Below are 56923 nucleotides of genomic sequence, written 5' to 3'. Positions count from 1 at the left end.
CGCGTTCGTCGCCGCGATCGGCGCCGGAGCGGCGTTCTCCGGCCGCGGCGCCAGGTAGTCGCGCCAGGACGGCGGCCCCGGCACCGGGAACCCGGACGGGGCCGCCGCCCCGGCCGCCTCCGCCGCGCTTCCGGCGAGCACCGCTTCGGGTTCGGCGCCGCCGGCCTGCGCCGCGGTCACCGCTTCCGCTCCGGTGCCGCCGGTGGGCGCCGCGCTTCCCGCGGGCGCCGCTTCGCTCCGGCCGAGTTCGAGGTACCGGCCGACGCCGAGCGCCGCGGTCGAGCCCGGTCCGGCGTCGGCGAGGCGCCGCAGCGTCTCCTCGCGGTACCGGTCGGTCCCGTCCAGGTGCCACTTGTGGATCGCCGCGACCCAGTTCTTCAGGTCCGCCACGTAACCGGCGAGCGCGGTCCGCGCGTCGGCGTCGAGGCCGTGCTCCTCGGCCAGGCCCGGCAGGTCGTTCGCCTCGACCATCTGGAACTGCTCGATCCGGGCGTCGGCGAGGGCCGCGGCGATCCGGACCGCCTCGTCCCGGTCGACCTCGAGGTACTCCTCGATGACGACGACGCCGTTGAGGAGCTGCCCCTCGTACTCGATCTCCTTGTGGTACGAGCACACGTCGTTGAGCAGGCACACCGCGTCCATCACGCTCGCCTCCATCCACGCGATCGGCCGGGACTTCCACACCGCGTCGGGGATGGTCCGGCCCCGCCGCAGCCGCGCGAGGGACATCGTGAGGTCGGATCCGAACGAGTCGCGGCGCATCTCGACGTAGTCGACCGGGTCGGGCACGCGGTTCTGCGACTCGGTGTGGACCTCCCACAGCCAGCCTTCGAGCATCTTCTCGACGGCCCGCTTGAACTCGGCGCGGGCGCGCTCGTCGAACCCGGCGGCGGTGCGCCGCCACAGGTCGGCGAGCGCGAGCTCGACCGGGTTCGCCGGGACCGGCGCCGGCGCGCCGCTCCCGGAGCCGATGTCAGAGCCGATGTCGAGCGGCATGAACTCGAGGAGCCGGCGGTGCTGGGCGATCGCGGCGCCGAGGTTCCGGCCGCGGCTGAAGGCCGCCGGGTAGTAGTCGTCGCCGTAGGTGCCCCACGCGAGCCAGTCGGCGGAGGTGTTCAGCTCCTCGGCGGTGCCGTCGGGGTCGATCCCGGCCGAGCACAGCGCGAAGTCGAAGCCGATGAACTGCCGCCGGTTCCACAGGCCCGACCCGGGCAGGGCCGGGTCGGGGACGAGGAACCCCATCGCCTCGGCCCAGTCGACCGCGTGGCGGCGGGCCGCGTCGAGGTTCGGGTTGAGCCGCAGCTCGAACGGCTGGTGGAACTCGGGCATCGGGGTCGGCCCGACCGTGCGGAACGGCGCCCGCGTGTGCTGCTTGAGCGCCGAGGCCGCCAGCCGGGCCTGCGAGGTGCCGATCCCGTTGGGGCCGCTGAGGACTCGCTGCGCCGCGTCGTTCATGTACCGGCTCGACCGCATGTGCCATTCGTGCCCGCCGGCCTGCCAGTCCTGGAGTCCCTTGGCGTACAGGCCGATCGCGGCCTGCTCGGGCGGCGTGAGCCCTTCGGAGGCGCACAGCACCGGGATCTCGGTGAGCGCGGTGTTCTCGAACTGGTGGAGCCGCGAGGTGAGGATGTCGTTGACGAGTTCGGCGGCCGGCTGGGTCGCCATGCCGAGGAACCGCTCGAACACGAGGACCGCGTTCGCGTTCTCGCCTTCGCTGGCGACCTCCCGCTCGTACGAGAACAGGTCGTTGCGCAGGTGCACGCCGTCGGCGAACGTGTCCCGCAGGACCTTCAGCGGTCGGGCCGCGGCGACCTTGTCGGGGACCTCGGCGCCGACGGCGTACTCGACGAGCCCCGCCGACCAGGGAGCGCCGCCGACCTTGCGGCGCATCTCGATGTACTCGATCGGGTTGGCGACCCGGTCCGAGGCGATGTTGTCGAGCTCCCACAGCGACTCGAACAGCAGGTTGACGGTGGACTCGAGGAACCGCTCGCGCCAGCCCGCCGACATCGCGGGCGCGGTGCGCCGCCACAGGTCGGCCAGGCCGAGCTCGACCGGGTTCTCCGGTTCGGGCGTCGCCCCGAGGTCCAGGGGCATGAACAGGGGGATCCGGTCGAGGTAGGCCTTCGCGCCGGCGGTGTCGCGGGTGCGCTTGAACGCGTCGAGGAAGTGGTCGTCGAAGAAGAACACCCACACGTACCAGTCGGTGATGAGGTCGAGCGCGGGCGCGTCGCAGTCGGGGTGCGTGTAGGCGCACAGCAGGCCGTAGTCGTGGCGGTCGAGTTCGGCCTCGTCCCAGATGACCCCGCCGGCCTCGGCCGGGGCGTCGAGCATGCCCATCTCCTTCGCCCAGACCCGGGCGTGGGCCCGCGCGCCTTCGACGTGCGGATTCAGTCGGGCCGGGTACGGCTGATAGAAGGTCGGCAACACGAACGGGTGATTTTCTGACATAGCGCTCCCTAGCGGCGAAACCGGCCGATTGCAGGCCGATCCACTGTAAGGGTTCGGGCCCGGGACCGCTACCCCCAGTCGGGTACCGCGCACGAGCTGTCGAGCCGCGGCGACCGGAGCGTGCGGACTACTTAGCACACGCGAAACATTGACCGCTCGATCGCGAAACAGGCCCGGGCGAATCTAGACGCCAGTCGGGCTGACAGCGCCGTCGCTCCGACAGCGCGACCTGGGATCCAGGTCGCGCCCGCAGTCAGCCAGCACCTGGAGGTCCAGCGCGTGAAGGTCGCCATCGTCGGCTACGGCATGGCCGGGGCCCGCATCGCCCGCGAGCTCGGGCGCCGCGGCGTCGACGTCACCGTGTTCGGCGCCGAGTCCGAGGCCGCGTACAACCGCATCCTGCTCTCGAGCATGATCGCGGGCAAGCAGACCGAGGCCGAGATCGCCCTTCCCGTCCCGCCCGACCACGTCGAGCTCCGCCTCGGCGAGGCCGTCGAGACCGTCGACCTCGACGCGAAGACGGTGAACGGGACCCCCTTCGACAAGCTCGTCCTCGCCACGGGCGCGGAGGCGTTCGTGCCGCCGATCCCGGGCCTCGACCCGCTCCCCACCGGCGCGTACGTGCTCCGCACCATCGAGGACGCGCGCTCGATCCTCGACGAGGCCGCGAACCGCGCCTCCGCGATCGTCCTCGGCGGCGGCCTCCTCGGCCTGGAATCCGCCCGCGGGCTCGCCAAGCGGGGCATGGACGTGACCGTGGTCCACGCCGCGGGCCACCTCATGGACCGCCAGCTCGACCCGCTCGGCGCGAAGGTCCTCGCCGACACGTACGCCGAAGTCGGCGTCGAGTCGGTCGTCGACGCGCAGACCACCCGCGTCATCCACGGCGACGACGGGCTCACGCTCGTGCTCGCCGACGGCCGCACCGTCACCGGGCAGCTCCTGGTCGTCTCGTGCGGGATCCGCCCCAACACCGACCTGGCCGCCTCGATGGGCCTGGCGACCGGCCGCGCCGTCGTCATCGACGACCAGTGCCGCACCTCCCACCCCGACGTCTTCGCGGTCGGCGACTGCGCCGAGCACCGCGGCATCCCCTACGGCCTCGTCGGCCCCGCCTGGGAGCAGGCGGACGTCGTCGTCGACCTCCTCTCCGGCGTCAACCCCGACGCCGCCTACGAGGGCTCGCGCCTGGTCACCCGCCTCAAGGCCTCCGGCATCGAGCTGGCCGCCATGGGCGAGGTCGACGGCGACGAGGTGGTCTCCTTCGCCGATCCCGCGCGCGGCACGTACGCGCGCCTGGTCATCGACGCCGAGGGCCGCCTCGCGGGCGCGGTCATGCTCGGCGACAACCCGATGGTGGGCCAGGTGGTCCAGTTGTTCGACACCGGCGACCCGGTGCCGCACGACCGCCGCACCCTCCTCATGGGCCGCCCCGGCGAATCCGTCTCGGTGGCCCCCGTAACGCCGGCGTCCATGCCCGACGAGGTCGTGGTCTGCCGCTGCAACAACGTCACGAAACGGGAGCTCAGCGACGCGTTCTTCAACGGCGCCCGCACTCCCGAGGCCCTGTCCGACGCCACGCAGGCGTCGACCGGATGCGGAACCTGCACCGAAGACGTCGCCGGACTCTGCAAGTGGCTGAACGGCACCGTCGCCGGACTCGGCCGGGCCGCCGAACAACTCGATGAGGTGTCAGCATGAGCAAACTCGTAGTCATCGGCGACGGCATGGTCGGCCGCCGCTTCCTGGAGGCGGTCACCCAGCGCGACCCGTCCTGGGAGGTCACGGTCCTGTGCGAGGAGCCGCGCCCGGCGTACGACCGGGTCCGCCTCTCGGCGTTCTTCGACGGCGTCAGCGCCGAGGAGCTCTCGCTCGCCTCGGACCTGCCCGGCGTCGAGGTCCGCCTCGGCGAGGCCGCGACCGAAGTGGACCGCGCCGCGAAGGTCGTCCGCTCCGCGACGGGCGAGTACCCGTACGACAAGCTCGTGTTCGCCACCGGCTCCTACGCGTTCGTGCCCCCCATGGAGGGCAAGGACCTCCCGGGCGTGTTCGTGTACCGCACCATCGAGGACCTCGAGAACATCAAGGCCCACGCCGAGGGCCGGCGCCACGGCGTCGTCATCGGCGGCGGCCTCCTCGGCCTCGAAGCCGCGAACGCCCTGAAGCTCCTGGGCCTCGAGACCCAGATCGTCGAGTTCGCCCCCTGGCTCATGGCCCGCCAGCTCGACGAGGCCGGCGGCGGCATCCTCAAGCAGCACATCGAGAAGCTCGGCATCGGCGTCGACTGCTCGACCGGCGGCACGAAGATCGAAGCCGTCGACGGCCGCCTGCGCATGGACACCAACCGCGACGGCGTCTCCTACGACACCGACCTGATCATCTTCGCGGCCGGCGTGCGCCCCCGCGACCAGCTCGCCCGCGACTGCGGCATCGAGGTCGGCGAGCGCGGCGGCATCATCACCGACCTGTCCTGCGCCACCTCCGACCCGGACGTGTACGCGATCGGCGAGGTCGCCGCCATGGAAGGCATGTGCTACGGCCTCGTGGCCCCCGGCTACGCGATGGCCGAAGTGGTCGCCGACCGCCTCGCGGGCGGCGAGGCGACCTTCCCCGGCGCCGACATGTCCACGAAGCTCAAGCTCCTCGGCGTCGACGTCGCCCAGTTCGGGGCGATGGAGGGCCCGCTCTCCACCACCTACCTCGACCCGGCCCACGGCACGTACGCCAAGCTGATCCTCTCCGACGACGCCACCACCCTGCTCGGCGGCATGCTCGTCGGCGACGCCGAGCCCTACCCGCTGCTGCGCGCCAGCGTCGGCGGCAAGGTCCCCGGCAAGCTCGCCGACCTCCTCGGCGGCGGCGAGATCGAAGGCGCCCTGCCCGACGGCGCGCAGGTCTGCTCCTGCAACGCCGTCACCAAGGGCGAGATCATGGGCGCCATCCACGAAGGCTGCCACGACGTCGCCGAGCTGAAGACCTGCACCAAGGCCGGCACCTCCTGCGGCTCGTGCATCCCCATGCTCAAGCAGCTCCTCGCCGAAGGCGGCGTCGAGGTCTCCAAGGCCGTGTGCGAGCACTTCACCCAGTCCCGGGCCGAACTGTTCGACATCGTCAAGGTCACCGGCATCACCACCTTCTCCGAGCTGATCACCCGCTACGGCACCGGCTCCGGATGCGACCTGTGCAAGCCCGCGGTCGCCTCGATCCTCGCGAGCCTCTCCAACGGCCACATCCTCGACGGCGAGCAGGCCGCGCTCCAGGACACCAACGACCACTTCCTCGCCAACATGCAGCGCAACGGCACCTACTCGGTCGTCCCGCGCATCCCCGGCGGCGAGATCACGCCCGACAAGCTCATCGTCATCGGCGAGGTCGCCAAGGAGTTCGACCTCTACACCAAGATCACCGGCGGCCAGCGCATCGACATGTTCGGCGCCCGCGTCGAAGACCTCCCGAAGATCTGGCGCAAGCTCGTCGACGCCGGCTTCGAATCCGGCCACGCCTACGGCAAGGCCCTGCGCACCGTCAAGTCCTGCGTCGGCACCGACTGGTGCCGCTACGGCGTCCAGGACTCGGTCAAGATGGCCATCGACCTCGAACTGCGCTACCGGGGCTTGCGCAGCCCCCACAAGCTCAAGTCCGCCGTCTCCGGCTGCGCGCGCGAATGCGCCGAAGCCCGCGGCAAGGACTTCGGGATCATCGCCACCGAGCACGGCTGGAACCTCTACGTCGGCGGCAACGGCGGCTTCACGCCCCGCCACGCCGACCTGCTCCTGTCCGACGTGGACTCCGAGACGCTGGTCCGCACCATCGACCGGTTCCTGATGTTCTACATCTCCACCGCCGACCGGCTCCAGCGCACCTCCAAGTGGGTCGAATCCCTCGAAGGCGGCCTCGACTACCTCCGCGAGGTCATCGTCGACGACCGGCTCGGCATCTGCGGCGAACTCGACGCGCTCATGGCCAAGCACGTCGAGAACTACGCCGACGAGTGGAAGGGCGTCATCGACGACCCCGAGAAGCTCCAGCGGTTCGTCTCCTTCGTCAACGCCCCCGAGACCCCGGACCCCACGATCGAGTTCGAAGAGGTCCGCGGCCAGAAGTTCCCGGCCGGGACCACCGAGCGCTCGCAGCCGGTCCTGCTCGGTACGCCCGTCCTCCGCTCCTCCCAAGGGAAGTGATCACAGTGCAGCCCATCTGCGAATTCGACCGGCTCGTCCCCGGCCGCGGCGTCGCCGCGCTCCTGGCGGACGGCTCCCAGGTCGCCGTGTTCCGCCTCTTCGACGACAGCCTCTACGCGGTCTCCAACGAGGACCCGTTCATGGGCGCCAACGTCATCAGCCGCGGCCTCGTCGGCGACCGCGGCGGCGAACCCGTCGTCGTCAGCCCCCTCCTCAAGCAGGCGTTCTCCCTCAAGACCGGCGTCTGCCTCGACGACGAGGCCGTCGCACTCGAGGTCTACGCCGTCGAAGTCGTCGACGGGCAGATCCGCGTCGGCGCCCACTCGGAAGCGAAAGCGAGCACCTGATGGCCGCTCCCGGAGCCCCCGTCCAAGAGACCGAGACGAAGCTCGCGCCGCTGACCGGCTACACCGTGGCCGTCACCGCGCAGCGCCGCGCCGACGAGCTCGCGACGCTGCTGGAGCGCCGCGGCGCCCGCACGATCGTCGCCCCGACGCTGCGCATCGTCCCGCTCCCCGACGACGAGGCCCTCCGCGCGGCCACCGTCGAACTCATCCGGGAGGCGCCCGACCTCGTCGTCGCCACCACCGGCATCGGCTTCCGCGGCTGGCTCGAAGCCGCCGAAGGCTGGGGCATGGGCGAGGACCTCCTCGAAGTCCTCGCCCGCGCCCGCATCCTCTGCCGCGGACCCAAGGCCCTCGGCGCCGTCCGCGCCGCCGGCCTCGCCGAGGAGTGGACCGCCCCCAGCGAGACCGGCGACGAAGTGGTCGAATACCTCCGCGAACGCGGCGTCAACGGCCAGCGCGTCGCCATCCAGCTCCACGGCGACCCCGCCGAGGACTTCATCCGCACCGTCCGCGCCGGCGGCGGCGCGGCCGTCCCGGTCCCCGTCTACCGCTGGACGCTCCCGACCGACATCACCCCGGTCCAGCGCCTCGTCGACGCCGTCTGCGCCCGCCGCATCGACGCGGTCACGTTCACCTCCGCGCCCGCCGCGAACGCGCTCCTGCGCATCGCCGGCGACCAGGCCGCCGACATGCTCGAAGCGTTCCGCGCCTCCGCCGAGGACAACGGCGTCCTCCCGGTCGCGGTCGGCCCCGTCACCGCGGCCCCCTTGGAGCGCTTGGGAGTCGAGACCGTCCAGCCGCAGCGCGCCCGCCTCGGCTCGCTCGTGCGCACCGTCGCCTCGGCCCTCCCGAAGCGCTCGCGCCGCCTCCAGCTCGCGACCGGCCACCAGATCGAGCTCCGCGGCCACATGGTCCTCCTCGACGACCAGCCGTTCCAGCTCCCGCCCGCCCCCATGGCCGTCATCCGCGCCCTCGCCTCCGCCAACGGGAAAGTGCTCTCCCGGGCCGAGCTTCTCGGGCACCTGCCTCGCGGCGCCGACGGCCACGCGGTCGAGATGGCCGTGACCCGCCTGCGCGACGCCGTCCACCTCCGGTCCTGTGTGGAGACCGTCATCAAACGCGGCTACCGCCTGAACCTCGAAGCATGAGAGGCGTGCCTCGGCGCGAATCCCTTTGTACGATGAGGGAGCCTGACTTACCGCCTGAATATCTGAATCGGAGGCCGCCATGGCGTACCCGCCAGCGCCGCAGTACCCGCAGCAGCCCCAGCCGTCGGGACCGAAGACCAGGCCGGGATCGGTCACCGCCGTGGTGTGGACCCAGTTCCTCACCGCGGCGCTGCTCGTCATTACCGCCATCGCCATGTTCTCCGCCCAGTCGGCCGTCGGCGACGTCGTCCGCGACCAGATGCTCAACGACCCGTCCCTCGAGGGCTCGGGCATCACCGCCGACGACGTCGACACGATCATGACGATCACGTTCGCCGCCGTCGCCGGCGTCTACCTGCTGTTCGCCGTGTTCTACGTGATCCTCGGCATCCTGAACAACAAGGGCAACCGGCCCGGGCGCATCCTCTCCTGGATCCTGTCGGGCATCGCGCTGGCCTGCTGCGGCCTCGGGGGCCTCGTCGGCCAGCTGGGCTCGACCAGCTACACGGTCAACGGGACCGAGTACGAGGACGAGATGACGCGGGCGATCGAGGACGCCACCCCGGGCTGGGTCGCCGCGCTGGACTGGATCACGCTGATCATGTTCATCGTCGGTTCGCTGATCATCATCATCCTGCTGGCGGTCCCCGCCTCGAACGAGTTCTTCCGCAAGGACGAGCCGGACGCGGGCCCGTACCAGGGCCAGCCGCCTTACGGCGGTCAGCCGCCGTACGGCCAGCCCGGTCCGGGTCAGCCGGGCCAGCCGCCGTACGGGCAGCAGCCGCCTTCCCCGCCGGTGCAGTAGCCGCCGGTCGAGGCATGAGACGCAGTGGACGGCCCCGCCGGAAGGCGGGGCCGTCCGCGTCTCTCAGGACTCGCTTTTCAGTTGCCGCGACCTGCTTTTCGGTTCCCGGGACCTGCTTTTCGGTTCGCGGGGCTCGGTACCCGGCTCCGGGCCCGGATCGGCGGCCGGGCTTCAAGCGCCTCGGCCCGAGCGCCCGTCGCTGCCGCCCGCCCGAGTTCTCGCCCGTCGGCCTTCGCCGCCTCGTTCCTCGCCGCTCAGTTCTCGTCAGCGGGCGGTTTGGGGACCGTGAACGTCCGCTCGCCGTCGAGCCGGTCGAGGTCCGGGTCCGGTTCGGTGCCGTGGAACGCGGCGAGGAGTTCGCCTTCGCGCTTTCGCGTCATGCCGGCTTTCAGTTGCGGCGCTTCGGCATTCGCCTTCCACCAGCGTTCGACCGTGACCTGGAGCGGCGAGGGCCGGAATCCGGCGGCGACGGCCTGCGCGCCGGGCCGGGTCTGGAAGCCGTCGTAGTCGGGCGTGGGCACCCAGAAGCCGAGCGAGCCGGGGCCCGCCCACGGGGCGACCTCCTGTTCGAGCAGGAACTCCTGCGGCACCCAGGTGAGGTTCGGCCGCTCGGTGATGACGCCCTGCGCGATGAGCGAGTCGGCGATGCCGTCGAGGAAGTCGCCGAACCCGACCGGTTCCCCGATGGCGTCCATGGTGCCGGTGGCGCCTGATTCGGCGGCGTCGAGGAGCCAGTTCGCGTAGTCCTCGACGTCGATCCACTGCACCGGCCGCTCCCGCGGCGCGGGCGCGAGGATCTCGCCGCCTTCGGCCATGCGCAGGGGCCAGTAGCCGAGCCGGTCGTTGGGGTCGCCCGCGCCGACGATGAGGCCGGGCCGGGTGACGAGGGCGCGGTCGCCGAGGCGTTCGCGCACGAGGTTCTCGCACGCGACCTTGCTCGCGCCGTAGGCCTCGACGGCGGGGTCGGTGGAGTCGGGGGCGGTGGGTTCGAGGAGCTCGTCGGAGAGCTTCTCGAAGTTCGCGTAGACGGAGATCGTGGAGATGAACGACCAGTAGGGGGCCTTGTCGGCGAGGACGTCGAGGACCGGGCCGATGTGGGCGGGGATGCGGGCCACATCGAAGACCGCGTCGAATTCCTTGTCCCGCAAGGGTTCGACGCCGCCTTCGAAGCTCCTGTCGATCGCGATGAACTCGGTACCCGCGGGCGGCTCGCCGCTGGAGCCGCGCGCGGCGACGGTGACCCGGTGGCCGCGTTCGGCCGCGAGGCGGGCGATGGTCCGGGAGAGGTAGACGGTGCCGCCGAGGACGAGGATTCGCTTTGCTTGGGTGCTCATCCCCTGAGCATGGCGGCCTGCCGGTCGGCGGGCAAGCCCCGTTCGCCCTCGGCGGATCCGCTCACGGCAGCGGCGAGTCGCGGCACGGCCTCGGCAGGGCCGGAACGGTGGGCCTGGTGTCGGCCGGGCGGGGGGTACGCGGGACTGCCCGGGGGCGGCGGGACCGGTCGGGCAGCGGCGGCGGGCGATCGGCCCGGCGGCGGCGCCTGCGGCCGTCTTGCCGCGGTCTTGCGGCGATGCCCGGGAGGGCTGAATATGCTGGGAGGAGACGCGGGGAGGCCGCCATGACCGATCAATGGGACACCGGGGACGAGGAAGCCTTCGGCGAGGACTTCTTCGCGTCCTTGGAGGCCGCTGCGGACCCTGACGCTCGCGGTGGCGAAGCCGCCGGCTCGGACGACGTGTTCGACGGCGCCGCGGGCTCCGATGAGTTCCAGTTTGAGTCCGCGTTCCAGTACGAGTCCGAGAGCGACGGCAGCTTCGAGACCGAAGCCGAGGACCCGGCCGCCGACCCGGTCGGCGCCCCCGCCTCCGACCCGGCGGACGTCTTCGCCGACGACTTCGACGCCGAGGACTTCCCCTACGACCTCGGCGGCGAGGGCTGACCACCGGCTGGCCTCGGCGGCGAGCGCTGACCACTGGCTGGCCTTGGCGGCGAGCGCTGACTCGGCCGGGTTCCCGACCTCGGCCGACCTTCCTGCTGCACCCTTTCGGGTGACATCCGGGCTCGCGGGCCCGAGAATTGTCGGGCCCGGCGGCAATGCTGGCGGCGACGGTCCCCTCTGGGTGGGTGGGGGTTAGGGATGGCAATATGGCCTTCAGTACTCATGCCGGTTCGGTACCGGTTCGGGCCGAGGCCGACGGAGCGCAGGGCGGTACAGGCGCATGCAGGTCGAGCGCGTCGGGCCGGTGTCCGAGCGCCGATTCGTATGGCGATGAGGAGAGGTCCGCCCGCCGCCCGGCGCGACAGGGGATCCCCGGCCACTGGCGCTTCGTTAGGCTTCCGGTGTGAGCGACTCCAAGGCACCCCAGGCCCGCGCCGCGTACGCCCGTCTGCCGCGCGATGAGGCCGAGGCGGTCGCGATGCAGACCGAGCTGGCCGGGTGCGTGGTCGTCGCCGACGACGACCGGCCCGTCGCGACGGTCGCGGGACTCGACATCGCCTACGACAAGCACTCCGACACGGCCGTCGCCACCGCCGTCGTGCTGCGGCGCGGTGATCTCGCCGTGCTCGACCAGGCGGTCGTGCGCGGCGCCTCCGACTTCCCGTACGTCCCCGGGCTCCTCGCGTTCCGCGAACTCCCGTTGCTGCTCAAGGCCGTCGAAGCGCTCACCGTGACTCCCGACCTGTACGTGTGCGACGGGTACGGCCTCACCCACCCGCGCCGTTTCGGGCTCGCGTGCCATCTCGGGGTCGTGCTCGACGCGCCCGCGATCGGCGTCGCCAAGAACCCGCCGCACCTGCCCGTCGAGGCCCCCGCCGCCGAGCGCGGCGCCTGGACCCCGATCAGCGCGGGGGAGGAGACCGTCGGATGCGCGCTGCGCACCCAGGACGGCGTCAAGCCCGTGTACGTCTCGGTCGGCCACCGCCGCACCCTCGCATCCGCCCGCGACCTCGTGCTCGAACTCGCGCCCCGCTACCGCCTCCCCGAACCCATCCGGGCGGCAGACCACTTGGGCCGCAAGGAACTCGCCGCCGGCGCGGCGGCAGGGTAGGGCGCACCCCACCACCGACCGGCACGCTCACCGGATCGATTCAGGGGGCCTGAGTCCATAGCGTTGAGCGCATGGAGAAACCCCAGTCAGTCACCAACGCCGCCCTGCTGTGGACCACCGCGGTCGTCGCGGGCGTCATCGAAGCCGTGTTCGTCGTCAGCGAGATCGCCCGGGACTCCGGATTGGACTCCGGCGTGTGGACCGCCCTCGGCGTCCGCGGCGCCGTCTACATCGGAGTCATGACGATCGTGGTCGCCTTCGCGTCCGGACGCCGCTGGGCCCGCTGGGCGCTCGCCGTGCTCCTGTCGGTCATCGGCCTGGCGTCGCTGGTCGTCGAGCCGGCCCGGCTCCTCATGGACGGCACGCCGTTCCTCGAGGCGTTCGGCGGCGACGGCGAGCTCATGATGGGCGTCTTCGTGGCACGGATGCTGCACATCGCGGCCGTGCTCATCGCGACGGCGGTCATGTTCAGCCCCAGCGCCAACGCCTACTTCCGCAAGCCCGCGCTCCAGGCCGCCCAGAGCCCGGCCTAACGTCCCCGCAGCCAGGCCGCCCAGAGCCCGGCCTAGCGTCCCCGCAGCCAGGCCGCGTCGCCGGGGGCGAGATCGGGAATCGACGCGACGTCCTCCACCAGCTCGCGCTCGCCCATGGCCGCGCGGAAGAACATCGCCGCCGTGACCCCGTGGTCGGGCCGGTGCACCACTTCGAGGTCGGCACCCGCCTCGACGTGGCCCGGCTCGACCACCCGCATGTACGGGCCCGGACGGGCCTCGCGCGTGAACGTCTTGAGCCAGCCGCGCTCGTCGATCCAGCCGCGGAAGGTCCCGCACGGGATGCGCGCACCGGTCACCTGGAGCACGAGCCCGCCGGGCCCGGCCCAGCGCTCGCCGATGAGGGCGGCGTTCACGTCGTACCCGGCGACGGTGAGGTTCTCACCGAAGGCGCCCGGCCCGAACTCGCGGCCCAGGAGCGCCCCGAAATGCGCGTAGTCCTCGTTCCCGTAGACGTACACGGCCTGGTCGGTGCCGCCGTGGTTCTCCACATCGCCGACCCGGTCGCCTTCGAGCCCGACCGAGCCGTCGCCCTTCGGCCCCGGCGAGGTCACCCGGACCGGGCCCTCGACGGGTCGCTTGTCGATGTAGGTGGCGGCGAGGCCCTTCCACGGGTTCTCGCGGGGCCGCCCGACGTTCACCGAAAGAATCTTCACGCGCCGGAGCCTAACGGCCGCAACATGAGAGAACAAGCAGATAATCGATGGCGAAGGAGGCGCCTGTGAGCATCCGACGACACTTCGTGGTACTATCAATGTGCGTACATGACGGTGACCTGGGGAGGTCTGCATGAGTGAGGTGACGGTCCGTGAATTCTCACGCAACCCGAGTGCGTTCTTCGCGCTGGCCGAACAGGGGGAGTCGATGACGATCACGAAACGCGGCATGCCGATCGCGATCGTCTCGCCGACAACGGGAGAACTCGGGAAGTACGCGAAGCTCGTGGCCGAAGGCCGACTGCGCCTGGCGCGATTCACATCGAGCGACGTCGACAAGTTCCCGCACTACGAAGTGGAAGGCGATCCGGTACAGGACCTGATCGAGCAGCGGGAACAGGAACACCAGGAGCGGACCGCGCTGTTCCGGCGGATCACGGGGAGTTCGGCCGACAGTGATTTATCTCGACGCCTCGGCACTGCTCACGCTGATCGTGAAGCGCAATCGGTACGAGGAACTCGCCGCCTTCATCGGCGGCCATCCCAACATCCCGATGGCGACCAGCACGATCGGATTCATCGAGACCGCGCGCAACGCGTCGCAGTACGGCCAGTTCCCAAGGCTGATGGGCGAACTCGAACTGATGTGCGGCGAACTCAACGTCACCGAGGAGATCCGGGACCTCGCTGCCGATCTCCCCGGGAACCTGCGCACGCTCGACGCCATCCACGTCGCGACCACGCTCACCATCGCGGAGTACCTGACCGTCCTGGTCAGTTACGACCAGCGCATGCTGGACCTCGCGAAGGAACAGGGCCTCCCGATCGCCTCCCCCGGAGTGAACTGAACTCGAGATCGCCCCCGGTCCCCACGAACCGGGGGCCGTCGTACCTCCGGGCTACGCTTGCGTCGTGGGGGTGAGCACTCGGAAGCTGTTCCGCGACGACGCGGTGGTGCTGCGCACCTTCAAACTCGGCGAAGCGGACGCGATCGTCTCGCTGCTGGGCCGCAATCGCGGCCGCTACCGAGCCATGGCCAAGGGCCTGCGCCGCACCTCTTCGAAGTTCGGGGCCCGCCTCGCGCCGTTCAGCCACGTCGACCTCCAGCTCATCGAGGGCCGCGCCGAGCTCCACACGGTCACCCAGGCGGTCGGCCTGCACCTGTCGGGCGGCGCGATCAGCGGCGACTGGGCCACCTACACGGCCGCGTGCGTCATCGCCGAGGCCGCCGAGCGGCTCGTCCCCGAGGACCACCAGCCCGACCTCGACGTCTTCCAGCTCACTCTCGGCGCGTTCCGGGCTCTCGCCGAGACCGACCTGCCGCCGGTCCTCGTCATGGACTCCTACCTCCTGCGCGGCATGAAGTCCGCCGGCTGGGCGCCCTCGCTCGCGCAGTGCGCGGTGTGCGGCGCGGACGGGCAGCACCGGGCCTTCGCCGTCGCGGCCGGCGGCGCGGTCTGCGCCGACTGCCGCCCCGGCGGCGCCTCGGTGCCCGCGCCCGCCTCGATCGAACTCATGCGCGCCTTGGAATCCGGCGACTGGGCCAACGCCACCGCCGCCGACCCCCGTCAACGCAGCGAGGCCGCCGGCCTCATCGCCGCCCACTTCCAATGGCACTCCGAGCGGCCCCTGCGGACGCTCAAGTACGTCCCGCACGCATCCTGACCCCCTGCAAGCGGCACGAAAGTGAGCGCAACGCGGATTCGCCACCGCCCCCGATTTCTAGATTGCCCGCCGGGTCCGACACGGGTCCGCATGGGGGAGCGAACCAGCGGCTGCCGCTGCGGCTGCTGCCGCCGCTGGCTCCGGCGTCGTTGCATGAGCAGGCGTTGTCGCGGCGTACTGGCCGGGCCCGGGTCGGGATCGCCGCCGGCGGCGACCGCCGCGGCCCGGCGGTCGGCCGGTTACGACAACCTGTCCTGTTCCGGGACCGGCGCGCGAGTGGGGGATCCCCGCGTCCTCGGGCGCGGATTAGGATCGAGGGCCCCGATGCCTAGTGGAGGTCCAGTGAGCCGCACCTATGAGCCGCCGAAGCCGCACCCGTCGGGGGCGGTGCCGCCCGAGCTGCCGCGCGAGCTCGTGCCCAGGCACGTCGCGCTGGTGATGGACGGCAACGGCCGCTGGGCCAAGGAGCGCGGCCTCAAGCGCACCGAGGGCCACACCATGGGCGAGGCGTCGCTGTTCGACACGATCGAAGGCGCGATCGAGATGGGCATCGGCACGCTCTCGGCGTACGCGTTCTCGACCGAGAACTGGCGGCGCAGCCCCGACGAGGTCCGCTGGCTCATGGGCTTCAACCGGGACGTCATCCACCGCCGCCGCGACGAGCTCCACGCCATGGGGGTCCGCATCCGCTGGGCCGGGCGCCGCCCGAAGCTGTGGAAGAGCGTCATCAAGGAACTCGAAGTGGCCGAGGAGATGTCGCGCCGCAACGACAAGATCACGCTCCAGTTCTGCGTGAACTACGGCGGCCGCGCCGAGATCGCCGACGCCGCCGCGGCCCTCGCCCGCGACGTCAAAGCCGGGCGCCTCAACCCCGAGCGCGTCACCGAGAAGACCTTCGCCCGGTACCTCTACAACCCCGACCTGCCCGACGTCGACCTGTTCCTGCGGCCCTCCGGCGAGCAGCGCACCTCGAACTTCCTGCCCTGGCAGTCCGCGTACGCCGAGATGGTCTACCTCGACGTCCTCTGGCCGGACTTCGACCGGCGCGACCTGTGGCGCGCCTGCGAGATCTACGCCCGCCGCGACCGCCGGTTCGGCGGCGCCGAGCCGAACCCGGTCGCAGGCTGAGCAGCAGCGGACGACACGAACCACTGCGGCGGAGCCGGATCCGAGGCGCAGCGGCGCGGAGCGGCGGAGTCCCGCCGGAGGCGCAGCCGCCACGCGGCGGAATCGGATTTGTCGCCGAGCCCTTTCGCGGGCCGAGCCGGCTCCGCTAACGGAACGGCGAGTACTCCCGCCCGCGTTCCTGGTCAGCGGCCAGTTTGTCGACCGCGACCTGGAGTTTGTCGATCCGCTCGAGCAGCAGCGCCGTGTCCGCGGAGACCTCGCCGTCCTCGTCGTCGAGCTTCTGCGCCTCCTCCATCGAGGCGAGCACCACACCGATCATGATGTTGACGAGGATGAACGCCCCGAACAGGATGAACACGATGTAGTACGGCAGCGTCCACATGTTCTCGTGCATGCTGTCGCGGATGACGTTGCCCATGTCGTCGAACGCCACGAGCTGGAACAGGTTCAGCAGCGCCGTGCCCACGGTGCCGAAGTGCTCCCGGTCGGTGTCCTCGAACGCGATCCAGCCGATCATCGCCCACAGGTACATGACCAGGCCGGTCAGCGCCATCACCCCGGCCGACTTCGGCAGCGCCTTCCCGGCCGCGACCAGGATCAGGCGCAGCGACGGCAGGTTCCGGAAGATCCGCACGATCCGCGCCAGCCGCAGCATCCGCAGGATCGTCACGTTCTCGCGCACACCCGGCAGGAACGACGCCGCGACGATCACGAAGTCGAAGACGTTCCAGCCGTCCTTGAAGTACCGCCACGGCCGCCGGCCGAACGACACGATCCCCGCGGCCACCTCGAACGTGAAGAACGCCAGGCACGCGTAGTCCACCCGGTGCAGGAACCCCCCGGCGGCCGCGACCACGCCCGGGAACGTCATCGCGCCCAGCACCGCCCCGTTCAGGATGATCACCGACATCGACAGCACCTGGAACCGCCGGTGGGCCAGGAGGGCCCTGCAAGCGGCGGGAATACGGCTGGGGTCGGTACCTAGGGTGGGAACGCGCACCGTCCAAGCGTAGTAAGCCCGCGCACTTCCGCACGGGTGAGGTATGCGAGGCGTCCGCACCTTCAAGCGGTGGCGCGCCCGGGAGGCGGTGACCCGTCCACCGCCGTCCATGCCGCACAATGAGGGTGTGAGCGCCGACCTCGCCAGCAGCGAGACCCCCGCACCCCCCGCCCCCAAGCGGCGCCGGGGCCTGTCCTCCCTCGAAGCCCTCGCGCTCATCCTCGTCTTCGGCCTCACCGCCCGGCCCGGCCTCACCGACCTCTTCGCCGCCCCCGCCGCGCAGGCCTGGGCCGCCCGGTTCGTCGCCGTCTGCGTCCAGGCGTTCCCCTTCCTCGTCCTCGGGGTCGCGCTCTCGGCCGCCATCGCCGCCTTCGTGCCCGCCGACTTCTTCCACAGGGCCGTCCCCAAGCGCACCGCGCTCGCCGTCCCGGTCGCGGGCGTCGCCGGAGCCGTCCTGCCCGCATGCGAATGCGCGTCCGTGCCCGTCGCGGGCGCCCTCGTGCGACGCGGCGTCGCCCCCGCGGCCGCGTTCACGTTCATGCTCGCCTCGCCGGCGATCAACCCGATCGTCGTCATCTCCACGTTCGTCGCCTTCCCCGGCAACCCGCAGATGGTCGCCGCCCGCGTCTGCGCCTCCCTCCTCGCCGCCGTCACCATCGGCTGGCTCTGGGCGAGGCTCGGCAAGACCGAATGGCTCAGACTGCCGCGGCACCGCCACCACGACGACGGCAAATGGGCCGCGTTCTGGGCCGCGATCCGCCACGACTTCCTCCACGCCGGCGGCTACCTCGTCATCGGCGCCGCCATCGCCGCGAGCCTGAACACCCTCGTCCCCGAGACCTGGCTCGCGCCGATCGCCGACGACCCCGTGCTCGGCGTGCTTGCGCTGGCGGTCCTCGCGGTGCTCGTGTCGATCTGCTCGGAGTCGGACGCGTTCGTGGCCGCCTCGCTGACGCAGTTCTCGCCGACCGCGAAGCTCGCGTTCATGGTCGTCGGCCCGTTCATCGACGTGAAGCTCGCGGCCATGCAGGCCGGGACCTTCGGCCGCGGGTTCGCGGCCCGGTTCGCGCCGGCGGCGTTCATCGCGGCGGTCGCCGCCGCCGTCCTGATGGGAGCGGTCTGGCTGTGAGACGCGACGCGCAGGCGGTCATCCTGCTCCTGGTCGGCGGCGGGATGCTGCGCCTGGCCTGGACGGGGGACTACCTCGACTACGTGAAGCCCTACGCGTTCTGGCTCATCGTCCCGGCGGGGATCCTCCTCGTGGCGGTCGCCGCGATCACCGGCGTCCAGGCGTGGCACGACAAGCACGCCGACGACGACGATGGGCACGGCCACGGCGACCCGAAGGTCGCGTGGCTGCTGCTCGCGCCCGTGGTCGGGATGCTGCTCGTGGCCCCGGACGCGCTCGGCTCGTACGAGGCCGAGCGGACCGGCACCGTCGTCGGCGCCGAAGAGGGCCGCTCGAACTACCCCGAACTGCCCGACGACGTCGACCCGGTCCCGCTCACCCTCCTCGACTACGCCGCCCGCGCGATCTTCGACGAGGGCCGGACCCTCGAGGGCCACCGCATCCAACTGCGCGGGTTCATCCTCTACGACGGCGACGAGCCGCAGCTCGCGCGGATGGTCGTCTCCTGCTGCGCGGCCGACGCCCGCCCGGTCAAGATCGGCTTCGATTGGGCTTCTACGAGCGGCGGCGCGGCCGGCGATCTGGAGCCCGATCAGTGGGTCGAGGTCGTCGGCGAGTACTCCCCGCGCCAGGGCCGCGACGAGATCAACGGCGAACTGGTGCCCTACATCGAGGTCGAATCGATCACCCCGATCGACGCCCCCGACAACGAGTACCAGTAGGCGCGGTTGCGGCCGACGAGGCGCGGCGGGGGCGCGGCGGGCGACAGGCGCTGCACGCAACGGCCTCGAGGAGGCGGTGGCGAGCGCAAGGACTCCGGCGCTGCCGAAGCCGCGCTTGAGAACCTGAGGCCGCGCCTAGGACACGCAGGGCCGCGCTTGAAAACCTGAGGCCGTAATGCCATCCCGAACCCCCACCCACCCAGAAGGGGACCCTAGCGGCGATCATTGCCCGCGGGTGCGACAGTTCCGGGGCCGGATGGGCGCCGAATGCGCGAAGTTCACCCGAACGCGTGATACCGATCATGGACCACCGCGGCCCGGAAGCGGCGAGCAGAATGTTCGCGCTGGTCGCAAGCGGGTCCGCTGCGGGCGATGCACATATTAGCTGTTGACAATGATTGTCATGACGGAGCAAAGTTCACTCATGCGCCGTTCCAGCTTGCTCATCCTCCCCATCGCCGGCCTCGCCGCCGCCGGCACGCTCGCCGCGTGCGGCGGCGAAGACGGCTCCGCCGCCGACGGCGAACTGAACGTCGTCGCCGCGTTCTACCCCCTCGCCTACGCCACCGAGCAGGTCGGCGGCGACCACGTCGCCGTCACCAACCTCACCCCCGCCGGCCAGGAGCCCCACGACCTCGAGCTCGCCCCCTCCGACGTCGCCGCGCTCGAAGAGGCCGACTACGTCGTCTACCTCCACGGCTTCATCCCCGAACTCGACGCCGCCATCGAGGAGTACGCCTCCGACAAGGCCCTCGACGTCGCCACCGCCGTCGAGACCATCGGCTACGACTCGACCCAGGTCTTCGAAGACGACCACGCCGAAGAGGAGCACTCCGAGGACGAGCACGCGGACGAGCACTCCGAGGACGCCCACTCCGAGGAAGAGCACGCGGACGAGTCCGCGACCGCCGAGGAGTCCCACGCCGAAGAAGAGGGCGAGGAGCACGGCCACGACGACGAGCTCGAAGGCACCGACCCCCACATCTGGCTCGACCCGACCCGCTACGCCCAGATCGGCGCCGCCATCGCCGACGGCCTCGCCGGCCTCGACGACGCCAACGCCGACGACTACACCACCGCCGCCGACGCGTTCACCGCCGACCTGACCGAACTCGACGCCGAGTTCACCGAGGGACTCGCGAACCGGACCGGCGACGCCATCGTCACCTCCCACGCCGCGTTCGGCTACCTCGCCGACCGCTACGGCCTCACCCAGGTCGCCATCTCCGGTCTCAGCCCCGACCAGGAGCCCGACACGCAGCGCATGGCCGAGGTCGCCCAGTACGTCGAAGCGAACCGCGTCTCCACGATCTTCTTCGAGACGCTCGTGTCGCCCGACATCGCCGAGACCCTCGCCGCCGAGACCGGCGCCGCCACCGCCGTCCTCAACCCCCTCGAAGGGCTCACCGACGAGCAGACCGACGCCGGCGCCGACTACTTCACTGTGATGCGCGAGAACCTGGCCGCGTTGCAGACCGCCCTCGGCGCGGCGTAAGGCAGCATTACACGAATGCCCGTCCTCAACGTCCGCGGCGCGACCGTCTCCTACGGCGGTCGCGCCGTCGTCCGCGGCGCCGACCTCGCCGTCGAACCCGGTGAAGCCGTAGCCCTCATGGGCGCCAACGGCTCCGGCAAGTCCACCCTCATCAAGGCCGTCGCCGGCCTCGTCCCCCTCGCCGGCGGGACCATCGAACTGTTCGGCACCCCGCAGAAGCGCTTCCGCGACTGGAAACGCGTCGGCTACGTCCCCCAGCGCACCGGCGCCGCCTCCGGCGTCCCCTCCACCGCGGCCGAAGTCGTCTCGCAAGGCCGCCTCGCCCACCGCCTCCTCGGCATGCCTCCGCGCCGCGCCGACCGCGACGCCGTCGCCCGCTCCCTCGCCGAAGTCGGCCTCGCCGACCACGCCCACTGCTCCGTCGACACCCTCTCCGGCGGCCAGCAGCAGCGCGTCCTCATCGCCCGCGCCCTCGCCACCGACCCCGACCTGCTCATCATGGACGAGCCCACCGTCGGCGTCGACGCCGAGACGCAGACCGCCCTCGCGACGGTCATCGCCGACCGCATCGACGCCGGATGCGCCGTCCTCCTCGTCACCCACGAGCTCGGCCCCCTCACCGACCGCCTCGACCGCGCCGTCGTCCTCGCCGACGGCAGGGTGGTCCACGACGGCGCACCCCCGCGCCCGGTCGGCGAGCACGCCGACCCCGCGCACGAGCACGCGCACCCCCACGCGAACGGCGACACCGCCGACGACTTCTGGGGCGGCAGATGAACCCGGGCCCTACCCCCGCGGTCCGCCTCAGGGCCTGGCTGCATGCCGGGCCGAGCGCCGAGTGCCGTTCACCGTTCGACACCGAGTCTCAGCGCGAGACCGACGACCTCCGGGGCCGCAGATGAACCTCGACCTGTCCTTCACGGACTACTTCCAGTACGAGTTCATGCAGCGCGCCCTCATCAGCGCGCTCGTCGTCGGCCTGTGCGCGCCCGCCGTCGGCGTCTTCCTCGTCCAGAAGCGGCTCGCGCTCATCGGCGACGGCCTCGGCCACATCGCCCTCACCGGCGTCGCGATCGGCTTCCTCACCGGTGCCGCCCCGATGTGGACCACCCTCGTGGTCACGGTGCTCGCCTCGATCGTCATGGAACTGCTCCGCAGCCACTCCAAGACCTCCGGCGACGTCGCCCTCGCGATGATGTTCTACGGCGGCATCGCCGGAGGCGTCTACCTCACCGGCATCGCCTCGGACAAAGGCGTCGCGAACCTCCAGCAGTACCTGTTCGGCTCGCTCCTGACCGCCGGCTGGAGCGAGGTCTGGACCATCGCCGTCGGCGGCGCCGCCGTCGCGATCCTCATGCTCGTCCTGCGCCCCTGGCTCACCGCGATCTGCGCCGACGAGCAGTACGCGCGCGTCTCGGGCCTCCCGGTCGGCGCGCTCAACCTGCTCCTGCTCATCACGACGGCCGTCACCGTCTCGGTGTCGATGCGCGCGGTCGGCCTGCTCCTGGTCAGCGCTCTCCTCGTCATCCCGGTCGTCACCGTCCAGCAGTTCACGCGCTCGTTCAAGACCACCATGTTCACCGCCATGGGCGCCGGACTCCTCATCGCCGGCACCGGGGTCGTCGCCTCCGCCGCGCGGGACGTCCCGCCCGGCTCCACGATCGTGCTCATCGGCGTCCTCGTGTTCGTCGCGACCGCCGCCCTGGCCGCCGTCACGCGCCGCGTCCGCCGCATCCGCCGCGGCCACCTCCCGCCCGAGGGCGAGCCGCTCGAGGTCGAGCTGCCCGCGAAAGCATGACCCCGGAGACACCTGGGACCTCGCCGGGCCCGGCGACGCGATATTTTTGCGGAGTGCGGACCGAGACCGAGCTAGCCGAATCCACGCCCGCCGACTACGAGTCGGCCGGCGAGCTGCTGCGCGCGCTGGCCGCGCCGCTGCGGATCGCGATCGTCATGGAGCTGGCGGCGGGCCCGAAGTACGTGCACCAGATCGTCGAGACCCTCGGCGTCACGCAGCCGCTGGTGTCCCAGCACCTGCGGGTCCTGCGCGGAGCGGGTATCGTGCGCGGGACCAGGTCGGGCCGTGAGATCTCCTACTCGCTCATCGACGACCACATCGCGCACATCGTCACCGACGCCGTCAACCACGCCCGGGAGGAGCACTAGTGGCCACGAAGCCCCCGGCCGAGAACATGGCCCGGTCCACCAAGCAGCGGACCGCGATCCTCGAACTGCTCGAGCACGACGACGCCTTCCGCAGCGCCCAGGACCTCCACGCGATCCTGCGCGACGCCGGGTCCAAGATCGGCCTCACCACGGTCTACCGGACGCTCCAGGCGTTCGCCGAGGCCGACATCGTCGACGTCATGCGCCTGCCCGGCGGCGACCACCTCTACCGGCTCTGCGCCGCCGAGGAGCACCACCACCACCTGGTCTGCCGCTCCTGCGGCAAGACCGCCGAGGTCGCCGGGCCGACCGTGGAGCGCTGGGCCAACAAGGTCGCGGCCGAGCACGGCTTCACGGATGTCGGACACACGCTCGAACTCCACGGCCTGTGCGCCGCCTGCTCCAAGTAGGCTGGGCACCGTGCTGGTTGTATATCGTTTCGCCGTAACCGAAGGCGAGACGGAGAGCTTCTCGCGCGACGCCGAGGACGCCCTGGCCGCGCTCGCGTCCTGCGGCGGCTTCGTCCGGGGCGGCCTGGGTCGCGCCATCGACGACTACGGGAACGGCGACTCGGACGCCGAGGACGCCGTCTGGATGCTCTGGACGGAGTGGAACGACGTCGGCTCCTACCGCCGGTCCCTCTCGAACTTCCAGGTCAAGATGGCCACGCCGCTCCTTTCCCGGGCGATGCCCGAGGCTTCGGGCTTCGAGGTGCTCGCCGAGTGCGGGCCCGGCGGGACGCCGCGCCGCATCGACTCCGACCGCGAAACGGACCCCGAATCGGCTCGCAGGGAGGCCGCCCGATGAGCGACCGCGACCCCGCCCGCCCCGACGAGACCGTCCCGCCCGTCGCGGAGCAGACGCCCGCGCCCGAGCAGCGGACCCGGCCCGAGCCGGCGAACGAGTCGGCAGAGCTGATCGAACCCGTCCCGGTCGATCTCGCCGGCGAATCGGCTCCGTCTTCGGAGCCCGCTCAGCCGGTCGAGCCGGCGATCGCAGCGGACCGGTCCGCGGCATCGGTCCCGGTCGAATCGGCCGAGCTCAGTGAGCCGATACCGGACCCGGGCGAGCGCATCGACCTGACCCGACCGGCTGGGCCGGAAGCAGGCCGGATCGCGGCGTCCGGGCCGGCCGCACTCGATGAGCCGACTTCGGACCCGGGCGAGCGCATCGACCTCACTCGGCCGGCCGAGCCCGCCGAGCCCGTCCCGGAACCGGCTGCGCGTGCCGCAGCCGTTCCCGAGCCCGTCGACCACGTCGATCCCCCGATCGAGCCGATCCCCGACCTCGAGCCCGCCCCGGAGCCCGAGGCCCCGGCCCAGCACGCGCCGGAGCCGATCGAGGTCGAGCCGCACACGTCCGTGGAGGCCGTCGCCGAGCCGGCCGGGCCCGCGCAGATCGCGCCGGAGCCCGGTGCCGCCCCGATTCCGCTCGAACCGGAACCGTCGGTCCCCGAAACGGCGCCCGCCGAGCAGGCCGCGCCGGTCGCGCTCGAGCCCGGCACCGACGAGACCCTCGCGCTGCCCCCGACCACGAAGGCGGTCGAGCCGCCGGTCGTGCCCTCGACGCCGCCGCCCCCGACCGGTGTGCCGGTCCCGTTCGCGGCCCCGCCGACCGAGCGGAACGGCACGCGGTTCGGGCTCAAGCTCGGGTTCGGCATCGGCGGCGGCGTGGCGCTCGCCGCGGCGGTGATCATCGCGATCGTCGTCGCGTTCGCGACCTTCGCGAACTCGATCACCGAGGAGGTCCACGACACCGCCGCGCAGTTCATCGACGAGCTCGCCGACGAGGACTGGGACGGCGCGTACGCGATGCTCTGCGAGGACCTCCGCGACCGCCCCGCCGACGACTACATCCCCGAATGGGAGTCGTGGAGCCCGGCGACCGCCGAGGTCCAGCCGCTCGCGTTCGACGACATCGACGTCAGGGTCCGCCTCGCGGACGGCTCGGAGATCGCCCTCGTGGTGCAGGTCGACCAGACCGCCGAGACACTCGGCACGAGCATCTGCGGCTGGTACGAGGTCAACGAGTAGTCGGCCGCCGGCGGGGCATCCGGCCCGCCGGTCAGCGGTCGGCCCGCCGGCAGCGGCGCTTCCGGCGAAGCACGGTCACCCGCCGTACGGCGGCTGCGGCGAGTACGGCTGCTGCGGCCCCTGCGGTTGCTGTTGCGGCGGCTGCTGTCCGTAGGGCTGCTGCGGCTGCTGTCCGTACGGCGCCTGCTGCGGCGGTCAATACGGGGCCTGGCCCTGACCCGGTCCCTGCGCCTGCGGCACGACCACGATCAGCGCCGTCGGCGGCCTCCCGGGCGTCCAGGCCCGCACGCCGGGCGTGAGCACCATGATGAACAGCACCACGACCAGGAGCGCGGTGGCGAGGTTGCGGCCGGCGAGGAGCGCCTGGTAGAACTCCTGTCCCGGCAGCGCGAAGTCCCGGTACCGCATGTACTGCAGGAACTGGGTGATCGCCAGCGGCACCCAGACGACGCCCATGACCGAGGTCCAGACGATCGTGAACACCCGGGGACCGAACCGCCCGCGGGCCAGGCCGATCGCCGAGAACAGGGCGCACACCAGCACCGCGAAGCCCGCGGCCGCCATGATGAGCAGCAGCCCCGAGCCGAAGATCATGCCCGTCACGTCGGTCGGTCCGGGCGCCATGCCGCCGCTGCCGAGCGCGACGAGCGACCAGACGTTGCCGAACACGGCCCACGCCGTCAGCGCCATGAGCAGGACCGACACGGTCACCGCGAACGTGGCCGAGCCGGGCCGCTTCTCGGGCCGCTGCGGTCCCTCCCGGCCTTCCGCGGTGTGCGCGGAACCGCCCGCGGTTCCGGCCGTGCCCGGGAGCTGCACTTCGCCTCTCCGGATGCGGTGCATGAGGATCCACTGCCGGGCCGACTTCGAGCACAGGAGCCCGAGCAGGGTCCCGTACAGGCCGCCGAGGACGATGCCGACGAGGAGCGAGATCCAGCCGACCTCGATGTAGATGATCCCGAAGACGATCGCGGCGGCGCTGATGACCAGGCCGATGATCGCCGAGACGAGGGACCAGATCCACGCCCACCGCTTGCCGCGCGTGATGTGGACGCCGGAGACGAGGGCCTGGATCGTGGAGTACACGGCCCAAGCGAGGCCGATGAGGCCGAACGCGGTGAAGTACTCGACGAGGCTGATGGCCGAGGCGATGTCGCCGAGTCCGGCGAGCGCCATGAAGATCCACAGGATGACCTGGATCCCGGTGATCGTGCCGGGCTTGCGCATCGTCATCTCGGGCGGCGGGAGCTGACCGGGGATCGGCTGGTCGGGCCGCTGCTGGACCGGCCCGTACGCCCCGGCCGGGCCGGATTGCTGCACCTGGTGCTGCGCTTGCGGCGGCTGGGGCTGGTACTGGAGGTGCATCCGGTCGGGCGGCGGGGGCGGAAAGCTCATCGGGGCGGAGTCCTCGCGGTTGTGCGTTTCGGTAGCGGTCACCTTACCGGATGCACACCAGGCGCTCTGCCGCCTCTCCGCCGCCCTTCCGCGCCGCCCGCCGGCTCCTTCCGCCGCGCCACCGCCTCTTCCCGCGCCGTCGCCCCCGAGGCGGGGATCTGCTCGGATCCGCCGCGGATCAGGCCCGGTCCGGCCCGGTAGCGGGCTTTTCTCGCGTTCCGCGGATGCGGCGGTTTGCTAGTCTGACTGACGCTGAACGACCTCCGATCAGAGCAGGACGCGCCGTGTCTGAGACAACGCCCACTTCCCATACGTTCCAAGTGGACCTGCGCGGACTGGTGGACCTGCTGTCGCACCATCTGTACTCCTCGCCGAAGGTGTACGTGCGCGAGCTGCTCCAGAACGCCGTCGACGCGATCACCGCGCGCCGCCAGATCGACCCGAGCTTCGACGCCGACGGCGCCGCGGTCCGCATCACCACCGACGGCAGGCGCCTGCGGATCACCGATCCCGGTGTGGGCCTGACACTCGCGGAAGTGCACAAGCTCCTCGCCACCATCGGGGGATCGTCCAAACGGGACGAAGAGATCGAGGGCGCGCGCCGCGATTTCCTGGGGCAGTTCGGCATCGGCCTGCTCGCGTGCTTCACCGTCGCGTCGGTGATCACCGTGACCTCGCGATCGGCGAAGGACCCCGCCGCCCCGGTCGTCCGCTGGGCCGCCCGCGACGACGGCTCCTACACCGTCACCGAGGTCCCCCCCGGCGAGCACCCCGAGCCGGGCACCACCGTCGAACTCGCGGCCCGACCCGGCGAGGACTGGCTCGAAGCCGACCGGGTCGTCCAGCTCGCCCGCGAATACGGCTCGCTGCTGCCGGTCGCGATCACCGTCGAAGGCGCCGACGGCGCGCCCGTCCGCATCACCGACACGCCGCCGCTGTGGGAACGGGAGCACCCCAACCCGACCGCGCGCCGCCTCGCCCTGAACCGCTACTGCGAGAACGTGATGGGCTTCCCGCCGCTCGACGTCATCGACCTCGACGTGCCCCTGTCCGGCCTCAAGGGCGTCGCGTTCGTCCTCCCGCACGCCACCTCGCCGTCGGCGCGCCCCGCGCACCGCGTGCACCTCAAGCGGATGCTGCTGACCGAGACCGCCGACAACCTGGTACCCGAGTGGGCGTTCTTCGTCCGCTGCGTCGTCGACACGGACTCCTTGCGCCCCACCGCCTCCCGCGAGTCCCTCTACGACGACGAGGCCCTCGCGGTCGCACGGGACGCGATCGGCGCGCAGATCCGCGAGTGGATCTCCCGCCTCGCCGCCGAGGACCCCGCCCGCCTCGAGGCGTTCCTCGCCGTCCACGAGCTGGGCGTCAAGGCCCTCGCCCGCCACGACGAGGAGCTGCTCGCCGCGATGCTCCCGTGGCTGCGGTTCGAGACCACCGCCGGCCGCACCAGCCTCCCCGAGTTCGCCCGCGCCTACCAGCCGGTCTACCTGGCCGCCACTGTGGACGAATACCGGCAGGTCGCCCAGATCGCCGCCGCCCAGGGCATCGGCGTCGTCAACGGCGGCTACACCTACGACGGCGAGCTCGTCCAGGCCCTGCCGCGCCTCGACCCGCAGGTGAAGGTCGAGAACCTCCAGCCCGGCGTGATCTCCGCGAGCCTCGACCCGGTCGACGCCCGCGCCGAACTCGCGCTCCAGTCGTTCCTGGCGGCCGCCCGCGCCCGCCTCGACCAGGTCGACGTCGACGTGGTCGTCCGCGAGTTCAACCCCGTGTCGGTGCCCGCGCTGCTCCTCGACGACCGCGAGGCCCGCCGCGAACGCCAGCGCGCCGAGGCCGAGGCGCAGGCCGACGACCTGTGGGGCGGCATCCTCGCGTCGATCAAGCAGCACGCGCCGCGCGCGCAGCTCGTGCTGAACCACCGCAACCCGACCGTGCGCCGCATCGGCGCGATCGCCGACCCGGAGCTGGCCGGGACGGCCGTCGAGTCCCTGTACGGGCAGGCGCTGCTCATGAGCCACCGGCCGCTGCGCAGCGCCGACACGGCGCTGCTGAACCGCTCGTTCATGAACCTGCTGGAGCACGTCACAAAGGACTAGCATTCCCCTCGACCCCAGGAGAAAGACCGAGGACCCGATGGCCACTCCCGACCCCGACGCGATCTGGCGTCTGCTGAACGAGGCCCGCTTCGAGGAGGCGGGCGAGGCGAAGGTCGCGGCCTTGGAGCGGGCGGTCGAGGCCGCGGACGCGGTCGGCGACCCGGAACTGGTCAACTACGCGCTCAACGGACTCGTGGACGCGTACGAGTTCTCGCGGGACTCCACGCGCCTGCTCGTGCCGTTCGCGCGGCTGCTGCGCAGCTTCGACACCCGGCCCGAGCATTTCGACGCCTACCTGACGCGGTCGCTGTACTGGACGTTCAAGTGGATCGTCGACTCGATGATCGAGCAGCCCGACGTGCCGCTGGAGTCGATCGAGCACTGGCTCGAGGAGATGCGCCGCCGCTACGCCGAGGCCGGGTACTCGATGCACGCGCCGGCGGCGTACGAGATGCAGCTCGCGTTCCACACCGGCGACTACGACCGGGTCGCGCGCGCGATCGAGGCCCTCGGCGAGGCCGAGGAGGACGAGATGTCCGACTGCACGGCCTGCCAGTACACGACGCTGGCGACGATCGTGTTCTACGCGGAGGAGGACTCGGCGGACGCGGCGATGGAGATGCTCGAGCCGGTGCTCGCCGGCGAGTACTCGTGCGCGCACGAGCCGCACTACGCGCTGGCGCTGTCGCTCCTGCCGCTGGTGGAGCTCGGCCGCGCGGGCGAGGCGCGCGCGAACCACCTGCGCGGCTACCAGATGTGCCGCGGCAAGGAGGACATGGTCCCGATGATCGCGCTGCACATCGAGTTCTGCGCGCTCACGGGCAACGAGCACCGGGCGGTGGAGATCCTCGCCGACCACGCGCGCTTCTTCGACCTGGACTTGGGCGTCCGCGAGCGGCAGCGGCTCCTGGAGGTCGCGGTCCTCACCTGCCGTCGGCTGCAGGTCCTCGGTTTCGCCGATTCGGTCGTGCCCGGGCCCGGCGGGCGGGAGTGGACCGCCGCGTCGCTGCACGACTGGGCCGACGCGGAGCGGATCGCGATCTGCGCCCGGTTCGACGCGCGCAACGGCAACGACCACCATTCGCGCATGTCGGCGTGCGTCGTCGAGTCGACGCCGTACGACGCCCCGGTGCACTTGGGGCTCAAGGAGCCTCGTGCGACCGAACCCGCGGTGGTCCTGCCGCGCGACGAGCCGGTGGCGGGCCCGGACCTGGACGCCGCGATCGATGCCGCGTACGCGGCGTACGACGCGTGCTCGCCGGACACGTGGAAGGCGTGGCTGAAGGTGGGCGCGCTCGCGGACGCGCTGGGGATCGAGCTGATCGCCGAGCACCGCGCCGAGATCGCCCACGCCGAGTCCGCCCGCGCCGACGACCCGGAGGCCGTCGAGGAGGGCCTGCGCCGGGCCATCGCGCTGTTCGGGACGGCCGGCCAGCCCGGTCGGGCCCTCGTGGCGGAGGCGTTCCTGCTCATCCACCGCGCCGAGTCCGAACCCGCGCAGGTGCGGGCGGGAGCCGCGCAGGTCGCGGCGGCGGCGCTGCGGCTGGCGGACGAGCGGCGCATCGACGACCGCAGCCTGCACACCAGCCAGGTGCTGGCCATGCGCGCCGAGTACCTCGCCATGCAGGCCGATCGCTTCGCCGGCGACGGCGGGCTCGCGGTCGCGGACCTCGACGACTCCGCCGGGGGCACCGGGCTTCCCGCCGGTGACGCCGACGACCCCGCCTCGGGCGGGGCGCGCCCCGCGGGCGCCGGGCCCCTCGCCCCGGACGCCGGCCGGCCCGCCGCCGACCCGGTCGCCGATCTCGACGCCCGCGCCGAGGCCCTCGACGCCGAACTCGCCGAGTACCCGGACCGCCGGTACGCGCTGATCCGCCGCTGCGACCTGCTCGACCTGCGGGCGCGCCTCACCGACGACACCGACGCGAAGACCTGGCTGCTCACCGCCGAACTCGAGGTGGCCCGCGCCGCGGAGGCCGGGTGGGCCGTCGCGCGCGCCTGCGCCGACCTCGCCGACCAGGTCGGCCTCGCCGGCGACTTCAACGAGGCGTACGCGATCACCCGCGAGGGCCTGACCGCCCTCGGCGACGAACCGAGCCGCACGATCGCCGCGAAGCTCCACCTCCAGGCCGCCGAGTTCCGCATGCGCGAAGGCGACCACGACGGCACCTACGAGCACGCCCTGGCCGCCTCGGTCCACTGCGACGCGGTCGGCATGACCGTCCCCGGCGCCGTCGCGCGGCACCTCATGGGCGCCGCCCTCGTCGAGCTCGAGCGCCGCGCCGAGGCCGTCCCGATCCTCGAGCAGGCATTGGAGGACCTGCCGGACTCGGAGCTGTGGCGGGTGTGCAACATCCGCTTCAACCTCGCCGAGGCGTACGACAAGCTGGACGACACCCGCCGGGGCGTCGAGCACGGGCTGGCCGCGCTGGCGCTCATGGAGACCCGCAGGGAGCTCGGGCACGCGCCGCTGTACGCCGACACGCTGTTCCTCACGGGGGAGCTGCTGGAGAAGCTCGGCGAGCACGAGCACGCCCTCGAGGTGTACACGCGGGCGGCCGAGGCCGCCGAGGAGGTCGGGGACCTGACGTCGTGGGCGCGGGTGAGCCGGGCCCGCGTCTGGCTGCTGCGCACGATCTCCGGCGACGCCGCGTTCGGGGAGGGCCTTCAGTCGATGGCGCACATCGCCGCGGGCCTGATCGCGCAGCGCTCCGAACCGGAGGCGCCCGAGGCGGTCCGCGAATCGGCCCGGTTCGAGCTGGGGGAGACCTACCGGCAGCACGCGCAGTTGACGTTCCAGTTCCTGGAGTCCCAGGCGGGCCCGGCGGGCCTGCGCCGCGACGAGGCCGAGCCGGTCCTGGACCTTCAGCGGCGGGCCCTCGCGGTGTTCCGCGACGGTCCGCTCCTGCTCGAACGCGCGAGCCTGACCGCCCACCAGACCATGTGGCTCCTGTCCGAGCTCGGCGACACCGCCGGCGCGATCGAGGTGGGGGAGGAGGCCCTGTCCTGGCTCGCGGCCCCCGAGCACACCGAGGCCCGCGAGGGGTTCGAGCAGCACCTGGCCGACCTCCGGCAGGGCGCGAAAGGGGCCTGAGCGCACGGTCCCGGCCGCGGCGCCGCGGCCGGGGCTGCTCACAGCGGGGCGCCCCGCGCGAGGTACGCTTGCCCACTGGCGGCAGAAGCGCACGCTCAGTGCGCCCGAACGTTCACCACCAGGACTGAAACTGGGTTGAACATCCGCCGAAACCCGAACAATCTGTTCCGAGACCTTTGCTGTCTCAATTCGCAGTCTCACCGACCGCCAGCCGGATCGAGAGGAATCATCGTGTCCCAGGACCGCACCGAAGCACTCATCAGCCTGTCCAAACGCCGCGGCTTCGTCTTCCCCAGTAGCGAGATCTACGGAGGCACCCGCTCTGCTTGGGACTACGGCCCGCTCGGTGTGGAGCTGAAGGAGAACATCCGCCGCGAATGGTGGAACGCGATGGTCCGCGAGCGCGACGACGTCGTCGGCATCGACTCCGCCGTGGTCCTCAACCCCCAGGTCTGGGTCGCCAGCGGCCACCTGGAGGAGTTCACCGACCCGCTCACCGAGTGCCAGTCCTGCCACAAGCGCTTCCGCGCCGACCACCTCATCGAGGCGTACCAGGAGAAGCACGACGGCCGCGAGCCCGAGGGCGGCCTCGCCGACCTCCCGTGCCCACACTGCGGCGCCCGGGGCTCCTTCACCGAGCCGCGCATGTTCAACGGCATGATGAAGACCTTCCTCGGCGCCGTCGAGGACACGGAGAACACGCATTACCTGCGGCCCGAGACGGCCCAGGGCATCTTCGTGAACTTCACGAACGTGATGACCGCGTCCCGCAAGAAGCCCCCGTTCGGCATCGCCCAGACCGGCAAGAGCTTCCGCAACGAGATCACGCCCGGGAACTTCATCTTCCGCACCCGCGAGTTCGAGCAGATGGAGATGGAGTTCTTCGTCGAGCCGGGCACCGACGAGGAGTGGCACGAGTACTGGCTCCAGGAGCGCTGGAACTGGTACGTCGGCCTGGGCCTCTCGGAGTCGAACCTGCGCCGCTACGAGCACCCGAAGGACAAGCTCTCGCACTACTCGAAGCGCACCGTCGACATCGAGTACCGCTTCAACTTCGCGGGCAGCGAGTTCGGGGAGCTCGAGGGCATCGCCAACCGCACCGACTTCGACCTGTCGACCCACTCGAAGCACTCGGGCGCCGACCTGTCCTACTTCGACCAGGCCAAGGGCGAGCGCTGGACCCCGTACGTCATCGAGCCCGCGGCGGGCCTGACCCGCTCGGTGCTGGCGTTCCTCCTGGAGGCGTACGACGTCGACGAGGCCCCGAACACCAAGGGCGGCGTCGACAAGCGCACCGTGCTCCGCTTCGACCCGCGCCTCGCGCCGGTCAAGGCCGCGGTGCTGCCGCTGAGCCGCAACGAGGACCTGTCGCCGAAGGCGAAGGACCTGGCCGCGCGCCTGCGACGCCACTGGAACGTCGACTTCGACGACGCCGGCGCCATCGGCCGCCGCTACCGCCGCGCCGACGAGATCGGCACGCCGTACTGCATCACCGTGGACTTCGACACCCTCGAAGACCAGGCCGTGACGATCCGCGACCGCGACTCGATGAAGCAGGAGCGCGTGGCCCTCGACCAGGTCGAGCGCTACCTGCTCGAGCGGCTGTAGCGAGCGGCCGCGAGGCCGCCCGACGGGTTCAACCCATGTACATCGCACGGGGGCCGATCTCGACGCTGTCGAGGTCGGCCCCTTCGGGTATCCACGCGGCGTGCAGGTCGAGCTCCTGCAGCGTCTCGCCCTCCTCGACCGTGCGCCACCCGGCCGAGCCGAGCTCGAACGAGAACGGGTCCTCCCCGGCCGGCAGCCCGCCGAGCAGCCGCCCCTCGGCGTCGCGGAACAGGACCGTGAGCAGGATGCCCTGCGCCTGATCGCTGACGACGCGGTACTGCAACCGGTAGCCCTCGGGGCTCAGCAGCGGCTCGACCGACAGCAGCTCCACGTCCGGCATCGGCGGCACGACCGCGTACGCCCGCTCCGCCTCGCTCAGCCCCTCCGGGTCCGGCGCGAGGAACGACGGGTCGCTGGTCGACAGCCGCAGGCGCTCCAGCGGGACGCCCTCGGTCGGGGCCGTGATCACGAAACCGAGCCGCATGGTCGTCCCGGCCGGGATCGGATTCGGGTAGAACTTCTCCAAGGTCGACTCGACGCCGTCGTCCTTCACCACCGTGATGTCCAGCCCGCCCGGGCTGATGATCGCGGTGTCGAACGGGTTGCGTATCACCGCGCCGACGATCACGCGCGCCGCGCCGAGCTCGTCCTCCACGGTGCCGAACCCGTACTCCAGGATCTCGAACTCGACCTGCGCGCCGCCCGAGAAGTCGATCTCCGGGTCGAGCGCCGACGGCAGCTCCGTGACCTCCGCGATGTCGTCGTAGGGCCGCGGCTCCCACTCCACCGACACCGCCAGGACGACGGCCGCGACCGCGAGCGCCACGGCGAACGGCAGGCGCGGCAGCGGCTCGGCGCGGCGGGCGAGGCGCGCCGCGAACCGCCGGACTTTCCCGGCGGGGGCACTGATCCACCTGGTAGAGGGCATCGGGGGTCCCGTGTGAGAACGCTACACTTTGATCACACCACGGTAGCAGCCAAGGGAGCCAAGGTGCCCGGACCGGCTTCATCGGACCGCTGGGGCGAGGAGTACGAGATCGACCTCGGCGCCGTCGACGCGCCCGAGGACACCGCCGACGGCGCCCATGACGGCGCCTCCCAAGACGCTCACGGACGGCTCTTCCACCGCGGCTCCCGCAGCGATTCCCCGAGCAGGCCAGGCAATTCCGCCTTCGCCGGGCCCGAGGTCCTCGAGGGTCCTCTCGACGGTCCTTTCGACGGTGCCTCCAGCGGCTCCTCCGCTGACACCGCGGCCGGCGCGCCCGGCCCCGGCGGCCAGGCCCGGCTCCGCCTCCGGATCCCCAACGCCGCCATGGCGTTCGCCGCGATCGTGTTCGCACTCGCCGCAGGGGCGATCACCGTCGTGAAATGGTCGCCGATCGGGGCGCTGAACGCCGAGAAGGTGGTCACCGGGTTCCTGGAGGCCGCGCAGGCGGGCGACATCGACGGCGCGCTGGCGTTCACCGACCAGCCGAACGCGACCGGCGACTTCCTCGTCCCCGAAGCGCTCGACACGCGCTGGAGCATCGTCGAGGTCGGCCAGGTCGAATACGCCGCGAGCGCGCGGGAGGGCCGGTACACCTCCCAGGTGTACGCCGAGATCGAGGCGTTCGACGGCACGCGCATCGGATTCCGGTACCTGGTCGGCATCGAGCACGGCAAGGCCCTGATCGAGAACGCGCTGGCCGCGTCCGAGGCGTATCCGGCGTTCGACCACATCGACATCAACGGGGTGAGTGCGCCCGTGGACGAGGCCCTGGGGATCACGAACATCGTGCTGCTGCCGGGCGTCTACGAGTTCTACCCCGACCTGCCTTCCACGATGGAGCTCGAGTCCCCGGCGGTCGCGCTCGCGCTCGGGAGCCGGTTCGTGCTCCTCGGCGACGACCACGCCGACGAGTGGATGCCGATCGCGTGGCCCACGGTCTCCGCCGAAGGCGAGGCGCTCATCGACGCGGCGCTGCGCGACTACCTCAACGTGTGCGCGGCGGATCCCGAGGTGGCGGGATGCCCGTTCGGCTTCCCCGAGGACCCCGACCGCGACGTGACCGCCGCACCCGGCGCACGCTGGGAGATCATCGCGTACCCGAAGGCGGAGGCGGAATGGCGGGGGTTCGAGCTGCTGCAGGGCTTCGTGCTCGTCACGTCCGCGCCCGGCGAGGCGCGCATCACGGCGGTCGTCACGGAGGGCGGCGAGACGCGGGAGACCGTCGTGAGCTGCCCGATCTGGGCCGACGGTCTCTGGGCGGACCTCGATTTCGCGGGCGGTGCCGTGATCGCGCGCGCGGACGGCACGACCATCGAGCGCTGCGGTTCGCTCGTCGAAGTGGATTGAGACCCGGGTGAGGCGCCGCGGCCGTGGGACGGCCGCGGAGGCTCAATCATGGACGGTCAGTCGCTGTGGATGACGCAGTCGCAGTCGACCCACGCGGGGGCGGCGGCGCGGTCGGTGTGCGTGATCGAGTAGTGGCCGCGGCTCTCCGACGCCCACAGGGACGCGGGGCTGGCGGGCACCTCGGCCTTCGCACCCCCGCCGGGGAGGTCGTCGTTCGGCAGGCTCGAGGGTTCGGACGCCTCGACCGGGGCGGTCTCCACTTGCTGGACCATTGCTGCTCATCGCTCCTTTGTCTCTCTGGAGTCAAACGCAGAAACAGCTCACATGGTTCCGGGCTTGAGAGCAGTTTCACAGCGCACTCGCAACGCCCAGATTAGCGTCCCCCGGCGACGGACATATAACGGTTTCATGCCAATGGGTCGCCGGGGGCGCAGGTCACAGGCGCCATATCATCCGTTCGGATGAGCCGCCTACCAGGACGATTTCCGCACACCGGGCAATTCGCCGCGGTGCGCCATCGCCCTGAGTCGGACACGCGACAGTCCGAATTTCCGGAACACGCCCCGCGGGCGGCCGTCCACTTCGTCGCGGTTCCGCAGCCGCACCGCCGAGGAGTCCCGCGGCAGCCGCTGGAGTGCCCGCACGGCCTCCGCGCGGGCCTCCGGGCCGGTCCCCGGGTGCGCGATGAGCCGCTTGAGCTCGGCCCGCCGCTCCCGGTACCGGTCGACGAGGACCTCTCGCCGCCGCTGCTTCGCGATCGCCGACTTCTTGGCCATCTACCGCTCCTCCCGGCCGAGCTTCTTGGTTCCGGTCCTCACTAGCGTTCCTCCCTGAACTCGACATGCCTGCGCACGACCGGGTCGTACTTCTTCAGCACCATCCGATCCGGATCGTTCCTGCGGTTCTTCCTCGTCACGTACGTGTACCCGGTCCCCGCGGTCGACCGCAGCTTCACGACCGGCCTCACATCAGTGCTCTTGGACGCCATCTCAGACCTTCCTTCCCTGTGCTCGCATCCGCCGCACGACGGCCTCGATCCCGTCGCGGTCGATGATCTTGATCCCCTTGGCCGACACGCGAAGCCGCACGTAGCGCCCTTCGCCGGCCAGGTAGTACCGCTTCGTCTGCAGGTTCACGTCCCAGCGCCGCCGGGTCTTCTTCTTCGACCACGGCACGTTGTTGCCGAAACCCGGTCCGGCCCCGGTCACATCGCATGTCCTGGACACCGCCGCCTCCTCTCGAGCTGCGAGGGCCTGCGCATCTCGGTGATGCACCGCCCGATGTGCCAGTATAATGACAATCGTTTTCAAAAAGATCGGAGGTCCCATGTCCCAGCTCGCCCAGCCCGGCGCGGCACCGTCACAGGCCGACCTGCGCCCCGCGCTGACGCTCCTGACGGGCTTCGCCCCCGAGGCGACCCGCGCGGCCGCCGACCTGCTCGCCCGCGCCGACCCGGCCCTCCTCGTCGTCGGCTACGACCTCACCGGGCTCGTCGGGGACGGCACCGTCCGCCGCACCGTCCGCGACGGCCGCGGCACCATCGAAGACGAGCGCACCGTCCTCGAACACGGCTGCCTCTCCTGCACCGTCCGCGAAGACCTCCTCCCGGCCCTCGTCCGCCTCGCCCGCTCCCGGCCCGGCAGCGACATCGCCCTGGTCCTCCCGCCCTCGATGGAGCCCGAGACCGTCGCCACCGCCTGCTCGTGGTGCCACGTCGACGGCGCGCCCGTCACCGACGCGATCCGCATCGACTCCGTCGTCGCCGTCTGCGACCCCGCGAGCCTCCTCGACACCCTCGACTCCGACCAGGACCTCGCCGACCGCGGCCTCCAGGCCGCCGACGACGACACCCGCTCCGTCGCCGACACCGCCGCCCGCCAGATCGAGTACGCCGACACCGTCCTCCTGTGGACCCTCGACGCCGACCCCGCCGGCGCCGCGGACCCGTACGAGCACGCCCGCCTCGCCGTCCTCCTCGAACGCCTCAACCCCTGGGCCCGCCACCTCGTCGCCGACCTCGACGAACCCGGCCGGCTCTCCGCGCGCCTGCGCCGCTCCGGCCGCTTCGACCCCGACGGACCCGAGCCCTACGGCCGCGGCCTCGAGGGCTACGCCGTCGGATGCCACGAGCCCGAACCGGACTGCGGCGTCGTCGCCACCCTCTACCGGGCCCGCCGGCCCTTCCACCCCGCACGCCTCCACCGGGCGCTCCCGGCCGTCGCCGGCAGCACCCTGCGCGGGCGCGGGCACCTGTGGATCGCCTCCCAGCCCGACTCGATCGTGGCCTGGGAGTCCAGCGGCGGCGGCGTCTCCATGGGCGACCTCGGGCGCTGGCTCGCCGCCACGCCCGACGAGGAGTGGGACGAGTCCAGCCCGGAGCGGCGGATCAACGCCGACCTGCACTGGGACCCCGATTTCGGCGACCGCGAGATCCAGCTCGCGTTCGTCGGGCTGCACTTCGCGGCCGACGAGCTCGCCGCCGTCCTCGACGGCTGCCTGCTCACCGATGAGGAGATCGCCGAAGGACGGCGGGCGTGGCGGGAATACGAAGACCCGTTCGGCGGTTGTTTCGACGGCAAGGAAGGAAACTGACATGAAGCAAGGCATTCACCCGAACTACGACTACGTGGTCTTCCGCGACCGCGGCGCCGACTTCGCCTTCCTCACGCGGTCCACGGCCACCTCGGCCGAGACCGTCGAGTGGGAGGACGGCCGGACCTACCCGGTGATCGACGTCCAGATCTCCTCGGCCTCGCACCCGTTCTGGACCGGCAAGAACCGCGTCCTGGACGACGAGGGCCGCGTCGCCAAGTTCTACAAGCGCTACGGCCAGAAGGGCCGGTAGCGCCCGAAGACCACAGCAGGGACCTCCCCGGCACCGGGAGGTCCCTGCTGTTTTTCTCCGCCTTTTTCGCCGCGGTGACGGCCTGACCTGGGCGCTCGAGGTGCGGCAGGGCCTCCGCGCCCGCGCGGTCAGCCGCCCGAGGAGTCGATCTCGGCGCCTTCGGGGACCGTGCAGTCGTCGCGGTCGTCGAGCCAGCCGTCCGGGAGGGCGACCTTGCCGGGGGAGTTGGTGCGGCCCCGGGGCTTGCCGATCGTGGATTCGGGGAACGGCGCGTCGGCGTCGAGCTTGCCGAGCAGGTCTTCGAGCTCGTTCAGGGTCGAGACCATCGCGAGCGCCCGGCGCAGTTCGCCGCCGACCGGGAAGCCCTTGAGGTACCAGGCGACGTGCTTGCGGAACTCGCGGCAGCCGTGCTCCTCCGCGTCGATGTTCCGGCGCGCCTCGTACGACTCGGCGCCGGCGATCCACTCGACCAGGAGGCGGGCGTGCCGCAGCATCACGGCGGCGACCTCGCCGAGCGACGGCATGAGGCGCGCTTCCCGGCCGCTGAAGGCCGCCTCGAGGTCGCCGAAGAGCCAGGGGCGACCCAGGCAGCCCCGGCCGACCACGACGCCGTCGCAGGCCGTCTCAGCGGCCATCCGCAGTGCGTCGTCGGCCTCCCAGACGTCGCCGTTGCCGAGCACCGGGATGTCGAGGTGGTCCTTGAGGTTCGCGATGGCCTCCCAGTCGGCGGTCCCGGAGTAGCGCTCGGCGGCGGTGCGGCCGTGGAGGGCGACCCACGCGACCCCGGCGTCCTCGGCGATCCGGCCGGCCTCGAGGTAGGTGAGGTGGTCGTCGTCGATGCCCTTGCGCATCTTCACGGTGACGGGGATGCCGCGCTCGGCGGCGGTGTCGACGGCCGCGGTCACGATCTCGCGGAACAGCCGCCGCTTCCACGGCAGCGCCGAGCCGCCGCCGCGTCGGGTGACCTTCGGCACGGGGCAGCCGAAGTTGAGGTCGATGTGGTCGGCGAGGTCCTCCTCGACGACCATCCGCACGGCCTTGCGCATCCCGGCCGGGTCGACGCCGTAGAGCTGCAGGCTGCGGGTCTCCTCGTCCGGGTCGAACTCGATGAGCCGCATGGTCTTCGGGTTCCGCTCGGTGAGGGCGACGGTCGTGATCATCTCGCAGACGTAGATGCCGGCCCCCTGCTCGCGGCAGAGCTTGCGGAACGGCAGGTTCGTGATCCCGGCCATCGGGGCCAGGACCACGGGAGGCGACACGGGCTTCCCCGCGAGCGAGAGCTGATTCGTCACCGCTCGATTATCCCAGTGCCGCCCGGATGCGCCAACGCGCGACGGCGTGACCGGCGACAAGGTCCCGCGCCCGGCATGGCGAAGGTCCGCCCGGCGATGCCGGACGGGCCTCCGATCGATGCAGTGGGGCGGTGCCGCCTACTCCAGGTCGACCGTGACCGAGGCGGCCCAGGGCCGGCCCGCCACGTCGTAGGCGCCGGTGTAGCTGAAGCCCTCGCCGCCGACGACGGCGCCGCCGGGGATCGTCGCCTCGCCGTCGAGGTAGGCGTGGAGCTTCTGGCCCTCGAAGTCGGAGACGAGGACGACGGCGGCGCTGCCGGCGTAGTCCCTCACGCCGAGCGCGGGCGTCTCCGAGGCGCAGAGCGGGTCGGTCAGGCGCGAGTCCGCGAGCTGCTTGGCGACTTCGCCGCCGGCGACCCAGCTGATCGTGCCGGTGCCGCGGCTGGTCGCGATGAACTGGCCGCTCTGGGCGCCCACCACGAGGCAGGTCGGGTTGGCGCCGACCTCGGTCGCGGCCATCTCGGCCAGCGCCCGGTCGAGTTCGTGCACGGTGCCGCCGCTCGTGGCGACGGCCGGGCCGGCCTCGGCGGCGGCCACGTCGGCGACGCCGCCGTCGAAGGCGACCGCTTCGCCCGCGGCCGCGTCGAACGCGAACTCGGTGCCGTCGTAGTACTGGGCCGCGAGGCCCTGGAGCGTGGAGGCGAGGTCGACGACGGTCACCTGGCTCGCGCTGAGGTCGCCGACCACCGCGTAAGCGGCGCTCGCGACCGTGTCGCGGTGCGCGCCGTCCTCGACCGTGCCGCGTTCGAGCGTGAGCGACCCGGCCGAGTCGGACCAGGCGTCGACCGAGGTCGGCGCCGTGAACGGGAGCGCCACGGTCCCGACGATCTGCGATGCGGCGAAATGCCCGGGGTTCGGCAGGCCCGGGTACGACTCGGACCAGCTCGAGGAGTACGAGCCGCTCTTGTCGCCCAGGGCGATCACCACGAGGGAGCCGGCCTGCGAGGCGGGGTTCCAGGTGGTGACGAGCGCGAGTTCGTTCCCGTCGGTGAGCGCCACGTCCGTGGGCACCTGGCCGTCGGGCAGGAGCAGGCACGTCCCGCCCTGGGCGCCGCTGATGCCGGCGGTCGCGATGATCCCGGAGGAGAACGCGATCACCGAGTGGGCGCTGACCTCGGCGCTCTGCTCGGGACGCGCGAGCGCGACGGGCCGGCCGAGTTCGACGCCGAGTCCGGTGATGCACGAGGCCGTGGAGCCTTCGATGAGTTCGAGTTCGGGTGCGCCGTCGACCGAGAAGCGGCCGCCCGCGCGGGGGGTGAGGCCGATGAGGTCGTCGGTGGTCTCGACGGCGGTGACATGGTCGATGCCGCTCAGTCCGGACTCGTCGGTCAGGTAGCCGAGCTGGCCTTGGACGCTGCGGTCGGCGTCGCCCAGGAGCGGCGCGGTCGCGAGCGCGTCGCCGCTCGTCGCGGCGACCTCCTCGGCGTCGGATCCGCCGGAGGCGTCGCCGTAGCGCCAGGCGAACCATTCGGCGCTGCCGGCGGCGGCCGCGAGTTCGGTGTACCGCTCCGGGGTGAGGGCCTCGTCGGCGCCGGGGCTCTCGTTGGAGGTGTCGCTGTCGTCGCCGCCGGGTTCGCTGGGCTCTTCGGGCGGGGCCGATCCGAGCATGATGACGATGCCGATGATCAGGCCGAGCGTGATGAGGCCGCCGATCCCGTAGATGGCGTAGCGGACGCCCACGTGGGTGGGCGGTGCGACGCGGGTCGGCGGCGCCTCGGCGGGGGCGGCCTCGGGTTCGGGCTCGTCGCTGCGGCGCTGCGCGGGGACCGCCTCGGTCACGGTGGCTCCGGCGGGGACGCCCGGTTCGCCGTACCGCGGCTCGCCCGGCTGCTGTTCGCCCTGGGCCTGCATGCCTTGGGCCGGTGCGCCCGGGGTCGGTGCGCCGAAGGGCGGCTGGTCCCCGTGCGGCGCCTGCTCGCCGGGGCCTGCCTGCTCCCCATAGGACGGCGGGGCGTCGGCGGGGAACCGCTCGCCGGTGTACGCGTTCGCGGGCTGCTCGAAGAACGCCCCCTGCTGCTGCGGGAACGCGCCCTGCCGGTCGGCCGGAGCGGGCGGCTCGGAGAACGAGCCCTGCGGTGCGGCGGGGAACGGATCGGCCTGGTAGCGCTGCTGCTCGGCCTGGTACGCCTCGCGGGCGGCCTGGGCTTCGGCGGCGAGGCGCTCGGCCTGGTACGGGTCGGACTTGTAGAGGTCCTGGCCGCCGGAGTCGCCGCGGTACTGGTCCTGGGCGTAGACGTCGGCCTGGTACGGGTCGGGGCGCAGTTCCGGGAACTCGAGCCCGCCCTGCTGGTCGGGGGCGTTGAAGCCGGGTCCGGACGCGGGGGCGGCGTTCGGGTCCGGGCGGTGCTGCCGGTCGGCCGGCGGCTGGGCGGGTCCGGGCTGGCCCGGGACGGGGCCGGTCCCGTTCCAGGCGGCGCCGGCGTTCGCGAGCCCCCACCCGGTCTGGGACTGCTGGTTCATCCACTCCTGGCTCGACCGCGGCGGCCAGTCGGCCGATTCGCCCCATTCGCCTTGCGGCTGCTGGGGCGCGGCCTCCTGGTTGCCGGGGGTCTCGAAGAGGGTGCCGCGGGAGTCGCCGACGCGCGGCGGTTCGGCGCCGCCGAGGTCCGCCGCCCACTCGTTCCGCCGGGCCTCGGGGTCCAGCTCCTCGTACGGCGACGAGTCGTACGGGGCCGAGTTCTGGGGCGCCGCGCTCCGCGGTGCAGAGTCGAACGGCGCGGGGCCGTTCGGCGCCGGGTCGGAGGGCGACGGGCGGCCGGCGGAGGCGGGGTCGCCGAAGCGGCTCGGGCCCGCGGGCGGACGGGGATCGGACGACGCCTCGTCTTCCGGCGCCGCGGAAGGCAGGTGACCCACCCCGCGCGCGGTGATTCGGGGCGGATTCGTGGGTGTGGCCGCGGGTTCGCTGGTGGGAGGCCAGGAGGGCGGCTGCTCGGGCGATGGGTCCGGCATGATAGGCGACTCTAGCTGATCGGACCGCGCAACCGTGAGGCGTGGTCGGGAAAGATGCTAACGGGGATCATGGTACAGCGGGGCCGCCACCTCGAACTTCTTCGGCCGCAGGCGATCCCGCGCCGCCCAGTAGGGACGTGACCTTCGCCGCGGGCGTGTCCCCCCGGCGCCTCACAACCGGCCGCGTCCGCCGCGGCGCTGTCGGACCGTGCGGGCACAATGGTTCCTGCAGTGAGAAGAGGTGAAACGAGAAAAGGGGCAGAGTGGCGGGGCGAATCCGGGACGCCGACATCCAGCTGGTGCGGGAGCGGGTCGACATCGCCGAGGTCATCGGCGAACGCGTCACCCTGCGCAACGCCGGCGGCGGCAACCTCAAGGGCCTGTGCCCCTTCCACGACGAGCGCTCACCGAGTTTCAACGTCACCCCCGCCCGCGGCGTCTACCACTGCTTCGGCTGCGGCGTCGGCGGCGACGCCATCACCTTCCTCACCGAGCTCGACGGCCTCACGTTCGTCGAGGCGGTCGAGCGCCTCGCCGCGCGCGCCGGGCTCAAGCTCACCTACGAGGACGTCGACGGCCGCCCCCAGCGCGGCCCCTCCGGACAGCCCGGCCTCAAGCAGCGCCTCCTCGACGCCCACACCGCGGCCGCCGAGTTCTACGCCGGGAGGCTCCTCGCGCCCGAGGCGATGACGGCCCGGCAGTTCCTCGCCTCCCGCGGCTTCGACCGCGACGCGGCCGCCGTCTTCGGCTGCGGCTACGCCCCCGACGGATGGGACGCGCTCGCGAAGCACCTGCGCGCCAAGGGCTTCACCGTCGAGGAGCTCACCCAGGCCGGGCTCGCGAAGCCCTCGCGCAGCGGCAGCCTCATCGACCGCTTCCGCCGCCGCCTCGTGTGGCCGATCCGCGACTCGTCCGGCTCGGTCATCGGCTTCGGCGCCCGCAAGCTCTACGACGACGACCAGGGCCCCAAGTACCTCAACACGCCCGAGACGCCGCTGTACAAGAAGTCCCAGGTCCTCTACGGGCTTGACCTGGCGCGCAAGGAGATCGCGAAGACCGGCCGGGTCGTCATCGTCGAGGGCTACACCGACGTCATGGCCTGCCACCTCGCGGGCGTGCCCATGGCGGTCGCCACCTGCGGCACCGCGTTCGGGCCCGAGCACATCCGGGTGCTGCGCCGGTTCCTGTTCGACTCCGAGTCCGCCGACGGGCGCATCATCTTCACGTTCGACGGCGACGAGGCCGGCCAGCGCGCCGCCCTGAAGGCGTTCGACGAGGAGCAGCGGTTCGTCTCCCAGACCTACATCGCCGTCACCCCCGGCGGTCAGGACCCGTGCGAGCTGCGCCAGAGCGCCGGCGACGCGGCCGTCCGCGAGCTCATCGAGCGCCACACGCCGCTGGTGCAGTTCGCGCTCGAACGCGCGATCGCCAAGCACGACTTGGACACCGCCGAGGGCCGCCTGCACGCCACCCGCGCCATCGCCCCGCTCCTGGCCCGCGTCAAGGACCGCGGCCTGGTCGAGGAGTACCTCGGCGTCTACGCCGGCCGGCTCGGCAAGGACAAGGCCGAGCTGCGCCGCGCCGTGCAGGGCGCCGCCGCCGGCCAGGCCCCCGCCGAGGCCCCGGAACAGCCGCGCCGCGAGTCCCGCGCCGACTCGATGCAGCTCCGCGCCCAGCGCGAGGTCCTCAAGGTCGCCCTCCAGCAGCCGCAGGTCGCCGGGCCCTACTTCGACGCGGTCGACGCCGTCCCCTACACCGACCCGAACTACCGCGCCGTCCGCGAGGCCATCGCCGCGGCCGGCGGCGCCGCGCGCGCCGTCGCGGGTCCGAACTGGATCGCCGCCGTCCAGAACGCCTGCACCGAGATCGCGGCCGGAGCCCTGGTCAGCGAACTCGCGGTGGAGGAGCTCCGCCTCGCGGGAGAACCCGACGCGCTGTACGTGCGCACCATCCTCGCCCGGATCCAGCGCCCGGTCGTGGAGGCGGAGGTCGCCGACCTCAAGCGCCGCCTGCAGCGGATCAACCCGAGCACCGACAAGGACCAGTACATGAGCCTCTTCGGCCAACTCATGGGTCTGGAGCAGCACGTGCGGTCCCTGCGCGACCAGGCGGCCAACGCCGTCGAATAGGCGCTCGCGGCGAGCGGCCGCCCTGCCGGCGCCCCGCCGGTCGGTTTCGGCCATGACCGGACTTGACCATAAGAGGGCACCGAAGTGGTCGTGAGGCAGGAGGCCGGCGTACAGCTCGTCGACCGCGCGAAGGGCCTCCCGGCGGTTCTCGATGGTGGAGAGGGCCTGCCAGGCGAGCTTGTCGAGCAGATCCGCGAGGACGTGACACGCCTGGACCGCGCGCCTGGGGCCGGTTATCTTGACCGGGACGGAGGCGTGGACGGAAGCGAGGAGCGGGTCGGCGTCGAGCTTCTGCAGCCGTGCGCCGGTGATGCGCGCGGCGTATTCGCACAGCCAGGAGCGGGCGACGGCCGCGGTGCCGCGGAACTCGACGGCGATCGCGATCTCGGTGCCGCTCGGCTGGTTGCCGTGTCGGGCGCAGATGTCGACGGCGGCGGCGAGCGCGGCGCGGTTCCGGTCGAGGCGACGCGCGTTGCGGACGTCGATCTCGCGGGCCCATCGGTCGACCGCCCGTACGAGTTCGTCGTCGACGGGGAGCATGTAGGGGATCGTCATTCGGTCGTGCCCTCCGGGAATCGGGAACGGATCGTCGAACTTCAAACTGTCAGCGATCCGCAACTCGTTGCAAGTATGTGACGAGAGCCACATGAAACGTTCCCTGGATTCCGGAGATGTCCACAACGAACGAAATCTCCGGCACGCGGAAGGCCGCTCCCTGCACGGGGAGCGGCCTCGAAGCTGCGATGCTCTGGCGAGCGCTCGTCCTAGCCGGCGGACGCCGGCTGCGGGTTGCGCAGCGGTTCGCCATGGGCGTGGAGTTCGCCGAGGGCTTCCTTCCAGGACTGGATGAGACCCGTCGCGTGGTAGGGGATGCCCTTCTCCACGCAGAACTGCTCGACGATCGGCTGCGCGTGCTTGAGGTGCACCGACGGCATGGCCGGGAACAGGTGGTGCTCGATCTGGTAGTTCAGGCCGCCGAGGGCGAAGTCGGTGAACCAGCCGCCCTTGACGTTGCGGGAGGTCAGGACCTGCTTGCGCAGGAAGTCGAGCTCCGTCTCGCCGACGAAGGTCGGCATGCCCTTGTGGTTCGGCGCGAACACCGAGCCCATGTACAGGCCCCAGGCCGCCTTGTGGACGAGGATGAAGACGACCGCCTTGCCGGGCGAGAGGACCGTGAAGATCAGGCCGAGGTACGCGGCCCAGTGGAGCGCGAGGAACAGGGCCTCCACACCCCGGTTCTTCAGGCCCGGCTTCACGACCGACTTGATGCCGGAGACGTTCAGGTTCAGGCCCTCGAGCGTGAGGATCGGGAAGAACAGCTCCGCCTGGTACTTGCCGAACCAGGTGGTGATGCCCTTCGCGAAGCCCGCCTGGCGCTTCGACCACACGAACAGGCCCGGCGCCACGTCCGGGTCGAGCTCCTCGTGGTTCGGGTTGGCGTGGTGGCGGTTGTGCTTGTCGTTCCACCAGCCGTAGCCCATGCCGTTGGCGAGGTTGCCGGTGAACAGGCCGACCCGCTCGGAGGTCGTGCGGCTGCGGATGACCTGGCGGTGCGCGAGGTCGTGGCCGAGGAAGGCCACCTGCGCGCTGACGACGGCCAGGAACACGGCGGTCAGGAGCTGCCACCAGGAGTTGCCGATGAATGCGAACGCGGCCCACGTGCCGATGAACACCGCGGCCGTGATCGAGAAGCGGATCGCGTAGTACACGGGGCGCCGCCGCATCAGCCCGGCCGCGTTGATGCGGCGGGAGAGCTGTGCGAAGTCGCTGCCGGTTCGCTGCGCGGGCGCTGGGGCCTCGGTGAGCATCGTCATGGAGGAATTCCGATCTTTCGGGGTCTTTCTCGTCCCCCCAAGCCTTCCCGTTCTCGAGCCGCAAGTAACTACCGCTGACCCGTCAATCGGGGTAGTGCTTGCCCTACCTTTGCCTGCACGCGATGAATATGAAACTAATCCTTCAAAAAGAACTGGCCTCATGTCGGCTCCCGGACTTAGGGTTGCCGTATGCCAAATGTCAACGAGATCCTGGTCAGCGCCGCCGACCTCCGGAAGAGCTACGGAGAGCACGAAGCCGTCCGCGGCGTCGACTTCGAGATCCGCCGCGGCGAAGCATTCGGCTTCCTCGGCGCGAACGGCGCCGGCAAGTCCACCACCATGCGGATGATCGGCTGCGTCTCCCAGCCCACCGCCGGCACCCTCACGGTCTTCGGCCGCGACCCCCACACCGAAGGCGCCGCCATCCGCGCCCGCCTCGGCGTCGTACCCCAGGACAACACCCTCGACGGCATGCTCACGGTCTTCGAGAACCTCGTCGTCTACGCCGGATACTTCGGCATCAAGAAGAAGGCCGCCCGCGAGCGGGCCGCCGAACTCCTCGAGTTCGTCCAGCTCACCGCCCGCGCCAAGGACCAGGTCTCCGACCTCTCCGGCGGCATGCAGCGCCGCCTCGCCATCGCCCGCTCCCTCATCAACGACCCCGAACTGGTCATCCTCGACGAACCCACCACCGGGCTCGACCCGCAGGCCCGCCACCTCGTCTGGGAGCGCCTCTTCCAGCTCAAGCACCGCGGCGTCTCCATCCTCCTCACCACCCACTACATGGACGAGGCCGAGCAGCTCTGCGACCGCCTCGTGGTCATGGACGAAGGCCGCATCATCGCCTCCGGGTCCCCGCGCGAGCTCATCGACACCCACGTCACCAAGGAGGTCGTCGAGCTGCGCTTCGGCACCGCGCACACCCGCGAACTCGCCGCGCTGGCCCAGTCCCTCGACGGCGTCGGCGCCCAGATCGAGCCGCTGCCGGACCGGATCCTCGTCTACACCGACGACGCCGACGACACGAACGCCGCACTCGACGCCCGCGACATCCGCCCCACCTCGGTGCTGGCCCGCCGCGCCACCCTCGAAGACGTCTTCCTGCGCCTGACCGGCCGCGCCCTCGTGGAGGACGAGGCGTGAGCGCCACCACCGCAGCAGTCGACCGCACCGCCCCGGGCACGACCGCCGGGGCCTGGCGCGCGTTCAACCTCCAGCTCGCCCTCTTCCGGCATGTCTGGCACGGCACCGTCTTCACCTCGGTGCTCCTGCCGATCCTCTACATGGTCTCGATCGGCATCGGCGTCGGCGCCTACATCGACTCCGCGTCCGTCGGCGGCCTCACCTACGCCGAGTTCATCGCGCCCGGCCTGATCTGCTCGGTCGCGGTCATGATGCTCGGCAACGACATGGTCTTTCCCGTCTTCGGCGGCTACGCCGACTGGGGCGGCCACTACCTCGCCCAGCGCGCGACCCCGCTGCGCCCGGTGGACATGCTCAACGGCCACCTCGCGTACGCGGTCGTGTTCCGGCCGTTCACGAACTGCACGATCGTCGCGGTCGTCCTGGCGTTCTTCGGGGTCTACGCCTCGTGGTGGGCCGCGCTCGCCGTGGCCGCGGCGGCGCTCGTGTCGGCCGCGATGGCGCCGTGGATGCACTGCTGGGCCTCGAGCATCAAGAACGACGCGAACCTGAACATGATCTTCCGGTTCGCGGTCATGCCGATCTCGCTGTTCTCCGGGGTGTTCTTCCCCGCGAGCGAGATGCCCGCCTTCCTCCAGCCGCTCGTGTGGGCCTCCCCGCTGTGGCACGGCACGGAGCTCGCGCGGGCCGCCACCGCCGGCGTCGCGCCCGTCCTGCCGCCCCCCGTCCACATCGCCTACCTGGTGCTGCTCGCCGTGACCGGGTGGTTCGCCGCCCGCCGCGTCATCGAGCGGCGCCTGAACTTCTAGGAGTCCGCGTGTCCGTCATCGCCTACGGCGCCGCCCGCGCCGGCCTCCGCAACTCCGGGGCCCTGCTCAACCGCAACTGGATCGCGATGCGCCGGGCCTGGATCCTCATCCTGTCCGGCGCCGTCGAGTCGCTGCTCTTCCTGTTCGCCTTCGGGTTCGGGGTCGGCGCGCTCGTCGGGGACATCACGCTCCCCGACGGCACCGCCGTCTCCTACACCGCGTACGTGGCGCCCGCGATCCTCGCGAACGCCGCCATGATGGGCGTGCTCGCCGAGACCTCGATCAACGTGTTCGCCAAGTTCAAGTGGATGAAGGTCTACGACGGCATCCTCAACACCCCGCTGCGGCCCTTCGAGGTCGCGCTCGGCGAGGTGTGGTGGGCGCTCATCCGCGGGTTCACCTACATCGGCGCGTTCGTGGTCGTCATGGGGCTGTTCGGGCTCCTCGACTCGTGGTGGGCGCTCCTGGCGATCCCCGCGTGCGTGTTCATCGCGCTCGCGTTCGCCGGGATCGGCCTGACGCTGGCGACGCTCTTCCGGGACTGGACCGACTTCGACTGGATGAACGCCGTGGTGTTCACGATGTTCCTGTTCGGCGGCACGTTCACGCCGGTCGAGTCGTACCCGTCGCTCCTGCAGCCGGTCGTGTACGTCATGCCGCTGTACCACGGCATCGAGCTGGTCCGCGGCATCAGCCTGGGGCAGCTCGGCCCGATGATGCTGGTGCACATCGCGTACCTGCTCGCGCTGTGCCTGGGCGGGATGTGGATCGCGCAGCGCCGGCTGGCGCGGGCTTTGTATAAGTAGCAGCGGTCAAGCAGCAGGCCGCGTCCCCGTTCTCCTTGGGGGCGCGGCCGACTCGTCCCCGTAAGAAAGTTTTCTTCAAGTGTGACCTTCACAACGAAAGAAAACTTCGGTACGTTCCCCATATGAGACACCGAAACCGACGAATCGCACTGATCGTCGCGGCACTCCTCACCGCGGTCGCTGCGGCCTTCGCGCCGACCCTGGTCTCGAACGCCGACGACTTCACGGCGCAGGCCGTCAGCCACAAGAGCCCCTTCAACTGCAACAAGACGTTCTACGCGAACAACTGGACCGGCGGGCACAACCCGAGCAACTCCATCGACTGGCAGACCTACGGGTCCGACGCCATCAACGGCGAGAACGTCCGCGCCACCGCCGCCGGCACCGCCTACTTCTACAACGAGGGCAGCACGAGCTACGGCCGGTGGGTCAAGATCGTCCACTCCGACGGCTCCAGCACCCGCTACGCGCACCTGGCCACCCAGGTCAAGGCGCCCGGCTCGAGCATGTCCGTCTCGCAGGGCACGATCATCGGCACCGTCGGCTCGACCGGCGGCTCCACCGCGCCGCACCTGCACTACGAGCAGCGCAACTCCTCCGGCTCGGTCGTCACCCCGGTGGTCGAGGGCGTCCAGGTCCCCTTGGGCACCAAGAAGGCCGTCACCTCCTCCAACGGCTGCTCCGGCGGCAACCCGTACACGCCAGGCGAGGTCTGCGGCTCGGGCTACTCCCAGATCAACCAGCACGCGCTCGGCACGGTCGGCGCGGTCTTCCTGATGTACAACAGCTCCAACGGCTACAACTGCGTGGTCACGCTGAAGTACACCAACGTCGGCACCGCCAGCGCGGTCTCCGCGACCCTCCAGGTCGAAGGGGGGACCACCACCAAGGACTCCGGGAACTTCTCCTACTACGCGGGCCCGGTGAAGAAGTCCGCCCCGAACACCTGCGTCAAGTGGGGCGGCTCGGTCGGCTCGACGACGTGGACGAGCGCCTGGAGCCATTGCGGCTGACACGCCCGACCGCGGGGCCCGATATGGTGGGCGCTTGAATCCTCCCCTCCCGCTAGGGAGGGGATTTCAGGCTCACGCTGCACGATCGCCCTGCGAACGAACGAGTCTGACGCGATCAACACCATCCGGGACGAAACCTGCCCGGGCCAGCATCACGTGTGCGGAGTTCTTGTCTCGAGGTGAGACGGCTCCGCACACGGTGCAAGCGTAGATACGTTGGGAGAGGGGGAGTGCGTGCTTGGCTCTCGCTCCGCACTGTGAGCAGTCCGTTGTGGTGTAAGACGGGTGGATGAGCCGCAAGTCACGACCGTGCTTCCGGCTCATCTCGATGAGTGCGGTCTTGGTGGCGCCGATGGCTCCGTCTGCGGACTTCTTGGCAAGCGCGGATCGTGCCAAGAACTTCGGTCGAAAGTCTTCTGCTGCGATGCGGTCATGGTTTCGCACGACGCGTTTCGCCCACTTCCGAGCGGTGTCGGCCCGCTGCCTGGCAACCTTCTTGAACGTCTTCGCGACCTGCTGCCTGGCCCTGAGGTACCCCCGGGTCGGCCCCTTTCCCTTCGGCCGGCGCCGCCGCGCCATCATGCGCTGGTAGTGGGCGAGCTTTCCCGCTGACCGTTTTCCATGCGAGGGATGCGGGAGGTCGTGATCATCGGAGGTTGTCGTAGCGATAACGGTTACGCCCCAGTCGATGCCGATCACCGCGCCGGTTGCGGGCAGCGGCTCAGTCTTGGAAGGGACGACGAACGAGGCATACCAGTGGCCGAGTTGATCGAGGTGGATCCTCACGCTTGACGGCGCCGCAGGAAGCGGCCGGGACCACACGACCGTGAGCGAGATGCCGCCCGCCAGCTTGAGTCTCTCGTCCTTGATCCGGAAGCCCCGCAGCGTGTAGTTGAGTGTGGGCGAGGCGAGATCCTTCTTCTTGAAGTGAGGCATGCCCGCTCGGCGCCGTGTCGGAAGCCGGTCCTTGATGTCCTTCATCGCTTTGGCTCGGGATGCGGCGAAATCACGGATCGTCTGCTGCTGCGGCACTGATGCGCCGCTCCCGAGCCAGTGGTGTTCGGAGCGCCACCCTGTAAGTCGTTTGTCGAGCTGGGCGGGTCCGCATGTGTCTCCGACTCGATGGGCTTCACGGGAGGCGGCGACGCATTGATTCCAGACCCATCGGCAGCGATCCCACTCTTCGCGCAGGGCCGCCTCTGCATTCGACGACACCCGGAGTCGATAGGTGTACCGGGCGTGACCGGACTTCGGCTCCGTCACTGGTGTCGTCATGACACCAAAATACCACTATGATTTCTGGCCATGGAACCTGAAACACGTCTTACGCTGCGGCTGCCGTCCGACCTGCACGCCCGGTTGTCGGCGAGGGCCAAGGCTTCTCGGCGATCACTCAATGCTGAGGTCGTCTACCGTTTGGAGAGCAGTCTGAGGATTGAGGGTGATCTGCCTGCCGACGCCTCGGATCGCCGTGATTCGCTATGAGGTGAACCAGACCGGCATCTTGGAGTTGACGTTGAGAACCCTCCTGCGACTGTGCATCATCGTCGCGTTGGCCTGCGCGCCCGCCTTCGCCCCCTCGGCGGCCCTCGCCGCCGGCGGCCCCCAGGTCCTGGTGCTGACGACCGGGAACGAAGCCCAGGACGTGGCCGACTTCGCGATCGAGCGCCTCCAGATGGAGGCGCGCCGCTGGAACTTCACCCTCATCGAGGGCGAGCCGGGGAACCTGGAAGACCTCGACGGCATCGACGTGGTCATGTTCCTCAACACCGGCGTGGACATCCTCGACGAGGCGCAGCAGGCGTCGCTGCACGCGTTCATCAACCGCGGCGGCGGGTTCGTCGCCACGAACACGGCCGCCGCGAGCGAGCCCGATTGGGACTTCTACCAGGAGCTGCTCGGCGCGACGGCGCTGACGCCGCCCCAGGAGCCGGCCTCCGAGCAGGAGGTCTCCTTCAACGCGGGCTCGCCGATCACCGACGGCCTCGACGAGGAGCTCAAGGTCACCGAGCGGTGGTTCTACTTCGATCCCGCCCCGGCGCAGCCGGAGTCCACCGTGCTCGCCCAGCTCGGCTCCGGCGACCCGGTGGCATGGAACTCCGAGACGTACAACGCGTTCTACGCCTCCCCGGGCGGCGCCGGGAAGACCTGGGGCGACCGGGACTTCCTGCAGCTCATCCGCCAGGGCATCTGGTGGGCGGCCGGCGAGGAGGGCGTACTGCTCCAGAACTCCGACGACGCGGCCCCGAACTGGCCCTACACGTGGACCTTCGTGCTGTTCGTCGTCGCGGTCGCCGGTGGCGGCTCGATCGCGGTGTGGCGCCTGGACAAGGACGAGACGCGGCGCGAGGCCGAGATGGCCGAAGCGGCGGAGCTCAAAGCGTAAGCGGCGCAGCGTCAGCGTCAGCTTCTGCTGCATAGGACGAGAACAGGGCGGGCCCGAAGGCCCGCCCTGCTGCGCTCCCGGCACCGGACCGGCTCAGAGCCGGAAGTTCCCACGACCCGCTCACACCCTCGGAACATCCATTCAGTCCCGAAAGCAGAACCGGGTCCGGCACCGCGCGGATCGCAGTCTACAACCGCACGTCGCGTCAGCCTGGTCACAGCCGTCCCGTGACGAGCGTCCTCACGTTCGCGACGCCGTTCTCGAACGGCAGGTCCTCGTCCTCGGGCTCTTCGATGGGGCCGCCGGCGCGCTGCTTGATCGAGACCTCCTCGAGCGGGATGGCGAGGAGGGCCGACGCCGCGTTCTCCTTCGGGCTGGCCTCGCGGGACCGCTCGGAGCGGCCCTCGGCGAACCGGTCGATGAGGGCCTTGAAGACGTTCCAGCGCTCGTCGGGGTCCTCGATGAGCCGCGCGTCGGCGTGGACGACCACGCTGCGGTAGTTCATGGAGTGGTGGAACCAGCTCTTGGAGAAGACGAGCCCGTCCACGACGGTCGCGGTGACGCTCACCGGGAAGCCCTTGCTGCCGCCGAGGCCCATGCTGCCGCCGGTCGAGCCGTGCAGGTAGAGGGTGTCCCCGACGCGGACGTGGAAGGTGGGGAGCACGCGGGGCGCGCCGTCGGGGCCGACGAAGGCCAGGTCGACGAAGAGCGCCTCGTCGAGGACGCGGTAGGCGTCGGCCCGCTCGTAGGTGACCCGCTCGCGGGAGCGCTTGGGGGTCGTGCGCTCGGTCTGCTCGAACCGGCCGGTGGAGGGGGTCTCGAGGGTGGACATCGCGGGGGGGGCTCCCATCTATGGACTGGACAAGCAAGTTTTGTACTGATACAATGCTCGAGTTATGTCGGTACAGTATCAGATCACCGGGTCCGCGGCAACCGAGATCGCCGCCAGCATCGAGTCCGGCGTGCGCTCCGGGCAGCTCGCGCCGGGCCGCACCCTGCCTCCCGTCCGCAAGCTCGCCGCCGACCTCGGCGTCGCCGCCGGCACCGTCGCCTCCGCCTACCGGCGGCTGCGCGAGCGCGGCGTGGTCGAGACCGGCGGGCGCGCCGGCACCTTCATCCGCCAGCGCTCCGCGTTCACCCCCACCGGAACCCTCACCGTCCCTTCAGGAGTGCTCGATCTCGTCTCCGGCGAGCCCGACCCGGCGCTCCTGCCCGACCTCGGCGCCCTGAAGCCGCAGGTCGAGATCATCCACGGGAACTACCGGGACGGCGGCCCCTGCCCGGACCTCCTCGACCTCGCCCGGGACCGGTTCGCGGCCGACGGCGTCAGCGGCGAGCTCACCGTCACCTCCGGTGCCCTCGACGCGTTCGAGCGCGGCCTCGCGGCCCGGCTCGAACCCGGCGACACCGTCGCCGTCGAAGAGCCGACCTGGGCCAACGGGCGCGACCTGCTGCTCTCTGCCGGGTACCAGATCACGCCGGTCGCGATCGACGGCGACGGCCCGATCGCCGCCGAGCTCGACGCCGCCCTCACCTCCGGCGCGCGCGCGTTCATCCTCACCTCGCGCGGCCAGAACCCCACGGGCGCAACGGTCTCCGCCGAGCGCGCCGCCGAACTCCGCGAGGTGGTCGGCAGGCACCCCGGGGTGTTCGTCATCGAGGACGACCACTGGGCCGAGCTGTCGCAGACGCCGCTGCACGTGGTCGCCGACGCGGCCGAGCGGTGGATGTTCGTCCGCTCGGTCTCCAAGCCCTACGGCCCGGACCTGCGCACCGCGCTCGTCGCGGCCGACCCGGACACGAAGGCGCGCATCCAGGGCCGCATGGCGCTCGGGCACGGCTGGGTCTCGTGCATCCTGCAGCACTTCGTGATCGCGGCTTGGACCGACGAGGTCACCGAGGCCCGGGTCCGGCACGCCGGCGCCGTCTACGTCGAACGCCAAGCGGCCCTTCGGGACGCGCTCGCCGAGCGCGGCATCGCCACCTGGGGCACGTCGGGCCTGAACCTGTGGGTCCCGGTCGCGGACGAGACCGCCGCCGTCGTGTCCCTGCGCGACCACGGCTACGCGGTGGCCCCGGGCCGCAGCTACTCCTTCCACGGCGCCCAGGGGATCCGGGTCAGCACCGCCCGCCTCGACCCCTCGGTCGCGCCCGCGGTCGCCGACGCGATCGCCTACGCCTCCGGACCGGCGACGCCGCCGATCTGACCTCCGCGACCCCAGATAGCCACAACTCCAGAAAGGACCCCCCGTGACCACCACCGCCCCACCTGACAACACCGCGCCGGAGAACGCCCCATCCGACAGCGCCCCATCCGACAGCGCCTCACAGGACAGCGCTCTACCGGACACTGCGCCGCTGCAGCGACGCGTCCTGCGCACGCTCTTCGGCGCGCAGATCCTCGGCGGCCTGGCCGTCGGCATCGGCATCGCCGTCGGCGCACTCCTCGTCGAGGACATGACCGGCTCCTCCACCTACGCCGGGCTCGCGCAGAGCCTCTTCGTCGGCGGCTCCGCCCTCGTCGTCGTCCCGGCGGTGCGCATCACCGAGCGGTACGGCCGCCGCGGCGGCCTCGCGTTCGGGTACGGGTGCGCGGTGCTCGGCACCCTCGCCGTCATCGCCGCGATCCACCTCGAGAACCCCGTGGTCGCCGTCTGCGGCTACTTCCTGCTCGGCTCGGCGTCGTTCGCGGGCCTCCAGTCGCGGTACGCGGCCGCCGACCTCGCCCCGGCCGCGCGCCGCGGCTCGCACCTCGCGCTCATTGTGTGGGCCACCACGATCGGCTCGGTGTTCGGTCCCTCGATCGCCGCCGTGGCCGAACGCGTGTGGACCAGCTGGTTCGGCGGGCCCGCGTACGTCGGCTCGATGGCGGCGATCGGGGTCCTGTGCCTGACCACCGCCGTCCTCCTCACCGTGCTGCTGCGGCCCGACCCGCTGCTGACGGCCCGGGAGATCAGCGGCGAGACCGACGCGCCGAAGCGCTCGGTCGCGGACGGCTACCGGATGGCGAAGACGAACCCGGCCGTGCGCACCGGCGTCGTCGCCGCGGCCCTCGGCCACTTCGTCATGGTCGGCGTCATGGCGATGACCGCCCTCCACATCCGGCACGGCGTCGCGGACCCCGAGGACGCGCTCACCGTGGTGGGCTTCGTCCTCGGCGCCCACGTCGGCGCCATGTACGTCCTCGCGCCGGTGATCGGCCGGCTCGTCGACCGGTACGGGGCCCGGCCGATCCTCATCACCGGGACCGCGGTCCTCGTCGCCGCGTGCGTCGTCTCCGGGTCGTCCCCGCTCGGCGACCACGTGCGGCTCACGATCGGCCTGATCCTGCTCGGCCTCGGCTGGTCGGCGATGACCGTCGCCTCGGCCGCGCTCGTCACCGGCGCGGTCTCCCCGGCGCAGCGCCCGTCCACGCAGGGCTTCTCCGACCTGGTCATGGGCCTCGCGGCCATGGGCGCCGGGATCGCGTCCGGCCCGATCGTCGAGTACGCCGGCTACGGGGTGCTGTGCGTCTGCTGCGCCGCGGTCACCCTCGCCGTCGTCCCGTTCCTGATGGGCCGCATCGCGAAGCCGGCAGAGGAGCCCGCCTCCTAGGCTGCGCGGCCTCCTAGTAGCCGTAGGCGCTCGGGGCGTTCTGGCCGCCGTCGACCGGCACGACGGCGCCGTTCACCGCGCGCGCCTTGTCCGACAGCAGGAACGCGATGACCTCGGCGACGTCGCGCGGGTCGACCAGCTCGCGCGACGGGAACTCGTTGAGGAACGCCTCGTAGCGGCCCGGATCGGCCACGCGCAGCCGGTCCCAGTTGCGGTCGGGGATGAGCATGGACCCGGGCGCGACCGCGTTCACGCGGACGCCGCTCGGGCCCAGCTCCCGGCCCAGGATCGTCGCGGCGTGGTTGAGCGCGGCCTTCGTGGAGCCGTACGCCAGCCCGGGGGACGGCTTCGAGCCGGAGATCGACGAGACCAGGACCGCCGCGCCGCGGGTGCGGCGCAGCTGCGGCAGGGACGCCTTGAGCGCGGTCATCGCGCTCACCACGTTCACGCCGAGCGTGTAGGCCCAGTCGTCGGCCTCGGTGTCGATGAGGCTGCGGCCGCGCGCGCCGCCGACGTTCGCGACCACGCCGCCGAGGTCGCCCAGCCGCCGCCCGGCCTCATGCACGAACTCGGTGAGCATCTCGACGTCGTTCACGTCGAACGCGCGCACCGCGACCTGGATGTCGTGCTCGGCGCGCAGCTTCGCGGCGAACTCGTTCAGCGGCGCGGCGTTGCGGGCGCAGAGGGCCAGCGGGACGCCTTGGGAGGCCAGGAGCGAGGCGGTGGCCTGGCCCAGGCCGTGGCTCGCTCCGGTGATGAGGACAGGACTGTTGAGTTGCATGCCGTTCATTTTGACCTGTCGTGTCTCGTCCGGTCCGGGGGAGCGCACCGGGCCCTCCGGAGCACCGCAGCGGGCGGGAGGACGCGGCGCTCCGCTCGCCCGCGCGCCCGGGTTCGACTAGGTCGTGTTTACGAACTGGGTTTCCAGTCGAGGATCATTGCGACTTGGATGGCCGCTTCGTAGCGGATGGCGAGCTTGTCGTAGCGGGTGGCGATGGCGCGGTAGCGCTTGAGGCGGCCGATGG

General features: G+C 71.4%; 51 protein-coding genes and 2 pseudogenes. 36 read left to right on the top strand and 17 right to left on the bottom strand.

Annotation, left to right across the window (positions count from 1 at the left end):
* Positions 1 to 216: 216 nt before the first annotated feature.
* Positions 217 to 2451, bottom strand: a pseudogene (locus GFD30_RS28300) (terpene synthase family protein); the annotation flags it as partial.
* Positions 2452 to 2730: 279 nt separating this feature from the next.
* Between GFD30_RS28300 and GFD30_RS19330 the strand changes: the two are divergent.
* The 5 genes from GFD30_RS19330 to GFD30_RS19310 all read left to right on the top strand — a co-directional run bounded on the left by GFD30_RS19330 (position 2731) and on the right by GFD30_RS19310 (position 8932).
* Positions 2731 to 4152, top strand: a complete 1422-nt coding sequence (locus GFD30_RS19330) for an FAD-dependent oxidoreductase (RefSeq protein WP_322633423.1) — start codon at positions 2731 to 2733, stop codon at positions 4150 to 4152.
* Complete coding sequence (nirB, locus tag GFD30_RS19325; protein ID WP_153026820.1) at positions 4149 to 6632, top strand: nitrite reductase large subunit NirB; 2484 nt, start codon at positions 4149 to 4151, stop codon at positions 6630 to 6632. The genes GFD30_RS19330 and nirB overlap by 4 nt, the downstream gene beginning before the upstream one ends.
* Positions 6629 to 6979: a nitrite reductase small subunit NirD gene (nirD, locus tag GFD30_RS19320; RefSeq protein ID WP_322633422.1), complete on the top strand. Its 351-nt coding sequence runs from the start codon at positions 6629 to 6631 to the stop codon at positions 6977 to 6979. The genes nirB and nirD overlap by 4 nt, the downstream gene beginning before the upstream one ends.
* A complete protein-coding gene (locus tag GFD30_RS19315; protein ID WP_153026819.1) occupies positions 6979 to 8127 on the top strand; it encodes a uroporphyrinogen-III synthase in 1149 nt (382 codons plus the stop codon). Before nirD ends, GFD30_RS19315 begins: the two co-directional genes overlap by 1 nt.
* A 79-nt stretch (positions 8128 to 8206) precedes the next feature.
* A complete protein-coding gene (locus tag GFD30_RS19310; RefSeq protein ID WP_153026818.1) occupies positions 8207 to 8932 on the top strand; it encodes a hypothetical protein in 726 nt (241 codons plus the stop codon).
* 254 nt (positions 8933 to 9186) lie between these two features.
* Here GFD30_RS19310 and GFD30_RS19305 read toward each other — a convergent pair whose 3' ends face one another.
* A complete protein-coding gene (locus GFD30_RS19305) occupies positions 9187 to 10266 on the bottom strand; it encodes an NAD-dependent epimerase/dehydratase family protein (protein WP_153026817.1) in 1080 nt (359 codons plus the stop codon).
* A gap of 284 nt (positions 10267 to 10550) precedes the next feature.
* Between GFD30_RS19305 and GFD30_RS19300 the strand changes: the two genes are divergently transcribed.
* The 3 genes from GFD30_RS19300 to GFD30_RS19290 all read left to right on the top strand — a co-directional run bounded on the left by GFD30_RS19300 (position 10551) and on the right by GFD30_RS19290 (position 12515).
* Positions 10551 to 10871: a hypothetical protein gene (locus GFD30_RS19300; protein ID WP_153026816.1), complete on the top strand. Its 321-nt coding sequence runs from the start codon at positions 10551 to 10553 to the stop codon at positions 10869 to 10871.
* Positions 10872 to 11274: 403 nt separating this feature from the next.
* A complete protein-coding gene (locus tag GFD30_RS19295) occupies positions 11275 to 11982 on the top strand; it encodes an endonuclease V (RefSeq protein ID WP_322633421.1) in 708 nt (235 codons plus the stop codon).
* Between the two features lie 71 nt (positions 11983 to 12053).
* Positions 12054 to 12515 carry a hypothetical protein gene (locus tag GFD30_RS19290; protein WP_153026815.1) on the top strand — a complete coding sequence of 154 codons (462 nt, stop codon included), beginning with the start codon at positions 12054 to 12056 and terminating at the stop codon, positions 12513 to 12515.
* A 32-nt stretch (positions 12516 to 12547) separates the two neighbouring features.
* Here GFD30_RS19290 and GFD30_RS19285 read toward each other — a convergent pair whose 3' ends face one another.
* The gene (locus tag GFD30_RS19285; protein ID WP_322633420.1) at positions 12548 to 13189 is read right to left on the bottom strand and encodes an MOSC domain-containing protein; all 642 of its coding nucleotides are present in this window, start codon (positions 13187 to 13189) and stop codon (positions 12548 to 12550) included.
* 455 nt (positions 13190 to 13644) lie between these two features.
* Here GFD30_RS19285 and GFD30_RS19275 point away from each other — a divergent pair, with 455 nt between their 5' ends.
* The 3 genes from GFD30_RS19275 to GFD30_RS19265 all read left to right on the top strand — a co-directional run bounded on the left by GFD30_RS19275 (position 13645) and on the right by GFD30_RS19265 (position 15982).
* Positions 13645 to 14037 carry a type II toxin-antitoxin system VapC family toxin gene (locus GFD30_RS19275; protein ID WP_153026814.1) on the top strand — a complete coding sequence of 131 codons (393 nt, stop codon included), beginning with the start codon at positions 13645 to 13647 and terminating at the stop codon, positions 14035 to 14037.
* Positions 14038 to 14101: 64 nt separating this feature from the next.
* A complete protein-coding gene (gene recO / locus GFD30_RS19270) occupies positions 14102 to 14854 on the top strand; it encodes a DNA repair protein RecO (RefSeq protein WP_322633419.1) in 753 nt (250 codons plus the stop codon).
* A gap of 342 nt (positions 14855 to 15196) precedes the next feature.
* Positions 15197 to 15982, top strand: a complete 786-nt coding sequence (locus GFD30_RS19265; protein WP_322633418.1) for an isoprenyl transferase — start codon at positions 15197 to 15199, stop codon at positions 15980 to 15982.
* Positions 15983 to 16127: 145 nt separating this feature from the next.
* Here GFD30_RS19265 and GFD30_RS19260 read toward each other — a convergent pair whose 3' ends face one another.
* Positions 16128 to 16982 (bottom strand): ion transporter, encoded by an 855-nt coding sequence (locus GFD30_RS19260; protein WP_194202021.1) that lies wholly within the window; start codon positions 16980 to 16982, stop codon positions 16128 to 16130.
* 109 nt (positions 16983 to 17091) lie between these two features.
* Between GFD30_RS19260 and GFD30_RS19255 the strand changes: the two genes are divergently transcribed.
* The 9 genes from GFD30_RS19255 (at position 17092) to GFD30_RS19215 (ending at position 24527) form a co-directional block, all read left to right on the top strand.
* Positions 17092 to 18111: a permease gene (locus GFD30_RS19255; RefSeq protein WP_153026811.1), complete on the top strand. Its 1020-nt coding sequence runs from the start codon at positions 17092 to 17094 to the stop codon at positions 18109 to 18111.
* Positions 18108 to 18833, top strand: coding sequence for a TIGR03943 family putative permease subunit (locus tag GFD30_RS19250; RefSeq protein ID WP_322633416.1), 726 nt, complete (start codon positions 18108 to 18110; stop codon positions 18831 to 18833). Before GFD30_RS19255 ends, GFD30_RS19250 begins: the two co-directional genes overlap by 4 nt.
* Positions 18834 to 19257: 424 nt before the next feature.
* Positions 19258 to 20328, top strand: a complete 1071-nt coding sequence (locus tag GFD30_RS19245; protein ID WP_153026810.1) for a metal ABC transporter solute-binding protein, Zn/Mn family — start codon at positions 19258 to 19260, stop codon at positions 20326 to 20328.
* 15 nt (positions 20329 to 20343) lie between these two features.
* Complete coding sequence (locus tag GFD30_RS19240; protein WP_153026809.1) at positions 20344 to 21105, top strand: metal ABC transporter ATP-binding protein; 762 nt, start codon at positions 20344 to 20346, stop codon at positions 21103 to 21105.
* Between the two features lie 121 nt (positions 21106 to 21226).
* Positions 21227 to 22126 (top strand): metal ABC transporter permease, encoded by a 900-nt coding sequence (locus tag GFD30_RS19235; RefSeq protein ID WP_153026808.1) that lies wholly within the window; start codon positions 21227 to 21229, stop codon positions 22124 to 22126.
* 53 nt (positions 22127 to 22179) lie between these two features.
* Positions 22180 to 22494: an ArsR/SmtB family transcription factor gene (locus GFD30_RS19230; RefSeq protein WP_322633415.1), complete on the top strand. Its 315-nt coding sequence runs from the start codon at positions 22180 to 22182 to the stop codon at positions 22492 to 22494.
* A gap of 26 nt (positions 22495 to 22520) precedes the next feature.
* Positions 22521 to 22904: a Fur family transcriptional regulator gene (locus GFD30_RS19225; protein ID WP_153026836.1), complete on the top strand. Its 384-nt coding sequence runs from the start codon at positions 22521 to 22523 to the stop codon at positions 22902 to 22904.
* Between the two features lie 10 nt (positions 22905 to 22914).
* Entirely contained in the window at positions 22915 to 23301 is a 387-nt protein-coding gene (locus tag GFD30_RS19220; protein WP_194202020.1) for an antibiotic biosynthesis monooxygenase, read from the top strand.
* Positions 23298 to 24527, top strand: coding sequence for a hypothetical protein (locus GFD30_RS19215; protein ID WP_153026806.1), 1230 nt, complete (start codon positions 23298 to 23300; stop codon positions 24525 to 24527). Before GFD30_RS19220 ends, GFD30_RS19215 begins: the two co-directional genes overlap by 4 nt.
* Positions 24528 to 24722: 195 nt before the next feature.
* Here GFD30_RS19215 and GFD30_RS26370 read toward each other — a convergent pair whose 3' ends face one another.
* The gene (locus tag GFD30_RS26370) at positions 24723 to 25922 is read right to left on the bottom strand and encodes a hypothetical protein (protein ID WP_194202019.1); all 1200 of its coding nucleotides are present in this window, start codon (positions 25920 to 25922) and stop codon (positions 24723 to 24725) included.
* Positions 25923 to 26206: 284 nt separating this feature from the next.
* Between GFD30_RS26370 and GFD30_RS19210 the strand changes: the two genes are divergently transcribed.
* The 3 genes from GFD30_RS19210 to GFD30_RS19200 all read left to right on the top strand — a co-directional run bounded on the left by GFD30_RS19210 (position 26207) and on the right by GFD30_RS19200 (position 32723).
* Positions 26207 to 28021: an HSP90 family protein gene (locus GFD30_RS19210; protein ID WP_322633413.1), complete on the top strand. Its 1815-nt coding sequence runs from the start codon at positions 26207 to 26209 to the stop codon at positions 28019 to 28021.
* 37 nt (positions 28022 to 28058) lie between these two features.
* Positions 28059 to 31115 (top strand): tetratricopeptide repeat protein, encoded by a 3057-nt coding sequence (locus tag GFD30_RS19205; RefSeq protein WP_153026804.1) that lies wholly within the window; start codon positions 28059 to 28061, stop codon positions 31113 to 31115.
* Positions 31116 to 31346: 231 nt separating this feature from the next.
* Positions 31347 to 32723 carry a glycine--tRNA ligase gene (locus GFD30_RS19200; RefSeq protein ID WP_322633412.1) on the top strand — a complete coding sequence of 459 codons (1377 nt, stop codon included), beginning with the start codon at positions 31347 to 31349 and terminating at the stop codon, positions 32721 to 32723.
* Between the two features lie 28 nt (positions 32724 to 32751).
* On the opposite strand, the gene GFD30_RS19195 is transcribed toward GFD30_RS19200, so the two are convergent.
* The gene (locus tag GFD30_RS19195; RefSeq protein WP_153026803.1) at positions 32752 to 33651 is read right to left on the bottom strand and encodes a hypothetical protein; all 900 of its coding nucleotides are present in this window, start codon (positions 33649 to 33651) and stop codon (positions 32752 to 32754) included.
* 63 nt (positions 33652 to 33714) lie between these two features.
* On the opposite strand from GFD30_RS19195, the gene GFD30_RS19190 reads away from it, so the two are divergent.
* Complete coding sequence (locus GFD30_RS19190; protein WP_153026802.1) at positions 33715 to 35058, top strand: hypothetical protein; 1344 nt, start codon at positions 33715 to 33717, stop codon at positions 35056 to 35058.
* 56 nt (positions 35059 to 35114) lie between these two features.
* Here GFD30_RS19190 and GFD30_RS19185 read toward each other — a convergent pair whose 3' ends face one another.
* The 4 genes from GFD30_RS19185 to rpmB form a co-directional block, all read right to left on the bottom strand.
* Entirely contained in the window at positions 35115 to 35330 is a 216-nt protein-coding gene (locus GFD30_RS19185; RefSeq protein WP_153026801.1) for a hypothetical protein, read from the bottom strand.
* A gap of 198 nt (positions 35331 to 35528) precedes the next feature.
* The gene (gene rpsN, locus GFD30_RS19180; protein ID WP_153026800.1) at positions 35529 to 35834 is read right to left on the bottom strand and encodes a 30S ribosomal protein S14; all 306 of its coding nucleotides are present in this window, start codon (positions 35832 to 35834) and stop codon (positions 35529 to 35531) included.
* Positions 35835 to 35875: 41 nt separating this feature from the next.
* Positions 35876 to 36046, bottom strand: a complete 171-nt coding sequence (gene rpmG, locus GFD30_RS19175; RefSeq protein ID WP_153026799.1) for a 50S ribosomal protein L33 — start codon at positions 36044 to 36046, stop codon at positions 35876 to 35878.
* A 1-nt stretch (position 36047) separates the two neighbouring features.
* Positions 36048 to 36284, bottom strand: coding sequence for a 50S ribosomal protein L28 (gene rpmB, locus GFD30_RS19170; RefSeq protein WP_322633411.1), 237 nt, complete (start codon positions 36282 to 36284; stop codon positions 36048 to 36050).
* 100 nt (positions 36285 to 36384) lie between these two features.
* Between rpmB and GFD30_RS19165 the strand changes: the two genes are divergently transcribed.
* A complete protein-coding gene (locus GFD30_RS19165) occupies positions 36385 to 37650 on the top strand; it encodes a CobW family GTP-binding protein (RefSeq protein WP_153026797.1) in 1266 nt (421 codons plus the stop codon).
* 1 nt (position 37651) lies between these two features.
* Positions 37652 to 37903 carry a type B 50S ribosomal protein L31 gene (locus GFD30_RS19160; RefSeq protein ID WP_153026796.1) on the top strand — a complete coding sequence of 84 codons (252 nt, stop codon included), beginning with the start codon at positions 37652 to 37654 and terminating at the stop codon, positions 37901 to 37903.
* Positions 37904 to 38031: 128 nt separating this feature from the next.
* Here the strand turns inward: GFD30_RS19160 and dusB are convergent, their stop codons facing one another.
* Together dusB and GFD30_RS19150 are read right to left on the bottom strand one after the other, a co-directional pair.
* Positions 38032 to 39195, bottom strand: coding sequence for a tRNA dihydrouridine synthase DusB (dusB, locus tag GFD30_RS19155; RefSeq protein WP_322633410.1), 1164 nt, complete (start codon positions 39193 to 39195; stop codon positions 38032 to 38034).
* A gap of 138 nt (positions 39196 to 39333) precedes the next feature.
* Positions 39334 to 42204: a hypothetical protein gene (locus tag GFD30_RS19150; protein WP_153026794.1), complete on the bottom strand. Its 2871-nt coding sequence runs from the start codon at positions 42202 to 42204 to the stop codon at positions 39334 to 39336.
* 263 nt (positions 42205 to 42467) lie between these two features.
* Here GFD30_RS19150 and dnaG point away from each other — a divergent pair, with 263 nt between their 5' ends.
* A complete protein-coding gene (gene dnaG / locus GFD30_RS19145) occupies positions 42468 to 44333 on the top strand; it encodes a DNA primase (RefSeq protein WP_322633409.1) in 1866 nt (621 codons plus the stop codon).
* A 90-nt stretch (positions 44334 to 44423) separates the two neighbouring features.
* Positions 44424 to 44969, top strand: coding sequence for a hypothetical protein (locus tag GFD30_RS19140; RefSeq protein WP_153026793.1), 546 nt, complete (start codon positions 44424 to 44426; stop codon positions 44967 to 44969).
* 128 nt (positions 44970 to 45097) lie between these two features.
* Here GFD30_RS19140 and GFD30_RS19135 read toward each other — a convergent pair whose 3' ends face one another.
* Positions 45098 to 46147 carry a fatty acid desaturase family protein gene (locus GFD30_RS19135; RefSeq protein ID WP_153026792.1) on the bottom strand — a complete coding sequence of 350 codons (1050 nt, stop codon included), beginning with the start codon at positions 46145 to 46147 and terminating at the stop codon, positions 45098 to 45100.
* Positions 46148 to 46336: 189 nt separating this feature from the next.
* Here GFD30_RS19135 and GFD30_RS19130 point away from each other — a divergent pair, with 189 nt between their 5' ends.
* The 4 genes from GFD30_RS19130 (at position 46337) to GFD30_RS19115 (ending at position 49918) form a co-directional block, all read left to right on the top strand.
* Positions 46337 to 47290 carry an ABC transporter ATP-binding protein gene (locus tag GFD30_RS19130; protein ID WP_153026791.1) on the top strand — a complete coding sequence of 318 codons (954 nt, stop codon included), beginning with the start codon at positions 46337 to 46339 and terminating at the stop codon, positions 47288 to 47290.
* A complete protein-coding gene (locus GFD30_RS19125; protein WP_153026790.1) occupies positions 47287 to 48099 on the top strand; it encodes an ABC transporter permease in 813 nt (270 codons plus the stop codon). The genes GFD30_RS19130 and GFD30_RS19125 overlap by 4 nt, the downstream gene beginning before the upstream one ends.
* A gap of 8 nt (positions 48100 to 48107) precedes the next feature.
* The gene (locus GFD30_RS19120; RefSeq protein WP_322633408.1) at positions 48108 to 48905 is read left to right on the top strand and encodes an ABC transporter permease; all 798 of its coding nucleotides are present in this window, start codon (positions 48108 to 48110) and stop codon (positions 48903 to 48905) included.
* Positions 48906 to 49027: 122 nt separating this feature from the next.
* Positions 49028 to 49918: a M23 family metallopeptidase gene (locus GFD30_RS19115; protein WP_153026789.1), complete on the top strand. Its 891-nt coding sequence runs from the start codon at positions 49028 to 49030 to the stop codon at positions 49916 to 49918.
* A gap of 72 nt (positions 49919 to 49990) precedes the next feature.
* On the opposite strand, the gene GFD30_RS19110 is transcribed toward GFD30_RS19115, so the two are convergent.
* Positions 49991 to 51193: an RNA-guided endonuclease InsQ/TnpB family protein gene (locus GFD30_RS19110; RefSeq protein ID WP_153026788.1), complete on the bottom strand. Its 1203-nt coding sequence runs from the start codon at positions 51191 to 51193 to the stop codon at positions 49991 to 49993.
* Positions 51194 to 51223: 30 nt separating this feature from the next.
* Between GFD30_RS19110 and GFD30_RS28295 the strand changes: the two genes are divergently transcribed.
* Both GFD30_RS28295 and GFD30_RS19100 read left to right on the top strand, forming a co-directional pair.
* Positions 51224 to 51403 (top strand): Arc family DNA-binding protein, encoded by a 180-nt coding sequence (locus GFD30_RS28295; protein ID WP_153026787.1) that lies wholly within the window; start codon positions 51224 to 51226, stop codon positions 51401 to 51403.
* Between the two features lie 31 nt (positions 51404 to 51434).
* Complete coding sequence (locus GFD30_RS19100; RefSeq protein WP_194202018.1) at positions 51435 to 52304, top strand: ThuA domain-containing protein; 870 nt, start codon at positions 51435 to 51437, stop codon at positions 52302 to 52304.
* Positions 52305 to 52518: 214 nt separating this feature from the next.
* Here the strand turns inward: GFD30_RS19100 and GFD30_RS19095 are convergent, their stop codons facing one another.
* A complete protein-coding gene (locus GFD30_RS19095) occupies positions 52519 to 53154 on the bottom strand; it encodes a pyridoxamine 5'-phosphate oxidase family protein (RefSeq protein WP_153026785.1) in 636 nt (211 codons plus the stop codon).
* A gap of 46 nt (positions 53155 to 53200) precedes the next feature.
* On the opposite strand from GFD30_RS19095, the gene GFD30_RS19090 reads away from it, so the two are divergent.
* Both GFD30_RS19090 and GFD30_RS19085 read left to right on the top strand, forming a co-directional pair.
* A complete protein-coding gene (locus GFD30_RS19090) occupies positions 53201 to 54511 on the top strand; it encodes an aminotransferase class I/II-fold pyridoxal phosphate-dependent enzyme (protein ID WP_153026784.1) in 1311 nt (436 codons plus the stop codon).
* Positions 54512 to 54554: 43 nt separating this feature from the next.
* A complete protein-coding gene (locus tag GFD30_RS19085) occupies positions 54555 to 55898 on the top strand; it encodes an MFS transporter (protein ID WP_153026783.1) in 1344 nt (447 codons plus the stop codon).
* Positions 55899 to 55911: 13 nt separating this feature from the next.
* Here the strand turns inward: GFD30_RS19085 and GFD30_RS19080 are convergent, their stop codons facing one another.
* Positions 55912 to 56679: an SDR family NAD(P)-dependent oxidoreductase gene (locus GFD30_RS19080; protein ID WP_194202017.1), complete on the bottom strand. Its 768-nt coding sequence runs from the start codon at positions 56677 to 56679 to the stop codon at positions 55912 to 55914.
* A 128-nt stretch (positions 56680 to 56807) separates the two neighbouring features.
* Positions 56808 to 56923: pseudogene (locus GFD30_RS28360) on the bottom strand (IS5 family transposase); the annotation flags it as partial.

Source organism: Glycomyces albidus, from assembly GCF_009451885.1.
Classification (GTDB): Bacteria; Actinomycetota; Actinomycetes; order Mycobacteriales; family Micromonosporaceae; genus Glycomyces; species Glycomyces albidus.
This window is presented reverse-complemented; position numbering and strand designations above follow the sequence as displayed.

Excerpts from the sequence above, each read along its gene's own strand:
- GFD30_RS19290 (WP_153026815.1), top strand. The coding sequence starts at position 12,054 with ATGGAGAAACCCCAGTCAGTCACCAACGCCGCCCTGCTGTGGACCACC.
- GFD30_RS19235 (WP_153026808.1), top strand. The coding sequence starts at position 21,227 with ATGAACCTCGACCTGTCCTTCACGGACTACTTCCAGTACGAGTTCATG.
- nirB (WP_153026820.1), top strand. The coding sequence starts at position 4,149 with ATGAGCAAACTCGTAGTCATCGGCGACGGCATGGTCGGCCGCCGCTTC.
- GFD30_RS19300 (WP_153026816.1), top strand. The coding sequence starts at position 10,551 with ATGACCGATCAATGGGACACCGGGGACGAGGAAGCCTTCGGCGAGGAC.
- GFD30_RS19195 (WP_153026803.1), bottom strand. The coding sequence starts at position 33,651 with ATGCCCTCTACCAGGTGGATCAGTGCCCCCGCCGGGAAAGTCCGGCGG.
- GFD30_RS19185 (WP_153026801.1), bottom strand. The coding sequence starts at position 35,330 with ATGGTCCAGCAAGTGGAGACCGCCCCGGTCGAGGCGTCCGAACCCTCG.
- GFD30_RS19095 (WP_153026785.1), bottom strand. The coding sequence starts at position 53,154 with ATGGGAGCCCCCCCCGCGATGTCCACCCTCGAGACCCCCTCCACCGGC.
- GFD30_RS19150 (WP_153026794.1), bottom strand. The coding sequence starts at position 42,204 with ATGCCGGACCCATCGCCCGAGCAGCCGCCCTCCTGGCCTCCCACCAGC.
- GFD30_RS19165 (WP_153026797.1), top strand. The coding sequence starts at position 36,385 with ATGTCCCAGCTCGCCCAGCCCGGCGCGGCACCGTCACAGGCCGACCTG.
- GFD30_RS19130 (WP_153026791.1), top strand. The coding sequence starts at position 46,337 with ATGCCAAATGTCAACGAGATCCTGGTCAGCGCCGCCGACCTCCGGAAG.
- rpmG (WP_153026799.1), bottom strand. The coding sequence starts at position 36,046 with ATGGCGTCCAAGAGCACTGATGTGAGGCCGGTCGTGAAGCTGCGGTCG.
- GFD30_RS19225 (WP_153026836.1), top strand. The coding sequence starts at position 22,521 with ATGGCCCGGTCCACCAAGCAGCGGACCGCGATCCTCGAACTGCTCGAG.
- GFD30_RS28295 (WP_153026787.1), top strand. The coding sequence starts at position 51,224 with ATGGAACCTGAAACACGTCTTACGCTGCGGCTGCCGTCCGACCTGCAC.
- GFD30_RS19160 (WP_153026796.1), top strand. The coding sequence starts at position 37,652 with ATGAAGCAAGGCATTCACCCGAACTACGACTACGTGGTCTTCCGCGAC.
- GFD30_RS19205 (WP_153026804.1), top strand. The coding sequence starts at position 28,059 with ATGGCCACTCCCGACCCCGACGCGATCTGGCGTCTGCTGAACGAGGCC.
- GFD30_RS19305 (WP_153026817.1), bottom strand. The coding sequence starts at position 10,266 with ATGAGCACCCAAGCAAAGCGAATCCTCGTCCTCGGCGGCACCGTCTAC.
- rpsN (WP_153026800.1), bottom strand. The coding sequence starts at position 35,834 with ATGGCCAAGAAGTCGGCGATCGCGAAGCAGCGGCGGCGAGAGGTCCTC.
- GFD30_RS19115 (WP_153026789.1), top strand. The coding sequence starts at position 49,028 with ATGAGACACCGAAACCGACGAATCGCACTGATCGTCGCGGCACTCCTC.
- GFD30_RS19080 (WP_194202017.1), bottom strand. The coding sequence starts at position 56,679 with ATGCAACTCAACAGTCCTGTCCTCATCACCGGAGCGAGCCACGGCCTG.
- GFD30_RS19090 (WP_153026784.1), top strand. The coding sequence starts at position 53,201 with ATGTCGGTACAGTATCAGATCACCGGGTCCGCGGCAACCGAGATCGCC.
- GFD30_RS19310 (WP_153026818.1), top strand. The coding sequence starts at position 8,207 with ATGGCGTACCCGCCAGCGCCGCAGTACCCGCAGCAGCCCCAGCCGTCG.
- GFD30_RS19240 (WP_153026809.1), top strand. The coding sequence starts at position 20,344 with ATGCCCGTCCTCAACGTCCGCGGCGCGACCGTCTCCTACGGCGGTCGC.
- GFD30_RS19135 (WP_153026792.1), bottom strand. The coding sequence starts at position 46,147 with ATGACGATGCTCACCGAGGCCCCAGCGCCCGCGCAGCGAACCGGCAGC.
- GFD30_RS19245 (WP_153026810.1), top strand. The coding sequence starts at position 19,258 with ATGCGCCGTTCCAGCTTGCTCATCCTCCCCATCGCCGGCCTCGCCGCC.
- GFD30_RS19110 (WP_153026788.1), bottom strand. The coding sequence starts at position 51,193 with ATGACGACACCAGTGACGGAGCCGAAGTCCGGTCACGCCCGGTACACC.
- GFD30_RS19315 (WP_153026819.1), top strand. The coding sequence starts at position 6,979 with ATGGCCGCTCCCGGAGCCCCCGTCCAAGAGACCGAGACGAAGCTCGCG.
- GFD30_RS19255 (WP_153026811.1), top strand. The coding sequence starts at position 17,092 with ATGCCGCACAATGAGGGTGTGAGCGCCGACCTCGCCAGCAGCGAGACC.
- GFD30_RS19215 (WP_153026806.1), top strand. The coding sequence starts at position 23,298 with ATGAGCGACCGCGACCCCGCCCGCCCCGACGAGACCGTCCCGCCCGTC.
- GFD30_RS26370 (WP_194202019.1), bottom strand. The coding sequence starts at position 25,922 with ATGAGCTTTCCGCCCCCGCCGCCCGACCGGATGCACCTCCAGTACCAG.